The sequence below is a fragment of the Candidatus Zymogenus saltonus genome, assembly GCA_016929395.1.
In the GTDB taxonomy this organism is placed as follows: Bacteria; Desulfobacterota; Zymogenia; order Zymogenales; family Zymogenaceae; genus Zymogenus; species Zymogenus saltonus.
In genome coordinates, this window is sequence record JAFGIX010000054.1 from 57,672 (window position 1) to 115,342 (window position 57,671).

The following is a 57,671-nucleotide window of genomic DNA, read 5'->3' on the forward strand; positions in this document are numbered from 1 at the left end:
TCCGAAGTTTCTGGGCGGGTACGGCAGGTTCGAGGAGGAGCTGACCGGGCGCCTCTCGGAGATCGAGTCGGTCAAGATCGAGCTGGTTGTGAAAAAGGTCGACGAGGGGGAGGATCGGGTTTTTGTGGAGACCGAGTGGAGCGGCGCTGTAATCGGCGCCGACGGAAGGAAAGAGGATATCTCCGGCAAGAGCGGATTTACGTTTATTCGTTATGACAAGAACGTCCTGAAGCTCTTCTCGGTTTCCGGGGATAGTGTTTTTCTGGGGGGTTCGCCCAGATAGCGCCTCTGTCGATTTTGCCGAATCTTGGCCCCTTGAGGAATATTATAAAGAGCCGATTCACAAACGGGATTTGGACAATTTCCCTAGGTGCGGCCTTGAAAAGATTTAAAATCAAGCGGTATAGTCGACAGGAGACGCTCCGTCATTGAGTTCCACAAGAAAGCACCGCTTTTACAAACCTAAAAACCATATCTGCATATAAACAGACCTCGATCTTGACAATCCAAAATACACCCTAAATATTTTGTTGAAAAAGGCCTCTTTTGTGTTAAGATTATTGATGCAGCGGATTATGGGAATGCAAAAAACTACGGGCACCTTTGTGTTGGTGCTGGGAGACATTGCGGGGAATGTTTAGTAAAAATTTTAAAAATTTTTTTAGCGAAAATGGTAATCCGGATGTACACATTTTTGGGTTTCCGATAGTGTAAAAGATACTGTAATCGCAATTCCCGTTTATAGGGGAAAGGGTAATTAATTGATGGAGTTTATCATAGGAGATAGAGTATGTCAGGCCATTCCAAGTGGCACAGTATCAAGCACAAAAAGGGGGCTGTGGACGCCAAGCGGGGCAAGATGTTCACGAAGCTGATCAAGGAGATAACCGTGGCGGCAAGGATGGGAGACCCTGACCCGGAGACGAACCCGAGGCTGAGGACGGCCGTCGCCGCCGCCAAGGCCGCGAACATGCCCAAGGACAACATCGAGAGGGCTATAAAGAAGGGAGCCGGGGAGCTCGGCAGCGTCAACTACGAAGAGGTAATATACGAGGGATACGGACCGGCCGGCGTTGCGGTTATGGTTGAGAGCCTTACCGACAACAAGAACCGAACTGTCGCCGATATCCGCTATATATTTTCAAAGAACTCCGGGAATCTGGGGGAGAACGGCTGCGTGAGCTGGCTGTTTGAAAAACGGGGCGTAATCTCGGTTGAGGGGCATGGCACCGACGCCGATGAGCTCTTGAACATCGCCCTGGAGGCGGGGGCGCTCGACGTCAACGAGGAGGGGAACTCGTTCGAGGTGATTACGGAGTTTGCCGATTTCGAGGACGTTAGGGATGCCGTCAAGAAGGGCGGATTTAAGATAATCACGGCGGAGATAACCATGCTCCCCAAAAACACGGTGGCCCTTGAGGGTAAGGATGCGGAAAAGATGTTGAGGCTTATGGACGCCCTGGAGGACAACGACGACGTCCAGAAGGCGTTTGCCAATTTTGATATACCGGAAGAGATAATGGAGGAGCTGGATATTTGACTCAAGGGTATTAGGAGTCGATCCCGGGATAACGGTTACCGGCTACGGCGTGATAACGGGAGGGAAATCGCCCACGGTGGTGTCGGCGGGGGAAATCAAGCCGGCCTCGCGCCTTACCATGGCGGAGAAGCTGGAGGCGATCTTTCGGGAGACGGAAGAGGTCATCGAAAAGACCTCCCCGGATGCCGTGGCGGTGGAGGGGATCTTTCACGCCAAGAACGTGAAGAGCGTGATAAGGCTCGGCCACGCCAGGGGCGTAATCCTCCTTGCGGCGGCGAGAGCCAACCTTGTTGTTTACGAGTATTCCCCGAGGGAGGTGAAGGCGGCGGCGACCGGATACGGCGCCGCAGAAAAGGCCCAGGTTGAAAAGATGATCAAGCGGATACTCAATCTTCCCGACGACGTCGGAAGCCATGCGTGCGACGCCCTCGCCGTTGCCCTCTGCCATCTTCATACCTTTAAGGTCACATCAAGCAAGGAGCGGGCATGATAGCGCTGCTTCGGGGAAGGATAATTCAAAAATCGCTCGATTCCATCGTGCTTGACGTCGGCGGTGTGGGCTATCAGGTGTTCTTGCCCCTCACGACCTATTCCGAGCTTCCCGACGTGGAAGGCGAAACTTCCCTTCATATATACACCTACGTCAGGGAGGACGCGATCGTCCTCTTCGGCTTTACAAGCGGGAGGGAGAGAGGGATATTTATCGACCTCATCGGGATTTCGGGCGTGGGGCCAAAGGCCGCCGTGGCGATACTCTCCGGGATATCGCCCGCGGAGCTTGAGGACGCAATCCTCGCAGGCGACCCGGAGAGGCTGACTGCTGTCCCCGGCATCGGCAAAAAGACGGCGGAGAGGATAGTCCTGGAGTTAAAAAGCAAAGTTGAGAAGAGGATAAAGAAGGAAGGGATCGAGAGGCTCGATGTGGATTCGGCTCTTGTCTCCGACGTTACCGAAGCGCTGGTAAACCTCGGTTACAAGAGGCAGCAGGCGCAAGTTGCGGTTAGGACGGCCCTCAGGAAATTCGAGGGCGGGGACGACAGGGGGATCGGGGGGGATGCCGTGGAGGGGAAGGACCCCGGGGAGGTGTTGAAAGATTCTCTCAAGATTCTTTCGGGGAATTGAGGAAAGTAAATGGACGATCGCATCAGCAGTCCCACAAGGGCCCAGGACGAGGTCAAGTTCGAGGAGAGTCTAAGGCCCCGGCTCCTCTCGGAGTTCGTAGGGCAGGCGGGGATAAAGGAGAACCTGGACGTCTTCATTAGGGCGGCCCTCAAAAGGGGGGAGACGCTCGATCACGTCCTCCTATACGGCCCGCCGGGGTTGGGAAAGACGACCCTCGCCCACATAATACGCCACGAGCTGGGCGTTGGGATTCGGGCCACATCCGGGCCGGTCATCGAGCGCCCCGGCGACCTGGCGGCGATCCTCACCAGCATCGAGGAGAAAGAGATCCTCTTCATTGACGAGATTCACAGGCTGAGCCCCGTCGTGGAGGAGATCCTCTACCCTGCTATGGAGGACTACGAGATAGACGTGGTGATCGGCCAGGGGCCGAGCGCCAGGAGCATAAAGCTGGGGCTCAACCGCTTTACCCTTATAGGGGCGACCACCAGGGCGGGGCTCATCACCTCCCCGCTGAGGGATCGCTTCGGCGTTGTCTCCCGGCTCGATTTTTACACGAGCGAAGATCTCTTGCAGATCACCATCCGCTCTGCCAAGATACTCGGCGTTGAAGTAACCGACGACGGCGCCTGGGAGATAGCGTCGCGGTCGCGGGGAACCCCGAGGGTGTCCAACAGGCTCTTGAGGAGGGTCAGGGATTTTGCGGAGGTCAAGGCGGACGGAGTCATCACAAAAAAGGTGGCAAAAGAGGCCCTCTATATGCTTGACGTCGACGAGGCCGGCTTCGACGAGATGGACAGGAAGCTGATGCTGACGATCATCGACAAGTTCGACGGCGGCCCCGTCGGGATAGAAACTTTGTCCGCTGCCGTCAGCGAGGAGAAGGACACGATAGAGGACCTGTACGAATCGTACCTTATCCAAGAGGGGTACATCAACAGGACGCCCCGGGGCAGGGTGGCCACGAGACTTGCTTATGAGCATTTCAAGAGGAAACCCAAGGGTGCTCAAAAGGGCCTCTTTGAATGAATTTTCTTGCGAATAATCTTGAAATATGTTATAGGTATTTGATATGAGGGAGTCTATATATTAAATCTTCATCAGCAAGGTGGGCAAGCATTGGGGTATTGGGACATTGGGGTATTTAAAGAATTAGGAATTATATAGGCCATGATACCGGGATTTAATCATAATGTCCGCTACAAGGGTATTCTCTATCACGTCCAGACCGAGGACAGTGGAGTTGATAACCCGGTCATTACAACGCTCCTTTACAAGTCCGGGACCATCCTTTCGTCAAAACGCACCAGCTACTCGGACATCTTGAACTCCGATAAGATGGACGAGGTGGTCAAGGAGATAATGAAGGAGCAGCACAAGATGATGCTCTATGACCTGAAAAACGGTGTGTTTGACGGTGAAAAAGAAGTTCCCAAGGTTGAGATACCCGAAGACGTTCCCGAGAAGATCGAAGAGCTGGAGACGACCAGAGAGGAGCTGGATTTTGGGGACGGGGTGATCTCCGAGAAATCGTTGGACGAGGTCATTCTCGATTACCTTGCTGCGGAGGAATCGGGGTCAGAAGATTAAATCAAAAACAGTAAAAAAAATCATTTCCGGGAAAGAGATATGCTTAAAATGTGGGTGTTTATCTCCGGGCAATGATTTTTTTTAGAGGGTCGAGCCTAATACCAATTGAGACAGATGTCCTTTCCATGACCTTCTTATATATATGTGTGGTTTGGGCAATACATCTAAAAACCGCTTAAATGAGCGCAAATACACGAAATGATCCGCCTCTATCACGTATATAAAAATTACGGCACCGGAGTCGACGCCCTTTCCGATATAAATCTTCACGTGGACAGAGGGGAGTTCGTCTTTATCACCGGGCCCAGCGGGGCCGGTAAAACCACGCTTTTGAAGCTCCTCTTCATGGCGGAGAGGGCGACAAAAGGGCAGATATTGATAAACGATCTTAATATCGAGACGTTAAAGAGGAGGAAGATCCCGTATCTCAGGAGGGCCATAGGAGTTGTATTTCAGGATTTTAAGCTCCTGAACTCCATTACCGTTCTCGACAACGTCTCGTTCCCCCTGGAGGTGCTGGGACTGCCGAGGCGGGAGATAAGAAAAAGGGTTATGAGGGTGCTTAAATTTGTCGGATTGAACAAGAAATATAAACATTATCCCCTGGAGCTTTCGGGCGGTGAACAACAGCGGGTGGCGATTGCGAGGGCAGTGGTTAACGAGCCCCCCATACTCCTTGCCGACGAGCCTACCGGGAATCTCGATTCCGAGCTTACCCTCGACATAATCAGGCTTTTGGACTACATACACAAGAGGGGAGCCACGGTAATCATGGCGACTCACAACAAGGATATCGTCGAGCGGTTTCACAAGAGGCTTGTGTCTCTCGATCGGGGAAGGATTGCAAATTAGATGTTATTGACGAGGATTTCTTATTTTCTAAGAAAGACCTTCTCAAATATCAGGGCGTATCCTCTGGTTAATCTCCTTTCAATTACGACAATTTCGATAGCTTTATTTATCTTTTTTACATATCTGCTTTTATACATAAATTTAAACGAGCTTCTTATCAGCTTGGGGGAGGAGGTTCAGATTACGGCCTATCTCGCCGACTTCCTCTCGGACGAGGCGGCCGACGGGCTTGAAAAAGACATCCTCGAAATCAAGGAGGTCGAGGGGGCAACATATATTTCCAAAGAAGACGCCCTCAAATATCTCGGGGAGATTTTTTCCGGTCAGGGCGATGTCCTGGAGGGGCTCTCGAAAAATCCCCTCCCGGCGTCGTTCGAGGTGAAGCTCAAAAAAAGATTCAGGACGCCCGAGGACGTGGCCCTCGTGGCGAAGAAGATCGAAAGAATGAACGGCGTGGATGACGTCGTGTTCGCCAGGGAGTGGCTCTCCAGGTTCTACGAGGTCCAAAAGATCGTGAAGGTAGCGGGTATTATCATCGGGGTTGTGCTGTCCGTGGCGGTGATCGCCATAATAGCCATAACAATAAAGCTCACCCTCTACGCCAAGAGGGACGAGATTGACATAATGAAGCTCGTGGGGGGGACAAACTCCTTCATCAAGATTCCCATGATCTTCGAGGGGATGATGCAGGGATTTTTGGGGTCCGTAATAGCCGTTGGGGCGCTCTTTTTGACTTATCGCTATTTTATGGAACATTATTACAAGGATGTTGGTCTCTTCTTTGGGGGAATCGAGGTTAATTTCTTTGATCCTGAGATCATTATTTATTTCTTCATCTTCGGGATCTCACTCGGATTATTCGGGAGCATTATCTCCTTCGGCAGGATGCTGAAGACTTAGAACCATTTTATCAGATGGGGTATGGTTGTTTCTGAAAAAAAACGTCACCTGTTCCTGTTTGCAATCATTTTTTCGGCAGGGCTTCTTTTGTCTCCAGGCTTCGGGGCGGCGGACAGCATCGGGAAAAAGAAGGGAGAACTGACCGAGATTGAGAAGAAGATAAAAGAGAAGAAGGGGGAGATAAATAAGACCAAGAAGAAGGAGAAATCTATTATCGGGGAGATCTCCCGGATGGACAGGGAGCTGAAAAAGAACGAAAAGGAGATCTCGTATATCGGCTACAAGATAGACAACACGACGTCCTCTATAGAGGACCTCGAGGCAAAGAAGGCGCGGCTCGAGGAAAATATGGGGAAGATGCAGGCGGTAATCGGGGATAGGCTCGTCGCCTTCTACAAGCTCGGCGGCGCGGGGTATCTGCCGGCCCTCTTTTCCGCCGAGGACTATTCCGACGTGAAGAGGAGGGGGAAATATCTCTCCAAGGTAATAGAGGCGGACAGGCGGCTCTTTTTCGTGTATAAGTCAAACGCGGACGCCCATGCAGAGACGATCGACAGTCTGAAGAAGAAGAGGGGAGAACTGGCCCTGCTCAAAGAGGATGTGGTCATAAAGGAGGTAAAGCTAAAGAAGGGAAAGGAGGAGAAGAATAAATATCTAGATAACGTGCGGAAGGAGAAGTCTTCTTATGAATCTGCGCTGGAGGAGCTCGAGAGGTCGAAAAAGAGGCTGACCGCCCTGATAGAGAGGCTTAACCGGGAGAGGGAGGCTAGGGAGAGGAAAAAGGGGATCAGTCACGCCCATTCATCCCCCGGGGCGGGAGGATATTTCGCGAACCTCAAGGGGAGGCTCCCCTATCCCGTCAACGGGAGGGTGGTGACGAGCTACGGCAAGGGGAAAGACCCGAAGTACGAAAACCCGATATTCAACAAGGGAATCGAGATAGAGGCTCCCGAGGGAGTGAAGTTCATCTCCGTTGCCAAGGGGGAGGTGATCTACGCCGACTACTTCCCCGGCTACGGGAATCTCATCATAGTCGATCACGGCGACAGCTACTACACCGTATACGGCCACGCAAAGTCGCTCTACAAGGGGGTGGGGGCCAAGGTGGCGGCGGGTGAAGCGATAGGGTCTGTGGGGGACACGGGATCCCTCAAGGGAGCCTGCCTCTATTTCGAGATTCGCCATCATACACAGACGACAAACCCTTCTGGTTGGTTGGTAAAAAAGTAAAAAAGGATTTTTAAGAAATCACTGTTTAAAATGATAGAAAGGGGAATTGGATATGACAATAAAAAAAGGAAAGTTTAGGTTTGTTCTGCTTCTGACCCTGATTTTTATGGTCGGGGTGTCTCTGGGGAAGGGACTGGACAACGTCCTGGCCGAATCGGACAACATCTACAAGGAGCTCGAGATATTCACGAACGCCCTGAACCTGATCAGGGAAAACTACGTGGAGGAGGTTGACACAAAGAAACTGATTACCGGAGCAATCAGCGGAATGGTTACGGCCTTAGACGAGCACAGCTCATACATAACCTCTGACAAGTTCAATAATTTCCTGGATGACACGAAGGGGAGCTTCGGCGGCCTCGGTATCATAATCAGCATCGTCGATGAGACGTTGACTGTTATATCGCCCATAGAAGACACCCCCGCATGGCGGGCGGGACTGAAATCGGGCGACAAGATCATAACGATCGACGGGGTCTCCACGAAGGGAATCGACATCTTGGAGGCGCAGAAAAAGCTTAAGGGCAAAAAGGGGACGAAGGTCACCATCGCGATAATTAGGAAGGGATTTACAAAGCCCAAGAATATAACCATCACAAGGGAGATAATCAAGCTCAAGAGCGTCAAACATGAGGTGTACGACAACAACGTGGTGTATATACGCATAACCCACTTCATAGAGACCACCACGGAGGATTTCAAAAAGGCCCTTGACGATGCGGAGAGTAAGACAAATGGAAACCTCAAGGGTATAATTCTCGACCTCAGAGACGATCCGGGCGGTCTCCTCTCGAAATCGGTCGAAATCTGCGACATGTTCGTGGACGATGGGACGATCGTCTATACGGAGGGGAGGGTCGCCGGAAGCAGGATGATTTTCAAGGCCCACAGGCTTGGGACACTCCCGGAGATACCGATGGTGATATTGATCAACGGCGGCAGCGCCAGCGCATCGGAGATCGTGGCGGGAAGCCTGAAGGACCACGGGAGGGCGATCCTGATCGGCACCAAGAGCTTCGGAAAGGGCTCGGTCCAGACGATAATCCCCATGTCTGACGGCTCCGGGATAAAGCTTACGACGGCAAAATATTACACCCCCAGCGGAGTGTCGATACACGGCGAGGGAATCGAACCTAACATCGTTGTGGAAGTTCCGGAGACGGAGGAGGGGGAAGAATCGATTATAGACGCCGGGGAGGAAGAGAAGATCGAGGGAGAGAAAGATGAAAAGAAGCCGGACATCCAGCTGGACAAGGCAAAAGAGGTTATAAACAATTGGAACAAGTATGAAAATATTCTGAAGGTTGATTTGAAAAAATAGCTTCTGTGCTCTAAATGACAAAGAAAAAAGCCAAAAACAAAAATAAGGGGGAGCGGGCGGCCAAGACTCCAAAGACGGCCATCCGCTCCCCCAAAAAAAAGCCGAAAAACAGGGTAAAGGGCTTGATAGAGACAAAGGGGAGATACATCGCGCTCTCGGCCCTTTTGCTTTGCGTTATAGTCGCGCTTATCTTTGTGGCGGTCGGCCTGATAAGAAAGAGGGTGGAGCCGGTATTCCCCGGGCTATCCATTACCGGAACCCCGGTTCATCCGACGGACGGCGTTTTCAAGATCGAGCGCGATATCCTGGCGGTCAACGAGGAGATCACCGGCTCCCTCTTGGATCTCGGGTACTCGGAATCTTCTCTCAAAAGCTCCGATGAAAAGGCCAAGGTGGTCGGGGCGGTTCACTTCAGGGAGATTTCAGAGAGCTATTCCCTCAAAGGGGGCGATGATAAAGGGGAGATCCTCGAATTTTTATCGGGGAGGTTGGAGGGCTTCGGGGACGATGTCTCCGTCAGGGAGACGGATGTTGCCGGCGGTGGATTCTACTTCGACTTCTACGTCTACGACTACCAGGTAAGGAGGCTGACGTTTTTAACATCCTCCTCAAAGGCCCCCAAGATTACAATACCCCCGGTCGTGAAGCCGGCCCCTAAAATCGCCATCATAATGGACGACATGGGGATAAGCAGGGGCTTTATAAAAGAGCTCCTCGCGCTTAAGTACCCGGTGACCGTTTCCGTTCTGCCCCATCAGCCCTCTACCTATTACGTGGCGGACCTCGCCCATAAGAAGGGCGCCGAGGTGATGCTTCACCTCCCGATGGAGCCGATAGATTACCCGAACAAGAACCCGGGGCCGGGGGCGCTCTTTACCTATATGGATGGGGACACCTTCAAGAACAGCCTCGCATCAGACCTCGCCTCCGTCCCCCATGTCGCAGGCGTCAACAATCACATGGGCTCGCGCCTGACCCAGGACGAGGAGAAGATGAGACTTGTGCTTGACGAGATTGGAAAGAGGGGGCTCTTCTTCGTGGATTCGAGGACAACCCACCTTACGGTTGCCTATCGGCTGGCTGTGAGTATGGGGGTTCCGGCAATAGAGAGGTCGGTCTTTCTCGACAACGAGAACGACCTGAACGCCGTAAGGGGCAGACTCAACGAGCTGATAGCCGTGGCGAAGAGGGACGGCAGGGCCTTAGGGATATGTCACCCCAGGTCGGAGACGATAAGGGCGCTGAAGTCGATGGAGCCGGCCCTGACCTCGGGAGCGGTCAAGGTCGTCACGGTCAAGGAGCTTTTAAAGGCAAAAAAATATTAGATTGAGCGGGAGGGAATATGGAGAACTTCTTAGATCTTTTGGTGGACGGCGGTCCCCTTATGATCCCGATACTTTTGTGTTCCGTAATTGCGCTGGGAGTCTTCCTGGAGAGGGTCTTTTATCTGAGGAGGAAGAAGATCATTCCCTCTGAGCTTGTAATTAAGGTTGAGGAGCTTGTAAAAGAGGGGCGGATAAACGATGTGACGAGCATCTTGAGAAGAGATCGCTCGCCCATGGCGAGGATATTTCTGGCCGCCGTGAAGAACTTCGGCAAGAAGAGGGAGGTCATAAAGGAGTCGGTGGAGGAGGTGGGGGGACAGGAGGCTGAGTACCTGGAGAAGTACGTCGGGGTGCTCTCCGTTATCGCCCAGATAAGCCCCCTCTTGGGTCTTCTGGGCACCGTCCAGGGGATGATAAAAGTGTTCAACAAGATCATGTCGGTCGGGGTCGGGGATCCCTCGCAGCTCGCGGACGGCATCTCAGTGGCGCTGGTGACCACGGCGGCGGGGCTGACGGTGGCCATTCCCACGCTCATCGGATACCACTACCTGATAGGGAGGGCGAGCGACCTCACCTCGGAGATGCAGCTTTACACCATAAGCCTCGTCGACATCATCAAGGGGGAGGATTAAGGCGTATTGGGGTATGGGATTAAGATCGTTTTTTAGCCCCCAATCCCTTAACAGCCGTTTTTTGCCGATTTATTTGGAAGAAAGAGATGAATTTCAAGAAAAATAACAGAAAGAAGGATGCCGTGAGCGTAAACCTCACCTCCCTTATTGACGTGGTTCTCCTGCTCCTCATCTTCTTTATGATATCGACCACCTTTGTCCTGACGCCGGGGCTGAAGGTGGACCTCCCCGAGTCTACGGTCGAGGAGGTTCCCCAGGAGAAGGAGGATATTATCGTTTTTGTGACCGAGGACAACAGGATAAAGCTGGGGGAGGAGTTCTACACGTATGAGGGGCTTTACGAGGAGCTCTTGAAGCAGAAAAAAGAGAAACCGAAGGCGAACCTGATCATTCAGGCGGATGAAAAAGCAAACCACGGGACCGTCGTCGAGGTGATGGACGACGCCAAGAGGACAGGTTTTTCGAGGCTCTCCATAGCCACGGAGAGGAGGGGGGAGTAGGGCCGTTTTTTGGTTTCAAATTGTTGGCCGGCGGTATTTAAATGTTTGGCCCGGGTTTTTGTGACACTTTTTATTCCCAAGACAGAAAAGGGGCGGGTATTCTCGGGACTCTCAAAGCCGTGATGAACAAAGGATATAAAAAACAAACAACCAAATATATATAAGCGGGGTTCCGACCTTCCCCGTCCCCAATATAAAGAATAGATGCCGCAGTCATCTATGGCTTTCAAAGGACATTCAGCACTCTTGGCGTTCCCTTTAAACCCATTAGCGTAGGCAGCCCGTCGGTCCCTTAACGCCCCCCTTCCCCCCACCTTCCGCTCTCCCCATTCTCCCCTTGCCTTTTTCCCTGGTCGATGAGCGTTGGCAATCTTTCGGCCCATCCCCCTCTCCCTTTTACCCCCCTCCCCCCCCTCCCTCCTCTTCCATCCAAGCGATAAACCTTGGTGGCCGGTCGGAGCCGATGCGTCTTTCCTCTAACCCATTAAAAATGACGGCCGACCTTGACCTTTCCAGCCCCCTCTTAAAACGCACCCTAATCCTTGATCTTAAGCTCCGCCCCGCACCTCCTGCAGTAGCGGGTGATCTCCTTTTTATCGTTGATCTTAAAGACGTCGTCGATCACCTCGCAGTTAGGGCAGAGGTCCCAGTTTTTGAACAAGATCTGGTCATCGATGGTCTTGATAAATTTTATCTCGGGGAACTTGAGCCAGAAGAGGTTTTCGCCCTTTCTTAGGTCGCCGTCTTTGCAGGTCTCGGAAAAGAGGAATCCCCCGGCGCCAATGGAAAAAGCCCCGTGAGGCAAGGAAATTTCCATCTTCTCTTGGTCAAATGTGCCTTCCTTTTCAAGCTTTGGGGGCGTAACGCCCTCGCAGATCGTAATCTTGATTCCCATCCTTCTCTCGTACAGGGTGGTTAAAAATAGATTGGGAATATTATCAGAATAGACAGTGATAGTCAAGGTTTTGGGTGTTTTAATGTGGATTTTCTCGTCTCTTTTTTGATATATATAAAAAGATTTACCCTTCCATTTAAAACCTTTTCAGAAGGATGGATATAGTCTATAATCGAGAGGTTTTTCACTCAAGGTTGTTATGAAGTTTAGGCATATCATTAAGACATTGGTCATTTTCCTTTTTGCGGCCGCGGTATTCGCAGTGCCGATCTGCGGGCAGGAGGCGGAGCACCTCTCCGCGATCTGGGAAGAGTTTACCGATATCCCCCGATCAAGGGGCGATCGGTGCACGGACATAGTCGGAATATTCAAGCGGCTCGGGGCAAATGAGATCCACGTCGAGAGGATCGAGGGGGGAAACGGCTGTCCTGGGAACATCATCGTCCCGATCGATTCAAATAGGGAGGACGGCGGAGGAGCGGGTGGGTGTATCATTGTCTCCTCCCACCTCGACATGAAGGGGGAGGGCGTCGGCGCCCTGGATAATTACAGCGGCGTCTTGATGATGGCGGCCCTTTACAAGGAGATCAAAGGGTGTGAGCTCAAACACGATTTTCTATTCATCGCCTTCGACAGGGAGGAGGAGGGTCTGTTGGGGTCGAAGGCCTTTGTAAAGGGGAGCAGATATAAGCCGGGGAAGATTCACGCGGTGATAAACTTCGACTGCCTCGGCATTACGCTTCCCCACCCCTGGCCGGAGGGGTCTTCAGATTCTCTGGAAGAGCTTTTTGTGGATGTGGGTGAGAAATTCGGGCACGATCTCTCCCCGGTCTCCATAAGCTATGTCCGTACCGATTCCGTCCCCTTTCTTAAGGCGGGAATCCCCGCCATAACGCTTGACGGCATAATGCCTTACGATGTCTTTATCCTCGACTCGAAATTTGACGACCCCTCGGTTGTCGATCGGAACGTCTTTTTCCAAAGCTACAATATTCTTTTAGAGTATATCCTTGAGGTGGATTCACTCCTTGAGTCGCCGGATGCGAAAAGCGTGAAGTAGGGCGGAAGAATCGCATCGGCCCGCGATGGTGGGGCTGTCTATCTTATTTGGAGGCGGATTATAATACCACGCAGGATATAGCTGTAAATTATTGAATTTATTGAAATCGTTGAAATTGGGGGCATTTTTAAAGGCTGCATTAAAAAAAGCGTACCATTTAGGTAAAGAATATCTTAAAATGGGGTATAAATTTCTTATGTTATGATCGAGTCCTCTCGGGCGTATCCGAGGGATTTCATATCTGAGAGTTAGGGTTTTTTATGTTGTAAGGAGGGGAAAATGGAATTCTGGAGCAGCGAAAAGGAGCCGATAGAGGCCTTTTTGAAGTTGTTCGACAAGTGCATGAAGGACAAGGAGCTGGGCGAAAGCATCAAAAAGATAAATCAATTGATCTGGTTTGACTACACCCAGGACGGCCCGGAGTGCTCCTTCTGGGTGGACTGCCGCGGGGGTAATGTTTCGTCGGGACAGGGAAGGCCGAAGGAAGAACCGGATTTTACGATGATCCTTTCCGCGGACGACGCCCACCGGTCCTGGTCAAACAAGCTGAGCCCGGTTATGGCAATAACGAAAAAGAAGGTCATCGTCAAGGGCTCCGCAGCGGGCCTTTTGAAGCTTGCTCCCAAGCTCAAGAATGTGGCGGTTATTTACAACGAGGTCCTTGACGAGCTCGGCTGGGGTGACAAGAAGCTGTAGGGGTCTTCAACCTTCTTAAACGGGGGAGCTTCAATGGAAAAATTTAAATAGTAGTATAAGCGTTCATCGTGGAGCAGAGTCCGCCAGGGCCGAGGTTTTCTCGGCGAAAGCGGACGATCGGCCTTTTGAGTTAAAATGGGACATTTGCTTCTGTCGGGCATGGCGCTTAAATTTTAAAAACGGGGGCTGCCGTAAAAAGGCAAGCCCCCGATGATCTCTATCACTGCCCTGTAAATCCCTTAAAAAGATTGTTTAGAACCTTCTAGTCCTCCCGATATTCGGGCCGAAGAGAATCTGGAAAAAGGGACTCAGGCTCGAAATTTATATCTCCAAACAAGACAAATAGTGATTCCGCCACCTGCTTGTTTAATGGTTTTTACTTGACGTTCACCACTATCTTCTCTACGAGGTCGAGGCCCGTGGTCATCTTCGAGGTGTCTTCATACAGGTCTCCGCTCTCCCCGTCGGGGCTGGAGTGTCCGATGAGCTTCATCTCGTAGCTCTCGGTCTTTGAAGTCAGGTCAATCTCCACCGAATAGACGACGGCGGGCTGCCCCCCCGCATAAAGACCTCCCGTATAGCCCGGGTCTCCCTGCTTTGCGTCCTCGGTATAAAAATCGTTGAAATCACCGGAGTTGTTGAACTCGGCCACGATGATGAATTTAGTCAGGGTCTCGGGGACCTTTGTAACGAGTGAAAAGCTCGCCTTCGGGCTGGCCGATGTGATAGCGTCGGGGAGGGGATTGGCTTTAGTAGGAAGGTATAATCCGTCTTCATAGACAACGCCTCTCTTGTGTGCCCAGTAAGGGAGCGAGGACTTTCTCCTGACCTTCTCGATCGGCACGCCCTCTCCGGGAGTCTTTCTCCAATCCTGGGTTCCAACCCTTTTGGTCACATAAATTGTTTCGATATAATTGCCGTCGGTGTCTTCGATCCAAACGGCTATTTGCGGGGTTGTTTTAATTTTAAAAAACTTCATTACCTTGAGCATATGGGTGTAGTGCTTACCGCCTTCGACAACGAGGGTTATATCCATGCCGGTTTTGTTTTCGCCCGAGGTTATGACTATCTCTTTAGAATTGCATGTGGATACACAAAAAGCCGCTAAAATCAGTGCTGTTATAAATAGACCTTTTTTCACAAATTCCTCCTTTAATCCTTATTGGTTAATAATTATGGTGCCTTAAATGACATGAAAGCCAATTTTTGCTTAAAAAAACGGCCGGCCCCCCAAAATGTGTCCGGCCTACTTCAAAGGCCATCCCCTCTAAAAAATGTCGGGCCAAATAAAAACGGCCGGCCCCTCTGAAATTGGCCACCCCCCCCAACTGCCCTGCCCCCCTGAAATTTGTCCATCCCCTAAAAATGCCCAACTCCCCCAACATTGGCCATCCCCCAAAAGTATCGGCTCCTCCCCCCCAAATTTGATCTCCCTACCCCCCCTAAAATTGCCCACTACCTCGAAATTGCTCCGCTAAAAAGTGCCTGGTTCTCAAAATCTCCCTGCCCCCCAAATCAGACTATCCCCCTTTTTTGATAAAGAAGAACGATCTATCTACGCGAACCTGTTTCTGTTTACCCTGATAATCTCGGAGGACACCTTGTTTAGGGTCTCCATGATATTCGTGCCTGTAATGGCGATGGATGAGAAGTCCGGATTGTTCCTCGGGTTCAAGGCATCTCTCAGCTTTTCAATGGAGGCGACGTTTGGAAGGTCGCGCTTGTTGTACTGGATAACGGTGGGGAAGATCTTGGGGTCCTGGCGATAGTGCATGAGGATCTCGTCCAAGTCCGCCCTGGAGTAGATATTTTCCGCCATCTTGTCTTCCTGGGAGTCGGAGACGAAGACAACGCCGTCCGCCCCCCTCATCACAAGCCTCCTGGTCTCCTCGTATTTGACCTGGCCCGGGACGGTGTAAAGCTCGAATCGAATTTTAATTCGACCGCCGCGTATCTTCGCCGATGTGGTAACGTCAAAAAAATCGAAGAAGAGCGTCCTGTCCTCCTGAGTGTTGATGGACATGAATCGTCCCTTTACCTCGGGCGAAAGGCGGGTGTGAATGTATCGGAGGTTTGTGGTCTTTCCCCCCTGGCTCGGACCGAAGTAGACGATCTTCATGATCATCTCTTTTTTTTGAAAGTTGACTCGCATAGACGGAGTAAATCTTTAGAAAATTTAGGAAATTATACAATAAAATCAATCTTATGTAAATACTAAAACTTAAATAAATTTTGGCATTTGATAAAGTCTTTCTGAGACGATAAACCGCAAAATGAGTTGTACATATTCAAAGGCGGTTTTTGTTGACAATTGCAGGATCCCTAAACTATAATACCCGGAACGGCCAAATTGGACGGGGAACGATAGAGGAAATAAGAAAAGGATTTATATATGGTGTTTTTTAAAAATAGGACAATGATGAATAAAAGGTCTGTTTTAAGGTGGTTCAGCATCGCTGTTTCGTGTCTTTTGGTTTATGCCCTTCTTTTTCTCTCCGGGTGCGGCTCGCCGATAATTCCGAGGAAATCAAAGCCGATGGTGAATGTGTATAACGGCGCCAGGGCGTACTGCACAAAGGTGGGTGTGAAGGGACTCGCCAGAGAGGTGAACAAGAAGCTGGTGGAGAATGAATACATCGTTGGAGAGCCGAAGAACCTCGCCGATTACAGGGTGGAGACGGAGATAATATTCAATCCGGTGGATGAAGATTACGCAAAGGATGTTTTTGATATTGTGAAGGTGGGAAAACTCCTCCCTCAGGAGGAGGTCTCGGAGGGGAGCGTTCAGATAATCCTCGGAATGGACGCCGTGGTGCCGACGTTCGAGACCCTGAAGGTGGAGAATAAAATTCTGGTGTTGAATTCCACAAGGCGAAAGGGGCTTGCGAAGAGTATAGCGGTGACGATCGACCATAATCTTTCAAAAAAATACATGTTTTACACCCCGGACGACGCGGATCGCTACTTCCACGAGACGGTGATATATTATCCCCCGAATCTCTCGGATGTGGCCAAAGAGGTCAGGGAGGCCGTGGGTTATGGAGAGATGAAGGAGGTTGAGAACCTGAAGGATGTGGTCGTTGTCTTGGGGCTCGAATTCGATCCAAGGACCAAGGCGAGGCTGGGCCTTGACAAGGATGAGAATCTCCCCGAAGTCAGGATTATAATCAAGAAGACCGATTTCATGCTCAGGGGGTATGACCTCTCGGGCAGCCTACTCTTTGAATATCCGGTCTCCATCGGCAAAAACCCCGACCTTGAGGACAAGAAGGAGATGGGGGACAACCGCACACCGGAGGGGACGTTCAAGGTGGTCTCCATAGAGGACAGCTCCTCGTGGGTATTCGAGGGGGAATACGCCTACGGCCCCTGGTTTATCAGGCTTGCCACCCAGCCGTGGACGGGGATCGGCATACACGGGACCAACGAGCCGGAAAAGATAGGGATGCCGGTATCGAGGGGCTGTATAAGGCTTCACAACGAGCATCTCGAAAAACTGATGAAGGTTGTTAAGATCGGCTCGACCGTGGAGATTCGTCACTGATTTATTCCGGTCGGGGGGGGGCTGGGGAAAGGTGGAGCGGAGAAAAATCATTTTTGATGTCCATTTCTTGACATGGTCGGTTGGGTCGTTGTATTTTATGGCTTAAGGCAAAAATCTTGGAGGAGACATCTTTTAAAGACATGGTTGGGATTGAAGAGCTGAATGACCCGCAAGTTTTTGAAAGGCTTTGGGGGTAGGTCTGTGGCCCATGTAGTTGCGGTAATTCCAGCGAGGTACGACTCGGTGAGGTTCCCGGGGAAGGTCCTGGCACTGCTTGACGGGAGGCCGATAATCGAGCATGTAGCCCGGAGGACAGCTGCGGCAAAGACCGTAAACAGGATCATCGTCGCCACCGATGACCGGAGGATCGCCGATAGAATCACGGATTCGATCAAGGTCTTCGGTGCCGAGGTCGTCATGACATCCAGGGAGCACAGGACAGGGACGGACCGAATCGGCGAGGCGGTTGAAAATATCCGGTGTGACATCGTCGTAAACGTTCAGGGGGACGAGGCGGCCATAGAGCCGAGGGCGATAGATGATGCCGTCAGACCTCTTATCGATGAACCGGATCTTGAAATGTCTACGCTCTCCGCCGACATCAAGGAGGAGGGAGACCTCCTGTCTCCCAACGTCGTCAAGGTCGTTATTGATAAGAGGGGATACGCCCTTTATTTCTCCAGGAGCCCGATCCCATTTTGTCGTGATAACAGTGCCGGCGGAAAGATGAGATTCAATCCCTCATCAAGTCTTTGCAAAAAACATATAGGGCTTTATGTCTTCAGGAGGGATTTCTTGGATAAATACATAAGGCTTCCGATGACGCCCCTGGAGAGGGCGGAGAGCCTCGAGCAGCTGAGGGTATTGGAAAACGGGTACAGGATAAAGGTGATAAACACCGAGTACGATTTTGTGGGGGTTGATTCTCCGGAAGACCTCGAGAGGCTTGAAAACCTTGTAAGAGAAGGAAGGTTGATACTATGAGACGCTCTAAGTTCATTTTCGTAACCGGCGGTGTCCTGTCGTCTCTGGGAAAGGGGCTGGCCGCGGCCTCAATCGGGGCGCTCTTGGAGAGCAGGGGGCTTACCGTAACCTTTTTGAAGCTCGATCCTTATATCAACGTCGATCCCGGAACGATGAACCCGTTCCAGCACGGGGAGGTGTTCGTGACGGACGACGGGGCGGAGACCGACCTCGACCTGGGTCACTACGAGAGATACACCACCGCAAAGATGGGACAGGTGAACAACATCACCACGGGCCAGATATATGACTCGGTGATCACAAAGGAAAGACGGGGTGAGTATTTGGGAGGCACCGTGCAGGTCATTCCCCACATCACCGACGAGATAAAGCAAAACGTTATAAATCTCGCAAACGGGGTGGATACGGTTATCGTTGAGGTGGGGGGGACGGTCGGCGATATCGAGAGCCTCCCCTTTCTCGAGGCGATACGACAGCTGCGGTGGGACCTCGGCTCCGAGAACACCCTCTACATACACCTTACCCTCGTTCCATTTATCTCCACGGCGGGAGAGGTCAAGACAAAGCCGACCCAGCACAGCGTCATGAAGCTGAGGGAGATAGGAATCCAGCCCGACATCCTTCTCTGCCGGGGAGAGAAGGAGCTTTCCCTCGAGATCAAGAAGAAGATAGCGCTCTTCTGCAACGTCCAGGTAGAGTCGGTTATCTCCGCCGTGGATGTGAAAAATATATACGAGGTTCCCATCCTCTTCAACAAGCAGGGTTTGGACGACAGGATCGTGGAAAAGCTCAACATGTGGACGAAGGCGCCGGACCTTTCGGCCTGGGAGGAGATCGTGGAGAGGGCGAAAAACCCGAGGGGGGAGGTCACCATCGCCATCGTCGGAAAATACGTCGATCTCGTGGAGTCTTACAAGAGCCTGAACGAGGCGCTGGTCCATGGCGGGATCGCCAACAATCTCAAGGTCAACCTGGACTTCGTGGACGCCGAGGAGATAGAAAAGAAGGGGCCGGAGACGCTTTTGAAGGGCGCCGACGGCATCCTCGTTCCGGGTGGGTTCGGATCGAGGGGAATCGAGGGAAAGATCACAGCAGCCGGCTACGCCAGGGAGAACAACATCCCGTACTTCGGGATATGCCTCGGGATGCAGCTCGCGGTTGCGGAGTTCATGCGCAAGATGTGCGGGCATGGTGACGCCAACTCCAGCGAGTTCAATCCCGGCACGTCCTGTCCCATTGTCGATCTTATGCCGGAACAGAAGAACATCGACAAGCTTGGGGGCACAATGAGGCTGGGGGCGTACAAGTGTGTGCTGACAAACGACAGCCTCGCATTTTCGGCGTACAAGACCTCCACCATAAGCGAGAGGCACAGGCACCGCTACGAGTTCAACAACGAATACAAGGACGAGGTGAAGGAGAAGGGCATGGTTATCTCGGGGGTAAACCCGAAGAGGAACCTCGTGGAGATAATAGAGATCCCCGGCCTCAAGTGGTTCTTGGGGTGTCAGTTTCACCCCGAGTTCAAGTCGAGGCCGAACGACCCCCATCCCCTCTTCGTGTCGTTTATCGAGGCGGCGGGAAGATGACAAGGATCGTAAACATCGGGGATATCGAGATAGGGGGAGAGAGACCCTTCGTTCTTATTGCCGGCCCCTGCGTCATCGAGGGGGAGAAAGTGGCCATGGAGACCGGCGCCGCCATAAAGAAGATCGCGGAGGAGCTGAAAATACCCTACATCTACAAGTCTTCCTACGATAAGGCGAACAGGTCGAGCGTTTCATCCTACAGGGGCCCCGGCATGGAAGAGGGGCTGAAGATTTTAAAAAAGGTGAGGGAATATCTGGGGGTCCCGGTCCTCTCCGACGTTCACACCGTCGACGAGGTCAGGCGGGCGGCGGAGGTCCTTGACGTCCTGCAGATCCCCGCCTTTTTGTGTCGCCAGACCGACCTGCTTTTGGAGGCGGGGAGGACAAAAAAGCCGGTGAACGTGAAGAAGGGGCAGTTTCTCGCCCCGGAGGATATTATTAATGTAGTGGATAAGATCGAGAGCGAGGGAAACAAGGATATTATATTGACGGAGAGGGGGGCGACCTTCGGGTATCACAACCTCGTGGTCGACTTCCGGTCTCTCCAGATCATGCGGGAGGGCCTTGTTAGGGTGACGGGGGGAGTGGCCCATCCCTTGAAGGATGAGGAGCACCCGGCGGTGGTCTTTGACGCCACCCACAGCGTTCAGCTCCCGGGGGGGGCGGACGGAATTACCGGGGGCGACAGGAGGTTTATCCCTACCCTCGCCAGGGCGGCCGTGGCGTCAGGCGTGGATGGTATCTTCATGGAGGTTCATCCCGATCCGCCCAGCGCCCTCTGCGACGCAACGAACCAGTTTCATTTAAAACATCTAAAAAGACTTTTAGAGCAACTTTTTACACTGGATTCCATAATAAAAAATGAAAAAAATAACGATTTTTGTTGATATAGATCACAGAAAAATATTATAATACAATATATCGTTTCCTAAATAGAGCTATACACAACATAATGTTATTTTATCTAATTTTAAAAATTGTAAGAAATATTAAGATTGTTTAATTTCAGGCCATCTTTTACTTGACAAAGCATTTAGGTTATAATAATATTATCTAATGTGAGGGGGGGAGAGAAGAAAAGGTATTATTTTTTCAGGGTTTTTTGGGAGAATTATTTTCTAACATTTCCGTGAAAGGAGGTGAAAGACCTGATGAGGAAAATTTTTGCAGGTATTCTCATTGTTGCTTTTGTGGCATCTTTATCTGTGGGGTGCTGTTACTGTGGAGCCATGAGAGCCATTGCTGATGCGGATGCGGCGGTAGCCCAGTGCAACAGCAAGGGAACAATCACGAACGCACCGTACGAAACTTGCAGCGCCAGTGCCTATCTTGGTGGCGCCAAGGAAGTAGTAGGTGATTGTGACTGGTGTCAAGCTCTTGAATGGGCTAACAAGTCCAAGAGCATGGCGGATGCAGCATTGGCTGCTCCCCCGAGGGCAGTTTCACCCTGCTTGTCAATGATGTATTAAAAAAATGGAGGTAATTATAAATGAAGGGTAAAGTCCTTGTAGCCGTTATGGCTGCAGCGGCTCTGGCGCTTCTGGTGGGGTGTGGAGGAGTTACCTCCGGACCAAGCTACGATGCGCTTAACGCCGCTAAAGCTGATTTTGAGAAGGCCACGGCACTGGGCATGAAGGCCTGTACTCCCTGCGAGTACGCAATTGCCGAGGCCGAGCTTGAGTTTGCTGAGCATCACCTCAACGAGCTCAAGATCGATCGCTTCAGGATGCACCTGGCGAAGGCAAACGCGATGATCGCCGAGGGCGTAGACAAGCTGAAGCTCTGTAAGGTCATTTATTTTGACTTTGATAAGTATGCCATCAGACCTGAATTCTATCCAATCCTCTATCATATGGCTCAGACCATGCTGAAGTATGAGGATGTCAACGTGGAAGTTCAGGGACATACTTGTTCTATCGGAACCGAGAAATACAACTGCTGGCTCGGTCAGAAGAGAGCGGACAGTGTAAAAGGCGCTCTTACGCTCTACGAAGTGCCTGAAGAGAGGCTTACGACCGTCAGCTGGGGCGAGTATATGCCCGCTGAGAGCAACGCCACAGAGGCCGGTAGGATCAAAAACAGAAGAGTTGAGTTCGATATCATTTACAAATAAAAGCATCTGATCTGTTTTTGGGGGAAAGGGGGTAATACTCCTTCCCCCATTTTTTTTGAGCGAACCTGAAAGAAAAAGAGTGGTCTAATGTAAGGGGGCTTAAAAGGTGGGAAGAAGCAAGGATATTGTCGGCGAAATCCAAAAGCGCTCCGGGATTATTCTCCTGCCTGACGGGTCTTCGATAAGGTCGATAGGTCTTGAGGAATCTATAAAGGTATCGAAGATTTGCGATACGCCCAGAAGGGAGGTAGAGATCGAGGCCCTGAGTCGAGATATAGTCCCCACAAGGTATATCAGAAATTTAGGGACCCTCGGAATCGTGGGGCAGATGAAGCTCCTAAAGTCTCTTGTCGCCGTGGTAGGAATCGGCGGCCTCGGGGGCACGGTGGTCAGAAGCTTGGCCAGGCTGGGTGTGGGGGGCCTCATCCTCGTCGACTGCGATACATTTTCCGAGGACAACCTCAACCGCCAGGAGATGTCGACGGAAAAAGCGGTCGGGAGGGCGAAGGTGGAGGTGGCGACCGAAGAGGTCGGGAGGATAAACGGCGCCGTCGACGTTGAGGTCGTAAAGCTAAGGGCCGAAGAAGGAGAATTGATCGAAATCCTTAAAAGTGCCGATGTGGCCGTCGACGCCCTCGATAATATCCTCTCGAGGTTCGCCCTGCAGAGGGCGGCAAAGGCCCTAAAAATCCCCCTTGTTCATGGCTCGGTGGCCGGCTTCGTGGGGCAGGTCTCGACCATCCTCCCGGGTGACAAGGGCTATTCGGTCATCTACGGAGATGAGGATGAGCTCCCGGAGAGGGGCGTGGAAACCGGCCTCGGAAACCTCCCTGGAGTCGTCGGAGCCGTCGCCTCGATCCAATCCGTCGAGGTCTTGAAGATCATCACCGGCCTGGGCGAGCCATTGAGAGGAAAACAGCTCTTTTTCGATCTTGAAAGCTCTGTTTTTGAAATCTTTGCGCATTAAGGGGAACTTATGAAAAGATCTCTATTTACAGTTCTTTTATTATGTTTTTTTCTGGCAACCTGCGTTACGGTGAATCCGCTACTCGAGGATGCAGAGACGTCCTTTAACTACGGAAAGAAGCTCATGGGAGACGGCAAGCTCTCCTTTGCCGTTATCGAGTTTAAAAAGGCGATGGATAATTACGACAAGGCGGGACATACATTCACAGCCTTCAGCATCTACCCGTATATCGCCGGCGCTTACTATCTCGGCGGCAACGTCGATGCCGCACTATCGACGTACATGGAGGCCCTTGACTACGCAAAAAAACACCCGGAAGGGGTATCGAAGGAAGACCAGGCCAAGCAGGCGTTTGAAATGGCGGGACTTCTGAAAGAGCTGGGGAGAATCGATTATGCGAAAAGTGTCTACGGCTATGCCTATTCGATCTATATAGAGCTGGACGACCTCGAGGGGGCATCGAGGGTGGAAGAGGAGCTGAACTCCCTTGAGTAGGGGGACATCGTGTTTGTTTTGAACCTACTTCTCTCCGATGTTTCCGTTGGACGAGGAATTACGTGATTTCAATCGGAAGTCCCAATTGGATATTTAAATATAGCCTCAGCGAATTTTAATGACGGCCCCCCGCCGGCCCTACATTGAGACGATGACGAAATTTCGTCGGCCGACTTGATTAAGAAAATCGGCGGGCAAAAAGTAAAAAAGGGATAATACGCTGTCCGTCCTGTTCTCCCGCACCCCGATTGAAAACCTATCCATGAATCAAGAATCTTGATTCATGAAAAGAAAGGGATTCTAAATGGATTGAGTGGATCAACCTGTCGCCGGCTTTTCGCCGTTTTCCCGTTTTGTAGAATGTCAGGAAGGGACTGCCAAAAATGTTTTCAAACTCAGACACTAAATATTTCCTCTCCCCTGTTTTCGACTTTCAATATGTGAGCGGAAAACCCTAACCGCATAAATGCCCCCGTAGGCTTAAAAACCTCAACTCCTCCGCTCAAATATCGCTGTACGACAGCTTTATCACCCTCTTAGGCCTCCAGCTGTAGCGTATGCCGTGCTCCTTGAAGAACTCATCCGGTATCCTCTGCCACGTGTCGTTCATGTCGGAGACGATCTTATCCATCGGAAGTCCCAGGGTAAGCCCTGCCAAAAAGGTCTTGAATATCTTGAACCTCATCTCCAGAAAACTGCCCGCCCCCGTGGTGAGGACAAAGAGGGAGGGATTGCCGTTCCTCATCTTGAGAAGCTCCTTCTGGAAGTGCCCCTGGCTGGTGCAGGAGAGGCCGACTATGATCTGAAAGCCGGGATAGGGGACAACCATGTCGATGTCCTGGGTGTTCGGCCTGAGATAGTAGTGGGTGGCGGACTCGCTGACGATGTCTCCCTCGTAGCCGTGAAGCTGTTTCTTCGGAATCCTTATCGGGTCCGACTGCATCCTGAACGGCTCGTCGAGGCCGTCGCTGTGGAGCGCCCAGCCGTTCCCGTAGCGGGAGTGGGAGTAGACGAAGACGACCTCCCTCTCTCCCAGGGCCTTTATCAGATCCTCCCTGTTGTTTACCACAACCGCATCGATAATTATATCCCTGCCGTAGAGCTTCACCGGGGCGGTGTATTCCCCAACGAATATTTTCAGGAGGTCTCCCCCTCCCTTTTCATCGTAAAAGCCGTTTACGAGGTCCTCCGTCCCGATGGCGAGGGCGATCGTCAGCCTCCCGTCCTCGAAGAGCTTTTCGTAGTAGGGCGGCAGGGACTCGGGAGGAGCCCCCTTGAGCCTTTCCATGGAGCCTTCGAGCCCCTCGGCGATGATGTAATTTAGAAAGACTCCGTACCCCGGGGAATACGGGGGAATGTATTCGGTCTTCTTGGGGGGTGTTGCGCACCCGGAAACTATTAAGATAAGAGTCGTTAAAGCCAAAAAGATTTTAAGCCTCGCAATTTTCAATTTGCCGATAGATTCCAATTTTGTCACCTTTTTTACCTGCCTGTTTTCTGTTAATTACGGTTTCCCTTGAATCAGATCGCACCTTTCCCTATCTACAATGCCTTACTCCCCTCTCCCACTTCCCCTCCCTCCCCCTCCACACCACATTGCCCGGCCCCCCCTTTTGAAAAAAACGGTTTTCTTTTTGTGCGATCTCTGATACTATTCTATATGTTGTGTTTTTATAAGTCAAGAGGGAGCGGGAAAGGTAAAGAATGGCTTTTGAAAAAAGACTTTTGAAAAAAGGAGGCGGACTTCACCACGGAGTCCTGCTCTTTGGGACAATCTTTCTCTTAATCGTAGTTTTTGTTCCCGGGTGCGTGCCCCTGAGGGAGGTGGGCGTCCCCGGGGAGGTTGTCGAGGAGGAGAGGGAGTTCACCCTTCTGGCGGTGGGCGACATAAACCTCGGCAGGAAGGCGGGGAAGATCATCCTCGAGGGGAAGACCGACTACGCCTTTGAGAAGACCAAGGATATAATCTCCGGGGCGGACATCGCCTTCGCCAACCTCGAGAGCACCATATCCGACCAGGGAGGCGAGACAAAGAGCGGGGTGTGGCGCTTCACGGCGCCGCCGGACGCGGCAAACAGCCTCAAAAACGCCGGATTCGACATCGTCTCCATGGCCAACAACCACATCTGGGACTACGGAAAGGAAGCCCTCTTCGAGACGATAGAACACTTGGATAAAGTGGAGATATTGAGCGTGGGGGTCGGCGAAGACCTCGACCACGCCTACGCCCCAGTGATAATGGAGGTGAACGGTATAAAGGTTGCCTTTCTGGCGGTGGCCAATATCTTCAACTACGGCGAGTACCCGGACCACAAGGCCTTCAAGTATCTCGCGTGGCTGAACAAGGAGACGCTGAAGGAAAGGCTGGGGCCGAAGATAAGAGAGGCCAAGGAGCAGGCCGACGTGGTCGTGGTGAGCGCCCACTGGGACTGGGAGTACAAAGACAGGCCGTGCGAACTGACCGTTGACCTCGCCCACGGGATTGCCGACTGCGGGGCGGACATAATCCTGGGTCACCACCCACACGTCCCCCAGGGGTTCGAGGTCTACAACGGGACCTTTATCGTATACTCGCTGGGCAACTTCGCCTTCCACCAGAGCTCGGAGCACTCCAGGTGGAAGAAGCTGAGCATCATCCTTGTACTCACCGTCACAAAGGACGGCGTCAAGTCGTTCGAGATGATCCCTGTCAAGGTGGGCTATCAGCCCGAGTTGGCCGAGGGTGAGCTGGCAGAAGAGATCATCTCCCACGTCTGGGATATCTCCTACTCCGTGGATTTCTTCGACAGAAAGGACGATGCACAAAAGCTCCCCTACGGCGGCGGGCTGAGCGAAGGGTCGGAGGCGCCGGTCGATTGAGCTTATCCGTTTTTACGGGGGGAGGGGGACGATCCTTTAGGAATGGTTTCAAGATTTGTGGTATACTGATACAATATTGAATATGCGGGGATAAAAACTTGGTTTTGGGGAGAATATATTTGTCTCCCACGGTTGGGGCGAATTTATAAATCCATACAAATTCTCTGATATCGCCTCAAGATATTGTAACTAAATAAGGAAAATTTATTTTGAGCGAAGGAAATTTTTATCTCGGAAAAGAGTACGATCCGAAGACGGATAAGGTTACAGACAACCAGATCACCTACGACCCGAAAGACCTCAACACCCACGGCGTAATCCTCGGGATGACCGGATCGGGAAAGACGGGGCTTTCCATGATAATGCTCGAGGAGGCGGCGCTTCAGGGAATCCCCCAGATTATCATCGACCCGAAGGGGGAGATGGCAAACTTGCTGCTTACCTTTCCCGACTACAGGCCTGAGGACTACCTCCCCTGGATAGACCCGTCCCAGATCAAGGGGGGTGAAGGGGGGCTCGAGGAGGAGGCGAAATCGACAGCCGCCCTCTGGAAGAAGGGCCACGGGGAGTGGGGGATTACGCCCGACAGGATCAGGAAGCTGAAGGACACGTGCGATTTTACCGTCTTCACCCCCGGAAGCGCCGCCGCGGTCCCGGTAAACGTCCTCAGCTCCTTCAGAATCCCCAAGGGGGGCGGCGGAGACGAGGAGAGGATGAGGGATCTCATCTCCGGTTCGGTCTCGGCGCTCCTGTCCCTTGTGGGCATCGAGGCGGATCCGATCAAGAGCCGCGAGCACATCCTCCTCTCCAAGATATGGGAGGACTGCTGGGAGCGTGGCCAGGACCTCAATCTCGAAAAGATAATAACCTTTATCGCGGACCCTCCCATGAAGAAGGTCGGGGTCTTCGATCTCGAGACATTCTACCCGAGGTCGGAGCGGTTCGAGCTGGCCATGTCCCTGAACAACATCGTGGCCTCGCCGACGTTCGAGGCGTGGCGGAAGGGCCCGCCCCTCTCCATAGACCTCTTGTTGAGGCCGAACGGCAACAAGCCTGGGGTTTCCATCTTCTACATAGCCCACCTCAACGAGGACGAGCGGCAGTTTTTCGTAACGATCCTCCTCTCGAATCTGATCTCCTGGATGATGGGACAGGAGGGGACGAGCGAGTTGAGGACGATGGTCTACGTGGACGAGGCGCTGGGAATGCTCCCGCCCCATCCGAAAGACCCCCCGACCAAGAAGCCGATCATGACCCTCCTGAAACAGGCGAGGGCCTTCGGGGTGGGTCTGCTCTTGGCGACCCAGAACCCGGTAGACCTGGACTACAAGGCGTTGACGAACGCCGGCACATGGTTCATAGGGAGGCTCCAGACGAAGCAGGACAAGGGTCGCCTCATCGAGGGATTGTCTTATGCCTCCAAGGCCGCCCCGCCGGCAGACGTGCTCGACGACCTTATCTCGGGCCTCAAAAAGAGGGTGTTTTTGTGCCACAACGTCCACGAGAAGGCCCCCGTCCTCTTCCAAACCCGGTGGGCCATCTCCTACCTGAGGGGGCCGATCTCCAAGGGGAGGCTCAAGGACCTCCCGGCCGCCTACTTACCGGATGCCGCTTCCGTCCCGGAGAAGGCGGATGAAACCACAGCCGGAGAAACCCTTCTCCCCACGCCCCCGAAGATCGAGGGAGTGCCCAATTTTTTCATCGCCCCCAACAGCGACGCATACCCTACCTTCGCAAACCTTGTCCCGACGAAAGAGACCACGGACGAGAAGGGATTCAGCATGGTGCCCGCGATCATGGCGAGGGCCGAGGCGAAGTTCGACGTGGAGAAGAAAAATATCTCCCAAAAGAGGGAGATCGCAAAGGTCATCTTCCCCCTCGGGGAGAGGGAGGGGGGATGGGATGAAGCGATTGGAATCCCGACGGGCGAAGACGGGGAGGGTCAGATCAGAGACGATCTCCCGATTCCGAAGGAGAACGTCGTCGGCTTCAAGCCTATACCCCAATGGTGTGTCAAGAAGGGGATATTGAAGAAGATATCGGATGATTTCATAGATCACCTGTTCATCGGAGAGAAGGCAACCCTCTTTAAAAATTCCAATTTCGACGCGCTGTCCGAGTTCGGCGAAAAGAGGGAGGACTTTGTAGAGAGGCTTAAAGGTATCGCCGAGGATGCGGTTGATGCCGAGGTGGAAAAGATCGCCGATAAATATAGAACGAAGATTGACACGATCGAGAAGAGGATAAAGAAGGAGGAGCGGGAGCTCAACATGCGGGAAATGGAGTACAGCGAGAGGAAGAGGGAGGAGTTCCTGTCCGCGGGGGAGACTATCCTCGGCCTCGTTTTGGGGAAGAGGAGAAGCGGTCTAACAACGGCGACCTCCAAGAGGAGGATGACCAGAAAGGCGAAGGGGATGATGGAGAGCACCGAGGCCGAGATAACGGAGTTCAAGGAGGAGCTGAAGCAACTGACCTATGAGCTGGAGGCCGAGATAGATTCCATAAAGGAGGACGCCCTGAAAAAGACGGAGGAGATCGAGCAGGTCGATATTACGCTTGAGAAAAACGACATTTACCTCCTGGATTTCGGAATTTTGTGGATTCCCCTTTAATGGTACGAATATTCTTTGTTGTCCGTAATATAAGTAGTATAATTGCAGATAGAAAATTTCCCTGAACTGCTGCCACGAAAGGCCCTGAATTTTTTTTCGAGAGGTTTTTCAACAAATGGATGATCTTGACAAGATATTGGATACGGCCGGGGAGTTGATAGATCTAAACTTTCACACCCAAGCGCTGGCGCTATTGAAAGAGACTGTGAAGAGATTTCCGGACGATCCCGACATCTACTATCTGATGGGGTGTTCCGCCTTAAACTTGAAGGAGGGGGAAGAGGCTTTCTATTATTTCTCGATCGCAAACGAACTCTCTTACGGCGACGCCGACGTCCTATCGGGGCTTTCCGACGCCTCCCTCCTCCTGGATCGGAACGACCTGGCCAAGAAATTTATTTTGGAGGCGCTCAACTACGAGCCGGATAATATCTCCGTTCAGATATCCTTCGGGCATTTTTTGGAAAGGGAGGAGCGCTTTTCCGAGGCGGTGGAGCACTACAGAACGCTGAAGTCTCAGGACCCAGAAAACAGCTATATCAACGCGAGGCTTGGCTACACCCTGATGAACATGGGAATGTTCGAAGACGCCGCCGTTGAGATCTCCCGCTACCTTTCCGACAGCCCCACGGACGGCGATTGGGAGTTCCAGCTGGGAATATGCTACGGCTACATGGGCATGATCGACGAAGCCTTCAACACGTTTAAACACCTCACCGCGAATAATCCGGACGACCCCCTGACCCGGGCCTACTTGGCCCTCTCCATGGCGGAGAGGGGGTGGATCGTCGAGGCAAGGGAGGAGATAACGAAGGCGCTTCGCATGGATCCTCAAAACCAGCGGGTAAACGAGATATACGACGATATAATGGGAAGGGACGAGGGCGGGGATTTTTCGGGAAAGTCGGGCAACGCCGAAATGCTCCTTTTCATGTTGCTTCTAATGGGTGTAATAAAAGAGAGGGGGAGAAGGGGATAGCGTGTCTAAATTGCTTTGATCGGCCATTCCGATATTTAGGGGGTTTGGCCTCAATTTATAAAATCACCGATCAGGGAATGGGGAGTATATTCAGGCCGACTGACAGCAGCATGTTGGTGACGTAGGTAGGTTGTGGGGTTATTAGAGGATTGGGGACGGAGGCAAGTCGAGGATTAGGAGGCCGGATGAGTGGTAAGTTGGGGGATTCAGGCAAGTGGGGGATGGGGTTGATTAGGACAGCGGCAAGTCGATGGGGGGAGTAGGGAGTCGGTAACGTCTGCAGTTTAGGGGCTGGTAGTAATTTAGGGAAAGCAGAAAGTTGAGTGAGTCGGCCGGTAGGTGGTGTGGTGGATTCAGCCGTACCTTTGAGTTGGATCGAGGGGGTGAGGGGTAGTCTTATAAAGCGGAGTAGTTGTTTATTGCAGTTGTTGAACTAAACTCGGCTTCTGTTGTTGTAAAAAGCGGGCTTTCCCCCGCTTTTTTGTTATGCTGAATTGTCTTGAAATACCGGCCTTACCCCGGCCTTTGATCCGCCGCCGAATGAAACCGTTTTCTCTCCCAAATCCCCATAACTTGGATGATATTACATTCGGCTTTAGCAGCCGCTCTCTCGGTTTAAAACCATCTCCCCTCAAATCCCAACAACATCCCTGTCTCGACCGAAGGATTTCAATACCGTTGCTAAACTCCCTCCAGCGCCTGTTTGAGATCGTCGATCAGGTCATCCGCGTCCTCTATTCCCACGCTCAGCCGGTATATCCCATCACCCATTAGCTTTGTGTATTTCTCCTTCTGGGCGTTGTTGAACACCACCATGTCCTCGAAGAAAAAGAACGTGGGCAGAAAAAAGATCAGGGACTGGTCGTGTCCCAGAGAAACTGCGTGGGTGATGATCTTCAGCCTGCTCAGAAAATCGAAGTTCTCCATGAGCTCGCATTTCAGGTTGAAGTTCAACATCCCCGAGAAACCGGTCATCTGTTTCTTAGCGAGTTCGTGCTGGGGATGACTTTCAAGCCCGGGGTAGCGGACGATGTTCACCTTTTCGTGGGACTGAAGAAACTTCGCCACCTTCATGGCGTTATCGGAGTGCTTTTTCATCCTCAAGGGGAGCGTCACCGAGCCCCGCAGGACGAGCCACGCGTTAAAGGGGCTTATACATGCCCCCAGGTGGACTATCCCCGCCTCCCTAACCTCCTTAAGAAAGGATTTTTTCCCTATTACGGCGCCGGCCAGGGAGTCGCCGTGGCCGTTGATATATTTGGTTGCGCTGTGGATCACTACATCGGCCCCAAGCACCAACGGTTTTTGGTTGACCAGCCCCGACCATGTGCTGTCGACAACGAGGAGTGCGCCGACCGAATGGGCGATTTTGGCGATCTCTTCGATGTCGCTGATCGATACTATTGGGTTTCCGGGGGTCTCGATGTAGACCACCTTTGTGTCTTTCCTGACCGCCGCCCTGACCTCTTCGGTATCCATAGTGTCCACGAGGCTCACGTCCACGCCGAAGCGTTTGAGGTGAAAGCCCAGGAGCTTCTGCGTCCCGGTGTAACACACCTCCGAAGCCACGATGTGATCCCCGGCGTTCAGTAGAGTCCACAAGACGGCGGAGATCGCCCCCATCCCGCTGGCGGACACCACGCAGTCCTCTCCCCCCTCCAGCTCGGCCAGCTTCTCCTCGAGATGACGGGGGGTGACGCTGTGCTCGCGGGTGTAGTTGAATTTGTCGAGGTTGTCCCAATCCAACACCTTCATGATCTCCTCCACGTCCGTGGGCAATTCATACGAGTTTGCCATGTGTATTGGACGCCGGATCGCCTTTGAATCGGTGTCCGTGCCCTCCCCCGAGTGTACACATAGAGTGTCGAATCGCAGCTTTTTGTCTGAATTTTCAACCACGAGTATCTCCTGTTAAAAGGTACTTTTCCCTTATAGCAGAAAAAGCCGGATCGGGCAATATTGTTTTGTATCGTTTCAATTTTATCTGCAAAAAGTATTTTTATATTGGTTTGGAAAAGAATATTTGAAATAAAAGTTTCTATTTGATACTATTAATTTGCAAAATAAGAATATCACTACTTTTTTTAGTAAATTATCTACTGCAATTTTGAATCTAATCGGGGGAAGGTAGTTTATGGAAGCGCTCGAAAAACTGAAGGAAGAAAACTTCCAGCTCAAAAAAAAGATAGAAGACCTGACAAGGGAGCTTGATAAACACATAATATCCAAGAGGGAGAAGGAGACGATCCTTCAGGCGGTGGAGGATTCCCTCGGGGGAATTGCGATAATCGATAGGGACTGGAAGTTGAAGTATGTCAATTCCGCCGTGGTTAAAATGTGGAATTATGATTACGGTGGAGAAATGATAGGGAGGGATTTTGTTGAGTTTTTCACCGAAAGGAGTGAAGAGGACTTGAATACGGCCATTGAGGACATTTCGGAGAATGGTTATTGGCAGGGGGAGCTTATTGGGAGGAGGAAGGATGGATCGACGTTTTTCGTCTTGATGTCACAGTCCGCGGTAAAAGATGAGGGGAGAGATGTATCGGCCATCGTTGCATCATGTATCGAAACCACCGAATATAAAAAGGCTTTGAGGGACGTCGTAGAGTCTGAGATGCGCTACCGGATAACCATGGATCACCTGGGCGACATCATATTTGTTCTTAATACAAATTTAGATATAGTCCTTGTAAACAGTGTTATGGTTGATTGGTACAGAGATCTTGGATTGAAAAGAAAAAAGATGATAGGTAAAAACGTCTTTGATCTCCTTCCATTTCTGCCCGATAAGATAAGGGAAGAATGCAGGGCCGTCTTTGATACCGGCCAGACCATCGTTAGAGAGGATGAATTTTCTATTGAGGGAAATAGATATATAATGGATATGAGGATTATTCCCATCATAGATGGCGGGGAGGTAAATCGTATTGTCACTGTGATGAGGGATATAACGGTCAAAAAGGTAGTGGAGGAAGAGTTCCTCAGGTCTGAGGAGAAGTACAGACTGATCGCCGACAACGTCCCCGTGGGGATTTTTATTCATGTCAACGGGGAGATTATATATTGCGGAAGGGAGGGCGCCCACCTTCTCGGATACGATGAGCCGGAAGAGCTTGTGGGGAGAAACGTCATAGAGTTCATTCATGAAGACAGCAGGGAGCTGACGATAGAGCGGGCGAGCCGGAGGGCCAAGGGGGAGGATGTGCCGTCGGGCTACGAAATCAAGATGATCAAAAAGAACGGCGAGGTCATTCCTATATTAATCTACGGTAATACCCTGGAATATCTGGGAGAGAACGCCATTCAGGGCGTCATCATCGACATAAGCGAAAGAAAAAAGGTCGAGGAGGAGCGGGAGAAGCTCCTTGTTCAACTTAAGGATTCGGAGGAGAGATATAGGACCTTAATCGAGACGTCCAATGATGTAATATGCGTCGTCAAGTATGACAAAATCGCGTTTTTCAACAAGAGACTCCCGGACATGTTGGGATTTACCGAGGATGAGATAAAAAGGATGAACTTTGTAAATTTTATTCATCCCGACGATATTGAGATGGTTAGAGATATGCACCTGAGGAGAATGAGGGGCGAGGGTGTGCCGTCTACTTATGAATTTCGGGGAGTCAAGAGAAACGGTGATGTTATCCCCGTTGAGATCAACGTGGCAACGATCGAGTGGGAGGGGGGACCGGCGGCCCTCTGCTTTATAAGGAATATCAAGGAGCGCAAGGAGGCCGAAGAGGCGCTCCGTGAATCGGAGGGAAAGTGGAGAAACCTCTTTGAGAACTCCATAGATTCCGTTTTTACCGTTGATGTCAAGGGAAACTTTACCTCGGCGAATCCGGCGATGGAAGCCCTTACCGGCTACAAAATCGATGAGCTGATAGGGAGAAGCTTCAAGGAGTTGTTGATCCCGGAAGAAGTGGATAAGGTTCTGGAGACGTACAATATTCTTTATCGCGCGGGTATGCCCGTAAAGGATTTCGTTCTCACCGCCGTCAGGAAAGACGGGGAGAAACGGTTGGTTGAGGGGAATTCCAACGTGATAAAAAAGGGTGAAGATATAATCGGTTTTCAGGGGACTTTTGGTGATATCACGGAAAAAAGGAAGACCGAAGAGGCCTTGGTGGAGTCGGAGAAAAAATACAGGGATCTCGTGGAAAACATAGATGATATGATTTATATAGCGGATGGAGAAGGTAAATTTAAGTTTTATAACAAGGCACTCGTTGAATTTGCAGGCTATACCGAGGAGGACTTTGTGGGCAAGAATTTCAAGGATCTCATTACCCCTGAATCTTATGAATATGCCGCAGAGATATTTAAAAGACAGCTTCGAGGTGAAGACGTGGGAACCTTCGAGTTTCAGTTTATAGACAACAAAGGCAATTTGAAGGTCTCCGAAATGCGAGAGAGGTTGATATGGGAGGGTGACAGGATAATAGAGGTTCATGGAATAGGGAGGGATATTACCGAGAGGAGAATGGCCGAAGAGATGATCAGGGAGTCGGAAGAAAAGTTCAGAAATATGTTTGAATCCTCCAAGGATGTCATTTACCTTACCAATATCGAGGGAGAGTTTTTGGACATCAATCCTGCGGCCGAGGAGATTTTTGGATACGGTATCGAAGAGCTTAAGGATAGGAATGTAAAGGATCTTTACAAGAACAAGAAGGATAGGGACAACTTCCAGAGAGAAATTCAAGAAAAGGGATTTGTAAAGGACTACAGCATAGTGTTTAAGAAAAAGGACGGAACAGCGTTAGATTGTCTCTTGACATCGACCTTGAGAAGGGGCAAGGATGGGAGTATCGTCGGATATCAGGGAATTATCAGGGACATTACGGAGAGAAAACAGCTGGAGGAGCAGCTCCTCAGGGCGCAGAAGATGAAGGCGATCGGCACCCTTGCGGGCGGGATGGCGCATAACTTCAACAACATACTCGTGGGAATCATGGGTTATTCGGAATATCTGCTGGGAAAGAGAAAAGAGGGTGATCCAGACTATAAGGCCCTAAAGACCATTCATGAAAGCACGGTGAAGGCGTCGGAGTTGACGCGTCAGCTGCTGAATATCGCCCGGGGCGGAGACTACAAACGGGTCAAGGTAAATATGAACTCCGTGGTCAAGAGGGTAATCCCCCTTGTGACTGGAACGATTGACAAGACGATAGAGGTGGTAGTCAATCTTGAAAAGAAACTCTGTACGGCGGAAGGCGATGTTGGACAGCTTGAGCAATGCCTCCTGAATCTGTGTATAAACTCCAGGGACGCCATGCCCGGAGGAGGCAAGATCATAATCGAGACGAATAATCAGATCGTCGACGAACATTTCGTCAAAACCCACCTTGACGCCAAGGTCGGGAATTACGTTGTGCTGTCGGTAACGGACACCGGAACCGGAATAGCCCCGGACATCATAGATCACATCTTCGAGCCTTTCTTTACGACGAAAAAACATGCCGGGGGATCAGGGATGGGACTCGCAACGGTTTACGGCATCGTGAAAAACCTCCAGGGGATTATCACCGTGTACAGTGAGGTGGGAGAAGGAACTACCTTTCGGCTCTATTTCCCCGCCATCGAAGAAGAGGTTGAAGAGAACGACTTGACTTATGAAGATGCATCTTTGGGGGGGGATGAGACAATACTCCTTGTGGATGACGAGAAGGTCGTAAGAGATATGTGGGGAGAAATACTAAATGAGCTCGGGTATGAGGTCATTATCTCCGAGGGGGGCAAAGAGGTGATAGATATAATCGAGGAGAAAGGAAAGGAGATCGACCTGATTATCCTCGATGTAGTCATGCCGGACATGGGCGGCGGGGAGATATTGGAAAAGGTCAAGGAGATGGAGCCCGACATAAGGGTCCTTCTGTCTTCCGGTTACAGCGAAAACGGACAGGTCGGCGATATAATCAAGGCCGGCGCCGACGGTTTCATTCAGAAACCGGTCTCCATACTGAACCTGACTAAAAAGATCAGGGAGATTTTTAATCATGGAGATTGAAGAAGCCGTTGTTTTGCTGTTTTAGCCTTCCTGCCGTGCCCAAATGTTTTTACCGCTTCAAGATAGGTTCCGACTCACGAATCGAATTATCGGAGGGATCAACCCTCAGGGTCAACTTGAGATCATTTCCGACTGATAAAGACTTCTTTTGATGATACTCTGTTCAATTTATTCAGCTGTTTCGTGCCCGAGAGAAAGGCGGTTTTTTTAGAATCTGATTCATTTAAACAATGCGGACTTTAAAGTCCGTCCGCCATTCTTTTCCCTTGATGGTGCGGGAAGCCTTTTTAAAGGCCGAGGAAATCGGCCGTTTTGGGGCTTGGTGTGTCAAGGCCAGTATTTTAAGGCGCTCGGTCCATTCTGTGAAGCCGCCTCTATTAAAGATAGAAGGGTAATCAATTTTCCATAAGCTCCAATCGATGGCCTCTCAAAACAGGTTTTTAACAGCCTCTTTGCAATTGCTTTAGCCATTGGTGCGGACAAGAGATCGGAAGTGGACAAGAAACATCAAGGAGACATTTACTCGATACAAGAGAGACGCCCTTACGATAATGAGGCATGATTGCCCTCAACAGATTCGGGGAAGCTCCTCGCCGTAGGGCATCTCCACCACCCTCTCTCCTCCGAAGCAGGTCTTTAAAAAAACCGAAACCGCCCTGCGCTTAACAGCCCTTCCTATGATCTCGGCGTTTTCACCCCCACTTGTCGCCCTCAATATCTCGAGGGCCTTTTCGGCGTCGCTCGCGGAAACGAAAACCAGAAGCTTCCCCTCGTTGGCAACAGAAAGGGGATCGAGGCCCAGCATCTCGCAGGCGGCTCTGACCTCCGCCCTTACGGGGATATTATCCTCGTAAAGCTCCGTGGTCACCCCGTGATCCCCGGAGAGCTCCACCAGGGTCGCCGCCACGCCCCCCCGGGTCGGGTCCCTCATGGCGTGGATATCGACCCCCCCGTCCAAAAGCGCCTTGACGTAGGGCCAGACCGGCGCGCTGTCCGATTCGATCTCGATGTCGAAATCGATCCCCTTCCGCCTGCTCATCACCGCTATCCCGTGCTCCGCTATCGGGCCGTTGATCAGGACGGCGTCCCCCTCTTTTATGCCGAGGTTTCCCATATCATGACGGCGAATCCCTATTCCGGCGGTGTTCACGAAGAGCTGATCCGCATCCCCCCTCGCCACCACCTTTGTGTCGCCTGTTATTATGGAGACGCTGCACTCCGCTGCCGCCCTTCCGGCCGACTCGACAATTCGCCTCAGGGTGTCCATCTCAAGGCCTTCCTCGATGATCAGAGAAAAAGATACGGCGACAGGCTCCGCGCCCGACACCGCCAGGTCGTTTACCGTGCCGTGAATGCTCAGGCTCCCGATATTCCCCCCGTTAAAGAAGAGGGGTTTTACCACAAAGGAGTCGGTGGTGAAGTAGAGATCTTCCGCCCCGGGGACCCTTGCCGCGTCGGGGAGGGCGGAAACGCTGCCCCCTATCGATGGAACGATGATCTCCTCGACGAGCTCCCGCGTCAATACCCCGCCGCCGCCGTGGGCCAATACTATTCTCTTTTTCTCCATATTCTCGCCTTTCTAAAGGGAACTCCAGTTGAATATTTAAATACTGTAGTTTATTAAAAAACGCCGAAGGCCAATCCCGCCCGTTGCCGACCCCCTTTTTTTAAGGGGGCCTCCCGGCTTACCTGTTCCTCCACGCGGCGACGGCCGCCTGCCCTAGAGCGATGCCGCCGTCCCCGGCCGGAACCCGGCCGTTCAGCATGACGTCAAAGCCGTCCTCCATTAGAATTTTCACCAGGCGCTCCGTCAGAAAGCGGTTTATGAAGACGCCACCTGAGAGGGCTACTGCCGATATAGATGCAGCGTCCCTGAGTCTCTTTGTCATATCGAGGGTAAATTCGGCCACGGAGTTGTGAAAGCGGGCCGATACCACCGGGGCGCCGACTCCCCTCCTTATGTCGTCGACGATACCCCTGATGATGCCGTTCGTCTCGACGAAGGCAACACCGTTTTCAGACTCAACTATCTCGGCGGGGTAGTGTCCCTCCTCTCCCGGCTCCCTCTCGGCTGTCGCCTCCAGTTCCATCGGCGCCTGGGAGTGGTAGGTGTTTATCGTGCATATGCCAATAAGGGCCGAAACGGCGTCGAAGAGGCGCCCCACGCCGGTCGTTAGGGGGCTGTTTACCCCTTTTCCCATCATATCTGTCATCAGCAAAACCTCCCCATCGTCAAGGGAGGGGAGAAGCTCCCGATAGAGGGAGGGAGCCTCGTCTCCAAATGCCCTCAATAAATATACATAGGCCATCCTGTCGGGCCTCCTCGCCGCGGCGTCCCCGCCCGGCTGGGGGACTGGGGCGATGTGTCCAACCCTCTCGAATTCTTCGAGATCACAGATCAAAAACTCCCCTCCCCAAAGGGCGCCGTCCGTGCCTAGGCCGAGGCCGTCGAAAGAAACGCCTATGACCTTATCGGTGTATCCGGTCTCCGCAAGGACCGACGCGATGTGGGCGTGGTGGTGCTGGACCGGAACCGGAATAAGGCCCGATTCCTTGACAAAGCGGGTGGAGAGATAGTCGGGGTGGAGGTCGTGGGCGATATACTTAGGCCTAACCTCGAGGATGCCCTTCAAGTGGCCGGTTGCTTCCAAGAAGGCCTCGTATGCCGAGACGTTCTGGAGGTCTCCTATGTGGTGGCTCAAAAATACGTTTTCACCGCGGGTCAGCCCCACTGTGTTATTCAGCTCCGCCCCCACGGACAATATCTCGCCGCCGGACGTGTCGACGGGAATCTTCACCGGAAACGGTGCGTAGCCGCGCGACCTCCTGATGAACCTGTTTTTTCCGGCGATGAACCTTGAGACGGAGTCGTCCGTCCTGATGTGGATATCCCTGTCGTGCACCAGAAAGAAGTCGGCCAAAAATCCCAGCCTCTCCTTCGCGTCGGCGTTCCCGTAGGCGATAGGCTCGTCCTTCTGGTTTCCGCTGGTCATGACGAGGATGTCAAGCGGACTTTTTAACAGGAGGTGGTGGAGCGGCGTGTACGGGAGCATCAGACCGAAGGAGGCGCTGTTCGGGGCGATCTCCTCCGGGAGTTTGCTGTCCGCCCTCTTCTTCAGGAGGAGGACCGGCCTCTCGGTGCCGACAAGTATCTCTTCCGCAGAATCGGGGACCTCCGCTATCCTCCTTATCGCGGCCATGTCTCTTGCCATCAGGGCGAATGGCTTCTTGTCCCTCTCTTTTCTCCTGCGAAGCTTTACCACCGCCTCGTCGTTTTCGGCGTCGCAGGCGAGGTGAAATCCCCCCAGACCCTTGACGGCGAGAATCTTCCCCTCCGAGAGGAGCTGAACCGCATGATCTATCGGATTTTCACAAATTATCTTGTTGCCATTTCGGTTGAGGAGCTCCACTTTGGGTCCGCAGACGGGGCAGCAGGTCGGCTCGGCGTGAAACCTCCGGTTTTTCGGGTCTTCGTATTCACGCCTGCACTCCGGGCACATCTCGAAGGTCGCCATCGTCGTCCTGGCGCGGTCGTAAGGGATGTCCTTGATTATGGTGTACCTTGGGCCGCAGTTCGTGCAGTTGATGAAGGGGTATCTGTATCTCCTGTCCTCCGGGTCGTTCATCTCTTTGAGACAATCGGCGCAGGTGGCGATGTCGGGGGAGATCAAAACGCTCCTCACGCCCGTGTTTTTACTCTCGACTATGACGAACTCCCCGTTTTTAATGCCTGTCGGCGTCAGGGTGTCTGTCCTGACGCTCTCGATCTTAGTCAGGGGGGGCGGCTCCGTCTCGAACCTATTAAGGAACGCCGAGATTGCGGCGTCATCCCCCTCGACCTCCACGGTGACCCCCTTCGAGTCGTTCAGGACGAATCCCCCAAGCCCCAGGCCGGAGGCGAGGTTGTAGACGAAGGGCCTGAATCCGACCCCCTGCACGATCCCCGTTACGTTTACTCTAATCCGCTTTATCATAGTAAGGTCAAAGTAGTCTGTTAAAATAGTCCCACGCCGATCCAATGGGAATCATAAATAGAATCCCCCCTTCCAACGGAAGATCAAATATGTCAACGGTCTCCACCGTAAGAAACCGATGTTCTCCCAAATCTTATTTAATGGCTTAAAAAGTTGTTATAGATATTGATCAGTTCCGGGATCATTATAATATTGATATGATTAAAATGATATGAATAATAATCAGCGGTATTTGTAAAACGCGCTGCAGGCCCCCTCGGATGAGACCATGCAGGGCCCCACGGGATTTCTTGGGTTGCATACGCTTCCGAAGAGTGGGCACTCGTCGGGGCTCATCACCCCTTTTAAGATTTCACCGCAGGAGCATCTCTCGTCCTCTTTTGATTCGATTTCCGGGACGTTGAACCTCTCAAGGGCGTCGAAAGATCTATGTTCGGAGTTGAAGACGAGGCCGCTCTCCGGTATCTCCCCCAGTCCCCGCCATGTGGCGTTCGCCCTGTCGAAGACCCCGTCCATCACTGTCCTGGCGTTCGGGTTTCCCTCCTCCTTCACCGCCCTTTTGTATTGGATTTCGACATCGAATCTCTCCTCAACTATCTGGTCAATCGTCATCAGTATCCCCTCGAGTATATCCAGAGGCTCGAATCCGGTAATCACCGCCGCCCGCCCCTTCTCCGGGATGATGGAGTAGGCACCGGCTCCGAGGATTATGCTCACGTGGCCGGGGCACAGAAACCCGTCCACGTTGATTTTCGGGTCGTCCAAGAGTATCTTAATGGCGGGGGGGATGACCTTGTGAACCGAGAAGACGGAGAAGTTTGTAAGGCCCCTCTTTTTCGCCGACATCACCGCCGCGGCGACCGTGGGCGACGTGGTCTCAAAGCCGATCCCCAAAAGCACGACCTCCGCTTCCGCCTTCTCTTCGGCCAGGGAGACGGCGTTTAAGGGGGATGAAACGACCGCTATATTTGCGCCGTCGCTTCTCATCATCTCGAGGGAGGCCCCGTCCGTCCCAGGGACCCTCATCATATCCCCGAAGGTCGTAAATATCACGCCCTTCTCCTTTGCCAGAAAGAGCGCCCTGTCTATATCTTGTATCGATGTGACGCAGACCGGACAGCCTGGGCCGGAGACGAGCCTGACGTTCTCCGGCAGAAGGCTTTTGATCCCGAACCGGTTTATCGAGTGGGTGTGGGTTCCGCACACCTCCATGATCGATATATTGCTTTTAAGCCTCTCGGAGCGTCTTTTTATCGCCGAAACGAGACCCTTGGCGATCTTCGGGTCCCTGTACTCGTCAATAAATTTCATTGTCTATCAGCTCCTGCAGGAAAGAGAGCTTCTCCTTTGCCAGCTCCTCGTCTATCTTGTGGATGGCAAAGCCCACGTGGCAGACCACGTAATCTCCCACCTCAACCTCTTCGTCGACGAGGTCGAGGGAGGCCTCCCTCTTGACGCCCCCCACCTCGATAACGGCGTAGTTGTCCTTGTCGATCGAGATTATTTTTCCGGGAAATGCGATACACATATCTATTTTCTCCTAATCCACGTCCATCTCAAGAAGTTGCAGCTCCTCCGTCCCCCCCACTACCTGCACCTCGTCCGCCCCGCACCCGGGACACTTTGTAAACTCAAACCTGCCTACTTCATACTCTTTATTGCACTTAAAACAATATATTATAACGGGAAGTATCTTGAACTCAAGGGTCGCCCCGAACGCAACCGTCCCCTCCGACTGAACCTTGAACGCCAGTTCGAGCGCCTTCGGTTCTATGTGGGTCATGCGCCCAAAGGAGAGCCTCATCAAGCTGACCTTTTTAAATCCGTGGGTTGCGGAATGTTCCTCCACGATTTTTATCAGCGACTGTATCAGGGAAACCTCATGCATCGTCTGTCTTTACGCTTTCCGGGACTATGTTGAGATTGGACAGCTCCTTCAAGAGGAGCTCCTCGGCTTTCGGAAATTTTTCCCTCATGAGCGGCGTCATCTTTAGGTCCAAATCGCCGCCGTATTCCTTCGGCACTATGCAGAGGAACACGACCTCGGGGCAGCTGTCCATCATCTCGGCCTGAATCAGGATATCAACGAACTCCACCTCGTGGGCGGAGGTCGGCTCCGGCATGTTCAGCTCCATCTCTTCCCTGCTGAAGCGATAGAGGGAGCCGGGGTCGTCGTCGGCCTTCAAGACGTCTATTACGATGAGGTGTTTCGTGCTCGTTACGATGTCCAGAAGCCCGAAGCCGAGGGTGCCGCCGTCCACCAGCATAACGTCGTCGGGAAGTCGGTAGCGTTTGCCGAACCACCTGACGAAGTGAACGCCGAAGCCCTCGTCGGCGAGGAGTATGTTGCCGAGTCCCATCACGGTGATATTTACGGGTTCGGCCTGATATAAGTTGTTCATAGCTTATCAAAAAAGCCGATTGAAAAAGGGGGATATAAAATATCCCCCATTAGCACATTACATTAAAAGTTGTGTTCAGGCAAGAGGACTATTTCTTTTTCTCGAACATCAGCCCGTTGATCATAGAAGATATGGTCCCGTCTTTCTTTACGGCATCCGTCCAGAACGCCATGTAGACGTGGACCAAGAAATAAAGAATAAACAGCCACATCAGGATGTGGTGGATGAACTTCACCGTCGCAAGCCCCAACACATTTTGGAACGGTTTGACAAAGAAGTAGAAGAAGCTTATCAATCCCTTGTCGTAACCGGATCCGGTGAGGATAAGGCCCGTTATGACTATGAAAAGGATCATAACCATAAGTCCCAGATATGCGAGGGACTGGAGCGGCGCATAGGCGTATTTCTCTTCGGGCTTTTCATTGGAGATGAGGGCGTAAAACTTGATCTGCTTTACGAAATTTTCAAAGTCGAGAAAAGCCAAGAAATCTCTCCAGTCGGCATGGAACCTGGAAAAGAACGCCAGGTACAGTCTCCAGACGAAAAGTATGGAGAGGAGTATGCCGAAGAAGATGTGGAGAAAGCGAATCTCACCCATCAAGAACTTATCCATCGTTTCACCGGCGGAGATGCTGAAGGGCCTTCCGATATAGAAGCCGGTAGCTATCAGGACGGTAATCGAGATGACGATCATCCAGTGATTCACCCTTATGGCTGCTGACCACTTCTTTGTGGATTCAACGTTTTCCACGGCTACCTCCTTTTTTAAGCTACCTTAAATTTTTTGATCTCTTTGGTCTTCGTGTCTATGATGTGAACGGCGCACGCCATACAGGGATCGAACGAGTGAATTGTCCTCAATATTTCCAGCGGCTGATTTACGTTTGCCATTTTTGTTCCGATGAGGGACTCCTCGTAAGGTCCCCGGTTCTCGGACTTGTCCCTCGGCGAAACGTTCCAGGTAGAGGGAACGATCGCCTGGTAGTTTGAGATAACCTTGTTCTCGATATTGATCCAGTGGCCCAGCGCCCCCCTCGGGACGGCGGTGAGACCCCGGCCCTTGCCATTCTTGGGCACCTTGCACCTTGTCCAGGTCCTGGTGTCTCCGCTCTTGATGTTGTCCACAAGCTCGTTCAACCAGTTCTCGGCGTAGTCGGCGACAAGCTTGGTCTCCAGGGCCCTTGCGGCCGTTCTGCCCAGTGTCGAGAAAAGGACCGTGGCTGGAAGCCCGGTGGTCTTCAGGGTGAAGTTCACAAGCTCCGTAATCTTCTCGTCACCCTGGGCGAATCCTACGACGAAGCGGGCGAGGGGGCCGACCTCGTGGGGCAGGCCGTCATACCTCGGGGCCTTGGACCATGTGTACTTCTCGTCGCCCTTGATGTGGCCGTCCTCGCCGAAGCCGGTGTACTCGGGCTCCGTCTTGCCGTTGTAGGGGTGCAGCGCCTCGTCTCCCTTGTACCAGGAGTGGGTGACCTCTTCGGTTATCTTCTCCTCGTTAAGCTCCATCGGATTTGCGATGTCGAGGTTCTGAATGACCCCCTTCGGGAGGAGGGTCTTTGTCCAGCCGTCGTCCAGCGGGAATCCCCCGTATGCGAGGTAGTTTCCGACTCCCCTTCCGACGCCCTTGAGTCCCTCGTCGGCGTAGGCCGCGCCCGCGATCAATACGTCGGGGATATAGGCGGTGTCCACAAACTTCTTCATCTCATTCAGCCTGAATTTGTATTCACCCAGTCTCTGGGGATCAAGCATGTCCATCACGGAGGTTACGCCGCCGACCACCAGGGTCTGGGGGTGCGGGTTCTTGCCGCCGAAGACCGCCATCATCTGCGCCCCCAGCTTTGATACCGCCAGGGCGTCGAGATAGTGGGAGGTGATAACCAGGTTCGCCTCGGGAGACAGCTTGTAAGAGGGATTGCCCCAGTATGCATTCGCGAAGGGTCCCAGACGCCCCGATTCCACAAACTTGGTGATCCTCGCCTGGACCGACTTGTAGTGAGTCTCGGAGCAGTTGTAGGGATTATCGCAGACGCTCTTTGCCAGCTCAACTGCCTTTCTCGGATTGGCCGATAGGGCGCTTACGATGTCCACCCAGTCGAGGCCGTGAAGGTGATAGAAGTGCATTATGTGGTCTGTAATGTACTGGGACGCCTTGATGAGGTTCCTTATGAGCCTTGCGTTTTTCGGGGGCCTTACCCCGAAGGCGTCTTCACATGCCAGGATGGATGCTTCGTAATGGGAGTAGGTACACACACCGCAAAACCGCTGGGTTATGAGCCCCGCATCCCTCGGGTCCCTCCCCTTTAGGATGGTCTCGAAGCCCCTCCAGAGCGTAATCGTGCTCCAAGCGTCCTTTATGGTGTTTCCTTCCACCTCAGCCTCTATCCTTAAATGTCCTTCTATCCTTGTAATTGGATCTACAATGATTCTTGACATATTCTCTCTCCTATAATTCTACTGTTAACCTGAAGCCTACTTTTTAGCCTTGCCCTTTTTGGGCTCTTCTTCGCCGCTCTTCCTCCAGACCGTTGCGCCGGCGTGGGCGGCGAGCCCTATGGCCGCAACTCCCGTGGCGATCGCGCCGACCCTGTCGACGGTGGACTCAATTCCAAAGCCCGGGATGTGTTTGTCGGCGATAGGCTTCTCCAGCGGTGCCATGGCGTCCCAGAAATCGGGCTCTGTGCAGCCCATGCATCCGTGTCCGGCCATGATCGGCCAAGACATCCTGTCGTTGAAGCGAAGCTTGGGGCAGTTGGAGTAGGTGTAAGGTCCCTTGCATCCCATCTTGTAGAGGCACCAGCCTTTGATGGCTCCCTCGTCTCCCCATTCCTCCACGAACTCGCCCGCATCGTAGTGGGCCCTCCTCTCGCAGTTGTCGTGGATCTTCATCCCGTACGCCCAAATGGGTCTCCCCAGCCCGTCGGTGGGAGGAAGGGCTCCAAAGAGGAGGTAGTAAAGAACGGTCCCGGTAAAGTTGACGCCGTTCGGCGGACAGCCGGGGATATTTACAGTACTTATCCCCAATGCGTCGCCGACACCCTTGGCGTTGGTCGGGTTGGGAGAGGCCGCCTGGACGTTCCCGAAAGACGAGCAGCTCCCGATGCAGATCGTAGCCGCCGCCCTTTTGGTTACCTCCTTGGTTACCTCGTAACCGGTTTTTCCCTGGGGTCCCAGCGTCAAGAACTTGCCGTCCATGCCCATAGGAATGGCGCCCTCTACAACGCAGATGTACCTGCCGTCGAAGGTATCCATCGCATTGTGGAGATTCTCCTCCGCCTGGTAACCGGCTGCCGCCATGACCGTCTCGTGGTATTCGAGGGAAATTGTTTCGAGGAGGATGTCATCCACGTTCGGGTAGGAGTTTCTCAGAAACGCCTCGCTGCACCCGGTACACTCCGCCAAATGGAGCCATATGACGGGGAGACGGCTGAAGTTTTCCGCCGCCCGGGCCACCATCGGGCTAAATGCCTTGGGGAGCATCAATGCGGTGGTCATCACGGAAGACCATTTGATGAAGTCCCTTCTCGATACCCCGTAATCCTTCAGGGTTTGACGAAGGTCAAATTTGGGCTCCGGCAATTCCCTTTCCATCCGATCCATCGTTGCCTCGCAGTATTCCATCAATCCTTCATACTGCTTTTCGATCAGATGGGTATACTTGGAGTCTTTTGAATTACCCATAACTTATCCTTTCATTTATTATATAAAAAATTGACCCTTCTTCTACTTTATCGAAGAACCTGCTTTTAGTGCTTAAGGAAATATTAGATACTTTCAAATACCCTTTTACTTTTAAACAGAACATTTTCCATTCTGGTAAAAAACGGCAGATTTGTATGAGGGAGAGAGTAATTGGAACTCGAATAGCTAATCTTATTTAGGGCGAAGGAGCGGCGTGAGTTTACAAATCCATAAAAAATGAAAGCAGAATAAACGTTGATAAGCTTTGTCAAATAAAAAAGGCAAAACGCGGAAATTCTTCTAAAGGCAGTAAGTTCAATGCAATTAAATGAACTTTTGGAAAGATGAAGTTGATATGGTGTTGTATAAAAATGAAATCGCACAGAGACAGTGCGACCATAGATAAAGGCATCCATAATAAATTCTCCTTTCCAAACACGGGAGGCTTAGCCGTTTCCCGCCAAACCCTATCGTCCTTCCACCGTAGGCGGTATTCTTTAAGGTTTTCCTTAAAGCTATAGAGAAATTCTCTATAGTCCCCCGCCCTTAGGTAAAAAGGATCGGAAAATTCTTTGTTAGAGCATATTAGAGAAGGAGAGTCGTGTTGTCAAGCATTTTTTGGCTTGGTGCCACTTTTTTTATGGGAAAGTAACGCTAAACTCTTTGGCGTGAAAAGTTTATTTAACAACGCATCGAGCACCGGCTGGGATCGAGAAGTAAATCCAGAACAAGTTACCCTTGGGGTGTTGTCTTCAAGCATCGCCCCTCTTCCTTCCGCCGGCCGTTATCCTGCGCAAATCGCCGACCTTTTCAATCTTTCGACACTCTGTCTCCTCGAAGAATGGATGACAATATCAAATTGGCATTTACACACCACCCTGGTCCTGTCTAAAAACCAACAGATAATCCATCCCGTTACAACCCTAAATTTAGCTAAAAAGGATAACAGAGTCACCTATTTGCCTTTGGTCAAAAGGAAAGGGGTACTATTTGTAGGGATAACATTACAACGGAAGGAAAATGGTATGTTGAGGTGGATCTCGCAGTAATAATAGATGAACCGATAAACGAGACAGGCACATGAGAAGCCTTATTCAGTGCTAAACATGTGCCTGTCTGATTATGTCGCTATTCGTCAAGCCAGGCTACTGCCGCTGCCTCATTGTCGAACTGTCTCAGTATTGTTGTCAGACCGGAAGTATCTGCTGATTCATCCATTCTGAATTTCACCAGCTTGGAATCGAGAATTTCCGCGGACTTGCTGGCTCCTCTCTTAACCAGAGAGTCCTGCACCTTTGCGGTAACCGCAATGGCCTCTTTGGTTGGAGTTTTGAAATTCCTTAAATCGGCAAGAATGGTGTATCCCCGTTTAAGCTTATCAACAGCTTTCATGGAATCAGCATAAACATCCGGCACATCATCCATATTTTTCCAGAAACCAATGAGCGTGAAGTAGATTCTGTTTTTCGCCTGGTCAACGCCGACCTCGTAGAATTCGGTTTTTCCAATTATTTCTTTCATTTTGACTCCTTTAGAAAACAATTTATTTTATTCTACTACGCGTTGTCGTACATTGTCAATGTACAGACTTAATTATTTGAAATTATTATGTAAAATAATGTCAGAGATTTTTGTACAAAAGTATGAACTGAAAGATTTTATTTATCCATTGTTCATCGAATAGAGAATTAAGACGGCCGGTTCAATCCCTCTTGCAGGATCTCTTTAATCGGGGATTTCCCAAATTCTTCAATTGCACCAATGCCGTTTACGATCACTCACCTTGGAGCGATCCTTACACATTTCCCATTTTAAAGACTTCTTTTTCAAATCCCCGTTTATCGAATCCTCCGTTTGTGTCTCTTGCTGAAATTCTCCTGAACTGAATCCCTGGCGCTGTAAGGCAGAGATGAAAGAAATGCATATATGCTATTTGTAATAGGAATATTTTTAAGGTTTTCTAAAGATAGGGAATTGGAGCCGAAAAACTAAATCAGCTCTATGAGGCCACCGGTGCGCCTGATCCTCCCGTCGGCGGCCAATTTCTGGACGTGGCTCTCGGTTATGCCGGCTCCGGGGAAGAACCTCATAATCTCCATCTTGAACATCAGGTCGACGAGCGTAACAAAGGTTTTTGGGCCGTCCTTGAGTATCCCGATCATCTTTTCCTCCCTGGCGAGAAGTCTATCCCTTACCTTCATGATCTTTTCATAAGGATTTGTGATTATCTCTCCGTGGGAGGGGAGAATGACCTTGGGGGACTTCGCCTCCATCTTGTCGAGGCTTTCGAGATAGCCTGTGACCCCGCCAGACGCCGGGGTGTACCAGGCCACGATATCCCCGACCAGATCCCCCCCGCACATGATTCCCGTCTTCTCGTCGAAAAGGGAGATGTGCCCCGGCGAGTGGCCCGGCGTCAAGATCACCTCGAGGCAGTATCCCCCCAACTTGATAACATCCCCCTCCGTCAGTTTTCCCGTGGATTCGGCGCCTAACATGGGACACCCGAAGTCGATGAAAAAACGCATGAGGTCTTTCATCGCCGTCGCCTTTCCCCCCTTTTCCGAGTAATTTTTTTTCGCAAGCTCGATGTCGAAGGTGCCTATGAGGCCCAGGGGATTTGAGGCGTTTTCGTAGTCCTCTTCGTGGATCAATATTTCCGGCCTTGCTCCGTCGAGAAACTGGCCGGTTCCGCCCATGTGGTCAGGGTGGGAGTGGGACAAAACGAGGATTTTGAGATTCTCAACGGAAAGGCCCATATTGGAAATAGCGTCCCTGACGAGCCTAACCGCCTCCTCTTTTCCGCAGCCGACGTCTATCATCGAAAAGCCGCCGTCATACTCCTTGATTACAAATACGTTTGCGGAGCTCGGCCACATGGGGTCTTTCGGCCGAAGCATGAAGAAATCATCGGTTATCTTTTCTATGACGAGGCCGCCGTCCTCTGACATTTTCGCTCTATAAAAAAATATCTAATGACAGATTACTGCAAATAAATCGGGAGGGGCCAAAGTGCGCCGATTTCGTAGACTGAGTTTGAATGTAACAATTCCACCCTCTGACCGGCACGCTTTTTTTGGGAAGACCGCTCTCTCCCCCCCTCCTCCTTACCTCCCTCCTCCCCTCTCTGACAAACCCTCTTGGACCATAAAGAAGTTACTTTATTTTAGCCTCTTCCCTTCCCTTTATGGTGAACTTATCAAAGAACTCGTAGACTACCGGGATGAGGTAAATTGTAAAGACGGCCGAGAAGAGAACGCCCCCCATTGTCACGAAGGCCATGGCCGTCCTGTGGCCGGCTTCTGCGCCCCCCAGGGCCTGGGGGATGATCGCAAAGGCTATGGCGAGGTTCGCCATGATGATCGGCCTTAACCTTACGGGAGAGGCTTCAACTATCGCTTCTCTACAGCTCATTCCGCCGTCCCTCAAGATGGAGGTATAGTCCAGGATAAGTATGGCGTTGTTGACAACGATCCCCACAAGCATTATCATCGCCATGAGGGAGAGCATGTTTATGGTCTGCCCGCCGACGAAGAGCCCAACGGCGGTTCCTATGAGACCCAGGGGAAGCGTCAGCATTATAGTTATGGGGTGAACAAAAGATTCGAGGATCGCCGCCAGTACGATATACGTGAGGATTACGGCGAGGAGGAGCGCCTGATAGAGGGAGGCAAAGGACTCCGCCTTTGTCTCGCTCTGTCCTCCGAGCTTGAACGCATACCCCTCAGGGGTATCGATCTTTTTGGCCTCATCTTCGATCTTCTTCTCAAATTCGCCCACGGTTCCCGATCCCACGTTCGCCATGACCTCTACCAGGTCCTGGCGATTGTGCCTTTTGATCTCCGACTCCCCCCTGCCCAAAAACACTTCCCCCAGCTGCTCTATGGGGACCATCCCCTTGGGCGTTTTTATCCTTATTTCGCCGAAGACATCCTCTTCGCTCCTGTCCTCCTCGGAGAGTCGCACCTTTATGTCGTATTCCTCTCCCCCCTCCTTGTAGAGGGACGGGACGATCCCCTCGTAGGACGCCCTGAGAATTGTGTATATGTCCGAAGAGTTCACACCGTAGCTGGCTATTTTGAACCTGTCCGGAATGAACCTGATTTCTGGGGATGGGAGCTTCTCCGATGTCTCCACGTCCACGAGCCCCTCCATATCCTTGACGATCTCCTCCATCTCCCCCGCAAGGGCTGAAATAGTCTTTATATCCGGGCCCGTGACGTTTAAGACGAGATCTGCTTCAGCCTCTCCCCCTCCGGACTCCTCCATTATGCCGATATCCGCCCCCGGTATGTTCGCCAGATCATATCTGATCTTGTTGACGAAATCCTTTGTCAGAATGTCCCTCTCGGATATGTCGACAAGCCTCAATATTAATTGACCCTCGTTGACTCCCTTATTCTCTCCGCCGACCGTGCTGAATAAGGTTTCAATCTCCTCATATTTTCCGACTATGCCGGAGATCTCCCCGATAACCTCTTCAGTCTCTTCAATCCTGACTCCGGGTGGAAGCTCTACGTTTATGCTTAAATAGCCCCTGTCGCTGTATGGGAAAAATTCCCCCCCGACAAGAGCTATGAGAAAGAAAGAGAAGAACAAAATTCCCACGGTGGCCATGACGGCCTTCTTTTTGTTTTTGAGACACCAGTTGAGGGATGACCTGTATTTGAGAACCAGGTTGTCGTAGCCCTTATCCCACCTCTCGAAGAATAAGAGAAGTCTCTTATTGACGGCGGAGACGTATTTCAGTTGAGAAAACTTGAGGGAGATTGCCCCCTTTTTCTTTTGGCCCAAGAGCTTCGAGGCGAGCATCGGCGTCATCGTGAAGGAGACGAGAAGGGAAAAGATCGTTGCGAACACAACGGTAAGCCCGAACTGCTTGAAGAACTGCCCCACAATCCCGCTCATGAAGGCGATGGGGGTAAAGACCATGATGTTTGTCAGGGTGGAGGCCCCCACCGCGATGGCAACCTCCGATGTCCCCTTGATGGCGGCTTCCTTCGGCGGCTCCCCCGCCTTGATGTGCCTGTTTATGCTTTCGAGAATGATGATGTCGTTTGTGGCGAGGATACCGATCGATATACCCAGCGCCATAAGCGTGATTACGTTTATCGTAAAGCCCGCAAAATATATGAGAATGAAGGTCGCAATGATGCTGGTGGGGAGGTCCAGCGTGGCAATCAATGTGCTCCAGATGTTGTGCAGAAAAATATAGAGGAAAAAGGCGGTTATGATAATCCCGAGGATGAGGTTTATTATAACATCGTTTACGGAATCCACGATAAACGCCGACAGGTCTCTCGCAATCCCTATCTCGTATCCCTCCGGCATGGTCTGCCTCAGCTCATATATGGCCTGGAAAACCTCCGCCGCGATCAATACTGTGTTGGCGTCGGATCGCTTCGAGATGGCGATTCCCACCGAGGGTTTCCCCTGAAATTTTGCCGATTCCCTCCTCTCCGCAAATCCATCCACTATCTCGGCGATATCGGACAGACGCACCGAGGCTCCCGTGGGGGTGGCTATGGTTGTGTTCTTGATATCTTCAATCGATGTAAACTCGCCGGAGACCCTAAGCACAAACTCTTCGTCCTTCGATGTAAGACGTCCCAGGGGGACGTCCTTGTTCTCGGCCCCGATAAGATTTGCAAATTCCGTGATGGTGAGGTTGTGGCGGATAAGGGCCTCCCGGGAGACGTTGACCTGAATCTCCCTGACGAGTCCGCCCACGACCTCCACCGAGGCCAGGCCGTCGATCTTGTTTAACCTGTCCCTGACCGTTGTGTCGACGTATTCGTAGACTTCGTTCAGGGGGCTGTCCGCGGAGATGGAAAGGTTCATGATCGGCAGTGCGTTGATGTCGAATTTTACTATCTCGGGCTGCTCTATGTCCTCGGGCAAGTCTGAAAGTATTGCGTCGACCTTGTCCTTTACCTCTATCGACGCGAGGTCCACATCCACGCCCAGCTCAAATTCAATCAAGATAATGGATACGCCTTCTCTGGATGTGGAGTCGAGATTCTTTACGTTGCTTACGCTGCTTATCTCGTCCTCGATCTTTTCCGTGACCTGGCTCTTCACTTCGGAGGGGCCCGCCCCCGGATATATCGTTGTGATGGTCAGATAAGGAAAATCGATATTAGGGAAAAGGTCAACGGTGAGGCGCGAATATGAGAAAATTCCCAGAACGACAAAGACCAGAATGAGCATAACCGTGGTAACTGATCTTCTAACCGCAAAAGCTGTCCATTTCATCTATTTATCCTTGTTGTGAATGAGCACGAGATTTTCTTCATCCGAAAGCCTGTTCTGGCCCCGAATTACAACCCTGTCCCCGACCTTCAATCCCTCCTTCACCTCGGTGTTCTCGTCGTTTTCCCATCCCGACACTACCTTCTTCTTTACGGCCTTGCTCTCGCTGTTTACGACGAATACAAAGGTCTCGTCGCCCGTTTCCACCAGGGCCTTTTTCGGTATGATAAGGACATCTTCCGCGGAATATATGAGGATCTCAAGATTGGTGATTGTTCCGGGCTTGAGGAGACCTTCGTTGTTATCCAGAAGGATTTTGGCCTCGAACAGCCCGGTGTTCTTGTTCGCCGAAAGGGAGATCGTCTCCACCTCCCCCGTCACCGTAACGGTTTTTTCGGGGGTCTTAAGGACGACCCTTGCGGGCTGCCCCTTCTTGATAAAGAGGGCCCTGCTTGAGCTGATGTTGAGCTCCACCCTCACCTTATCGATAATGGCGACCGTTGCGATTATCTCTCCCGACACAATCGGATCACCCTCGCTTACGGTTATCTCCGTTACGATCCCGTCAATAGGAGAAGAAATCTTGACACTGTCCTTTGAGGCATCATAATCGGCCCTGGCGACTTCGTAGGTTGTCAGGGCGATTTCGTATTCGCTCTTGGAGACGGCTCCGACCTCGTAAAGCTCCTTTACCCTTTGGTAGTTTCTCAAAGCCTGGAGATATGTCGCCTTGTCCTGACGGTAGTGTCCCGTTGACATTCCCGGGTCATCGGGATTGAGGGAGACGATTACATCCCCCTTTTTTACCTTGTCCCCTTCACCGAAATGTATCTTTGTGACACGGGTGGTTAAATTGGTTGTTAGCTCGGACTGAAGCATCCCCCTTATCGTGCCGGAGAAGGATCTGTACACCTCTAAACTCCCAATTTTTGCCTCCGCCACGTCCACGGGAATGCCGCTTTCCCCCTGTATCTTGTCTATAGACTTGACCTCCTCTTTCACGAGATAGCCGTAGATCCTGACGGCGAAGAATAATACTATAAAAAGGGCTATTAACCCAATCCCGATTCTTGTCATGGAGAGTCGTGAAAACCTCTCCTTAATCCTGTCTATTAGTTTTGAAACGTTCATTTTTTTTCAACTTTCCTTCCTGTTAGCTTCCCTATCCATAAATAAAATAGAGACATTATTATGGATGATATTCGTTGTCCTTGATTAAACAATATATGATACCAGATTTTCCCCCGCTGTGAAATCAAAAAAGTATTTTCGAGCCTTAAAAAAATTGGCGGTGGATAAAAAGATGGTTCCTATCATAAACTCGATAAAATCGCAGGGGCTGAGACACCGTGAAGTAAAAGAAAATACTGTCCTTCGCATACTTGCCTTGATTTTCTAAAAAAAACGCATTATGAATGGCACTTCATTCATTTTTTTCTTGACAAGCCTTATTTATTTGGTAAAATAAACTTGAAAATAAATAAAACTTCCCCACCCCCATCTTAAAGGATTGCACGCGGAAGAGATAATGTCTCACTATTTCCCGTTGAGTTGACTTCTTGAGACATAGAAACGAATAAAGGATGGGGGTTTTTTTATGCCTTTTGTTGTATTGTTTTACAATACTTGCCATATACGCCATATTCGTTCGTATTCATTCGATGTATCGGGAGCGTTTTCTCCCCGCACCTTAAAAGAATCTTCCCCCTCACGTTAATTCTTACAGAAGATCCACCGCCGTAAAGCCGCGGATTTTTTGGACGCTTTAATTAAATACGACCGTTAGACTTTTCTGCTAAAATGGTGGAAGAATTGTCTCCCCGAGAAGGTAGACTTGCGGCCGGTCTGATATCGCGTTACCGACCGGGCGACTGACGATAGGCATATTTTTATAATATATACGTGTCGGCTGACCGTTTCCACTTCCGTGCCCAAGTATTTTTAAAACCGTGCCGTTTTAAACCTTTTTATCCCCTATCCCTCAACTTGATTTGAGCGATTACCTCTTTGGCCTTGCTGGCGAGCGCCCTGTCACCCCTCTCGGCAAGCGTCGTTAGGCTCGGCAAGGATTTTTTTGTGCCGATCTTCCAGAGGGCCTTTAAGACGGCGTTCTGAACGATTTGGTCTTCCCCCTTTTTGCCGGCGGATCTTACCTTATTTGACAGCTTGTCCAGCCATTTTTTATCGGGAGTAATGAGATCCAAAAGGATGTCCTCGACCCTCTTTTCAGTGGAGATATGCACGTTGCCTATGAGGCTTAAGGTGTTGATCGCCTCGGCCTTGAATTCTAATATCTGGTTTTTGTCGACAACATTTTTCACTGTGCTCTCGTCTATATTTAAAATATTGAGCAGTTCGATGAGCACCCTCTGCGATTTAAGGGAGAATTTTCCGATGCACTCGACGGCGCGTCGACGTACCCGGATGTTTGGATCTCTCAATGCCCTTAAAAGAGTCGGCTCCGCCGCCGGCCCCTGAAGCGTGCTTATGGTGTTTACGGCCTCTTCCCGAACCCTCGGCTTTGAATGCCTGAGGAAACCCGAGATCAGATCTATTTGACCGCCCCCCCCGATCTTGGACATAACGGCCAGCGCATTGCGATAAAGGTACCAAGGGTTCGAGGGATTCTTGAGGATGCCGACTATTTCATTTATTGCGAAGTCGCCCATCTTTATCAATGTGTTGACCGCGGAGGACCTTACGGTCTTGTCCTTGCTGTCCATAAGGGTTTGAACCAAGAGATGAACGCCGTATGTTCCCAAAAGCTCGATCGTATTTTCGATCTGAGCCCTTGACCCGCTCTTCTCGTCTCTAAACTTCTCCTCCAGCGAATCGATCGAGTCTTCCCAGATAAATTTGATCGGTTCCTGAAGAGGCAAAAAGGTGCTCTTTCTTAAGCGGGGATAAAGCTCGAATTTTGCCTCTACGGACTTGGTGATCAAGGAGATCAGGTCGTATTCCTCCTGCTCCAGAAGGTCGGGCAATATTCGCCTGAAAAGCCTGACCAACAGGAGGACGTCGTCTTCCGTTACGGCCTCGTAGAACTTTTCCATGTAGAAAGAGGGATTTTCCCTGAATTCCTTGACGAGGGTCAGGGTATTGACGTGGTCTTTTACGGCCTCGGGCAGCTCTTCAAATTTCAGAATACTGTAAAAATAGAGCTGCTCGAAAAATCTCTCGCTCCCCTCGATCCCCTCGAGAACGACCCTCTGAGACACCCACTTGAGAATTCTCTTGACGCCCTCCATGCGGGCCAGAAGCGCCGGATGGCCCGGTTTCTCCTTTAATTCCTCGCTGATCTTGGTGAGCTCCTCAAAAACGTACTTGGAGGTCGGCAGGAGAATCTGCATCGGGAAGGACTTCACTATTATCTGCTCCAGGTCTTCGGCCTCGATCACCGCAACGTGCTTTGCGATCACGTGGCAGTTGACGACGATATCCTTCAGCATGTGAGGCTCCCTTAAGGGTCTCACGATGTCCTGAACGATACGGATTTTCATGGCCTGGATCTCTTCCTCGCTTTTTCCCCTGAACATGGGCAGGACTTTCAAGTCTTTCGCGAGCCTCTGGATGGCCATCTCCACCCGCCAGGGAAGCTTCAGTTCGAGGATGATCATGTCGTCCATGAAGACCGTGGATACCTCGGTGACTTCCTTTTCGACCAGGGCGTTGGTGAGGAGGCTTCCCACCTCTCCCGATTCACCTTTGTCCACGGCGGGGTCGCTCATGATATCGATGAAATTGTTGAACTCGTTGAGGGTGAGGGTCTTCTTCATGGAAAAGCTGACGAGGCTCTTTCGGTTGAAGTACTCCTTAAACTTTGGTATAAAGATAGACGCCTGCTCCGATCCGATCAATCCCCTCAGGCTGACCTGATCTTCAAGGATACCCGAGATCAATACGTCGGAGCGCTCCTTCGATTCCTGATTCAGGAGGGTCAGGTCTGGTCTTTCTCCGACCGCCGCCTGAAACTCGTTGTATATGCCCTCTTTCGCATCCCTGCTTCCGGGGTGATCCGGTGCATAGTAGCCGGAGCGGAGCATTGCCTTGACCAGATCCAGAATAAATGCAACTACGGGCTCCATTCGCCCCCGCTCTTGAGAGCTGAACTCTTTCTTTACCCTGTCGGCCATAGGTGCCGGAAGAGGGACGGTCGATTCGGGTTCCTTTTTCTCTATCTTTTTTACCGTGTCACGGTCGCGGATCAGCCTCTTCAGCCTTTCAATTCTATCCCCCGTCAGGGTCGAAGGGAGTCCGGCCTCTTGGGCCCTCTTTATCAGCTCCCTCTCGTAGGCCGTGGAGATCCTGCTGCGGCCCCTGATCTCCGTCTCGGATTGTTGTGTTGGGGCAAGGGGGGTGTCTGCGCTTTGTAATCTGTCCAGGAATTGCGTTTCCCCCTGGGGAAGGTGTATTGCTTCATGTTTCACGGTGTCGGCCCCGGCCTTGTCACTTGAGGAAAATCCCAGCATTTCGGAATACGTCTTGCTTCGCTTCAGGTTTCCCTCGAGTCTTCTTATGGTTTCCCACTGTCCGCTGTTGAAGTGCAGGGTCATTCCCATCTTTCGTCCCGTTGTCTCGGCCCTCTTTTTATCGACGGAAGACGCCACCCTGCACTGTACCACGAATGGCTCCGGGACGTCGGGGATGATAAGCGTCAACAAGACGGGAGTATTTACGGGCGGGGGCGTTGAAGTTGGGGCAAAAAGCCTTGAGTTAACGATCTCGCTCTGATATTGGTTGAAAAACGCCTTAGGAGAAGAGTAGCGAAGTTTCAGCTTTTTTACTGCCAAGGCCATGAAAAATCCTCGCTTGCGGCAAGTGGCTTGTTTCTGACGAAATCGTTCTTTATTTTGTCGACGGTGTCCTTAAACACAATTCCTGAATGTTTCGGTCATCACTTCAGGCAATGGGATATTTGAATTTTATTCTATCGTGGAATTGGGCTGTCAAAAAGCGCGCTTAATCACATTATTTTATTTAGATTTTACATCATTGTCAATCAATAAGGAATCAACGCTGCATTATCGATGTGTAAAATAGCGACGTGGAAATTGGATGCGAGGCGCCCGGGATTCTATGCTCTCTTTTCTGCTTTTAAAATTTTTAATCGAAAGCATTAAGTTTGGTAATAAAAGCTTGAATTCACTTTGCATTTTTGATATTTTTGTTAAGAATTTTTAAACTCTTTATGTGGAGGTTGCTATGGTGTTCAAAGATATGTTGCCGAATCAAGTGTTTCATCTTGCTATGATTACTGGTGAAGAAGTACTGGGGAAAAAGGGTTTAAACGCCTTGTTAAACTATACCAAGCTGCAAAAATTCATCGACAACTACCCGCCTTACAATATGGATTTAGAATATACTTCGGAGGAATTTAATCGACTAATGGCGGGTTTTATTGCCATTCTTGGAGAGAAGGGCGCAAGGCCGATAATGTTCCGCGCTGGTGTCAGGGTTTTTGAGATAACTCATGAACAATTCCCGGACCTTTTTAATATTGACGGGATAGAACCGGAAAAAAGGTCCCCTGAAAAAATGTTTGACGAG

46 protein-coding genes and 1 riboswitch (2 of these 47 cut by a window edge) are annotated in these 57,671 nt (G+C 51.4%); of the genes, 27 read left to right on the top strand and 19 right to left on the bottom strand.

The features are described 5' to 3' along the window. The 13 genes from JW984_10655 to JW984_10715 form a co-directional block, all read left to right on the top strand. A protein-coding gene (locus JW984_10655; protein MBN1573642.1) for a hypothetical protein crosses the window boundary here: on the top strand, window positions 1-283 show its 3' portion. The gene continues 185 nt to the left of window position 1, outside the view; 283 of the gene's 468 nt are visible here — the last part of the coding sequence; its start codon lies beyond the left edge, outside the window; its stop codon occupies window positions 281-283. A gap of 507 nt (window positions 284-790) precedes the next feature. Further along, window positions 791-1,540 carry a YebC/PmpR family DNA-binding transcriptional regulator gene (locus JW984_10660; GenBank protein MBN1573643.1) on the top strand — a complete coding sequence of 250 codons (750 nt, stop codon included), beginning with the start codon at window positions 791-793 and terminating at the stop codon, window positions 1,538-1,540. Beyond that, window positions 1,533-2,030 (top strand): crossover junction endodeoxyribonuclease RuvC, encoded by a 498-nt coding sequence (gene ruvC, locus JW984_10665; GenBank protein MBN1573644.1) that lies wholly within the window; start codon window positions 1,533-1,535, stop codon window positions 2,028-2,030. The genes JW984_10660 and ruvC overlap by 8 nt, the downstream gene beginning before the upstream one ends. Next, on the top strand, window positions 2,027-2,662 hold the full coding sequence (gene ruvA / locus JW984_10670) for a Holliday junction branch migration protein RuvA (protein MBN1573645.1): 636 nt from the start codon (window positions 2,027-2,029) through the stop codon (window positions 2,660-2,662). The genes ruvC and ruvA overlap by 4 nt, the downstream gene beginning before the upstream one ends. Window positions 2,663-2,671: 9 nt before the next feature. Continuing rightward, window positions 2,672-3,691: a Holliday junction branch migration DNA helicase RuvB gene (gene ruvB / locus JW984_10675; protein ID MBN1573646.1), complete on the top strand. Its 1,020-nt coding sequence runs from the start codon at window positions 2,672-2,674 to the stop codon at window positions 3,689-3,691. 141 nt (window positions 3,692-3,832) lie between these two features. Continuing rightward, window positions 3,833-4,252, top strand: a complete 420-nt coding sequence (locus tag JW984_10680) for a hypothetical protein (protein ID MBN1573647.1) — start codon at window positions 3,833-3,835, stop codon at window positions 4,250-4,252. 198 nt (window positions 4,253-4,450) lie between these two features. Then, window positions 4,451-5,104, top strand: a complete 654-nt coding sequence (gene ftsE / locus JW984_10685) for a cell division ATP-binding protein FtsE (protein MBN1573648.1) — start codon at window positions 4,451-4,453, stop codon at window positions 5,102-5,104. 162 nt (window positions 5,105-5,266) lie between these two features. Further along, window positions 5,267-6,004, top strand: a complete 738-nt coding sequence (locus JW984_10690; protein MBN1573649.1) for an ABC transporter permease — start codon at window positions 5,267-5,269, stop codon at window positions 6,002-6,004. A gap of 21 nt (window positions 6,005-6,025) precedes the next feature. Then, window positions 6,026-7,234: a peptidoglycan DD-metalloendopeptidase family protein gene (locus JW984_10695; protein MBN1573650.1), complete on the top strand. Its 1,209-nt coding sequence runs from the start codon at window positions 6,026-6,028 to the stop codon at window positions 7,232-7,234. Between the two features lie 46 nt (window positions 7,235-7,280). Next, on the top strand, window positions 7,281-8,555 hold the full coding sequence (locus JW984_10700; GenBank protein ID MBN1573651.1) for a S41 family peptidase: 1,275 nt from the start codon (window positions 7,281-7,283) through the stop codon (window positions 8,553-8,555). A 14-nt stretch (window positions 8,556-8,569) separates the two neighbouring features. Continuing rightward, complete coding sequence (locus JW984_10705) at window positions 8,570-9,880, top strand: divergent polysaccharide deacetylase family protein (GenBank protein MBN1573652.1); 1,311 nt, start codon at window positions 8,570-8,572, stop codon at window positions 9,878-9,880. 17 nt (window positions 9,881-9,897) lie between these two features. Further along, window positions 9,898-10,512 carry a MotA/TolQ/ExbB proton channel family protein gene (locus JW984_10710; protein ID MBN1573653.1) on the top strand — a complete coding sequence of 205 codons (615 nt, stop codon included), beginning with the start codon at window positions 9,898-9,900 and terminating at the stop codon, window positions 10,510-10,512. Between the two features lie 86 nt (window positions 10,513-10,598). Continuing rightward, window positions 10,599-11,012 (top strand): biopolymer transporter ExbD, encoded by a 414-nt coding sequence (locus JW984_10715; protein MBN1573654.1) that lies wholly within the window; start codon window positions 10,599-10,601, stop codon window positions 11,010-11,012. A 535-nt stretch (window positions 11,013-11,547) separates the two neighbouring features. Here the strand turns inward: JW984_10715 and JW984_10720 are convergent. After that, the gene (locus tag JW984_10720; protein MBN1573655.1) at window positions 11,548-11,907 is read right to left on the bottom strand and encodes a hypothetical protein; all 360 of its coding nucleotides are present in this window, start codon (window positions 11,905-11,907) and stop codon (window positions 11,548-11,550) included. Window positions 11,908-12,106: 199 nt separating this feature from the next. On the opposite strand from JW984_10720, the gene JW984_10725 reads away from it, so the two are divergent. Continuing rightward, the gene (locus JW984_10725) at window positions 12,107-12,967 is read left to right on the top strand and encodes a M28 family peptidase (GenBank protein MBN1573656.1); all 861 of its coding nucleotides are present in this window, start codon (window positions 12,107-12,109) and stop codon (window positions 12,965-12,967) included. A gap of 279 nt (window positions 12,968-13,246) precedes the next feature. Continuing rightward, window positions 13,247-13,663, top strand: coding sequence for an SCP2 sterol-binding domain-containing protein (locus tag JW984_10730; protein MBN1573657.1), 417 nt, complete (start codon window positions 13,247-13,249; stop codon window positions 13,661-13,663). A gap of 376 nt (window positions 13,664-14,039) precedes the next feature. On the opposite strand, the gene JW984_10735 is transcribed toward JW984_10730, so the two are convergent. Together JW984_10735 and JW984_10740 are read right to left on the bottom strand one after the other, a co-directional pair. Further along, window positions 14,040-14,804 carry a hypothetical protein gene (locus JW984_10735; GenBank protein ID MBN1573658.1) on the bottom strand — a complete coding sequence of 255 codons (765 nt, stop codon included), beginning with the start codon at window positions 14,802-14,804 and terminating at the stop codon, window positions 14,040-14,042. Window positions 14,805-15,218: 414 nt separating this feature from the next. Continuing rightward, window positions 15,219-15,815 carry a gliding-motility protein MglA gene (locus JW984_10740; GenBank protein MBN1573659.1) on the bottom strand — a complete coding sequence of 199 codons (597 nt, stop codon included), beginning with the start codon at window positions 15,813-15,815 and terminating at the stop codon, window positions 15,219-15,221. Between the two features lie 264 nt (window positions 15,816-16,079). Between JW984_10740 and JW984_10745 the strand changes: the two genes are divergently transcribed. The 7 genes from JW984_10745 (at window position 16,080) to JW984_10775 (ending at window position 23,355) form a co-directional block, all read left to right on the top strand. Beyond that, entirely contained in the window at window positions 16,080-17,207 is a 1,128-nt protein-coding gene (locus JW984_10745) for a L,D-transpeptidase family protein (GenBank protein ID MBN1573660.1), read from the top strand. Between the two features lie 162 nt (window positions 17,208-17,369). After that, a complete protein-coding gene (gene kdsB, locus JW984_10750) occupies window positions 17,370-18,191 on the top strand; it encodes a 3-deoxy-manno-octulosonate cytidylyltransferase (protein ID MBN1573661.1) in 822 nt (273 codons plus the stop codon). Continuing rightward, window positions 18,188-19,780, top strand: coding sequence for a CTP synthase (locus tag JW984_10755; GenBank protein ID MBN1573662.1), 1,593 nt, complete (start codon window positions 18,188-18,190; stop codon window positions 19,778-19,780). The genes kdsB and JW984_10755 overlap by 4 nt, the downstream gene beginning before the upstream one ends. Further along, the gene (gene kdsA / locus JW984_10760; protein MBN1573663.1) at window positions 19,777-20,667 is read left to right on the top strand and encodes a 3-deoxy-8-phosphooctulonate synthase; all 891 of its coding nucleotides are present in this window, start codon (window positions 19,777-19,779) and stop codon (window positions 20,665-20,667) included. Before JW984_10755 ends, kdsA begins: the two co-directional genes overlap by 4 nt. Window positions 20,668-21,269: 602 nt before the next feature. Further along, window positions 21,270-21,893 (top strand): OmpA family protein, encoded by a 624-nt coding sequence (locus tag JW984_10765; GenBank protein MBN1573664.1) that lies wholly within the window; start codon window positions 21,270-21,272, stop codon window positions 21,891-21,893. A 106-nt stretch (window positions 21,894-21,999) separates the two neighbouring features. Beyond that, window positions 22,000-22,860, top strand: coding sequence for a HesA/MoeB/ThiF family protein (locus tag JW984_10770; GenBank protein ID MBN1573665.1), 861 nt, complete (start codon window positions 22,000-22,002; stop codon window positions 22,858-22,860). A gap of 9 nt (window positions 22,861-22,869) precedes the next feature. Continuing rightward, the gene (locus JW984_10775; protein MBN1573666.1) at window positions 22,870-23,355 is read left to right on the top strand and encodes a hypothetical protein; all 486 of its coding nucleotides are present in this window, start codon (window positions 22,870-22,872) and stop codon (window positions 23,353-23,355) included. Between the two features lie 502 nt (window positions 23,356-23,857). Here the strand turns inward: JW984_10775 and JW984_10780 are convergent. After that, on the bottom strand, window positions 23,858-24,778 hold the full coding sequence (locus JW984_10780) for a hypothetical protein (GenBank protein MBN1573667.1): 921 nt from the start codon (window positions 24,776-24,778) through the stop codon (window positions 23,858-23,860). A 281-nt stretch (window positions 24,779-25,059) separates the two neighbouring features. Between JW984_10780 and JW984_10785 the strand changes: the two genes are divergently transcribed. From JW984_10785 to JW984_10795, 3 genes are all read left to right on the top strand, one after another. Next, window positions 25,060-26,214: a CapA family protein gene (locus tag JW984_10785; GenBank protein ID MBN1573668.1), complete on the top strand. Its 1,155-nt coding sequence runs from the start codon at window positions 25,060-25,062 to the stop codon at window positions 26,212-26,214. A gap of 209 nt (window positions 26,215-26,423) precedes the next feature. Continuing rightward, entirely contained in the window at window positions 26,424-28,826 is a 2,403-nt protein-coding gene (locus tag JW984_10790; protein ID MBN1573669.1) for a DUF853 family protein, read from the top strand. A 115-nt stretch (window positions 28,827-28,941) separates the two neighbouring features. Beyond that, entirely contained in the window at window positions 28,942-29,805 is an 864-nt protein-coding gene (locus tag JW984_10795) for a tetratricopeptide repeat protein (protein ID MBN1573670.1), read from the top strand. 681 nt (window positions 29,806-30,486) lie between these two features. Here JW984_10795 and JW984_10800 read toward each other — a convergent pair. Then, window positions 30,487-31,704 (bottom strand): PLP-dependent transferase, encoded by a 1,218-nt coding sequence (locus JW984_10800; GenBank protein ID MBN1573671.1) that lies wholly within the window; start codon window positions 31,702-31,704, stop codon window positions 30,487-30,489. 235 nt (window positions 31,705-31,939) lie between these two features. Here JW984_10800 and JW984_10805 point away from each other — a divergent pair, with 235 nt between their 5' ends. Next, window positions 31,940-35,818 (top strand): PAS domain S-box protein, encoded by a 3,879-nt coding sequence (locus JW984_10805; GenBank protein MBN1573672.1) that lies wholly within the window; start codon window positions 31,940-31,942, stop codon window positions 35,816-35,818. 568 nt (window positions 35,819-36,386) lie between these two features. On the opposite strand, the gene hypE is transcribed toward JW984_10805, so the two are convergent. The 14 genes from hypE to JW984_10875 form a co-directional block, all read right to left on the bottom strand. Continuing rightward, on the bottom strand, window positions 36,387-37,385 hold the full coding sequence (gene hypE / locus JW984_10810) for a hydrogenase expression/formation protein HypE (protein MBN1573673.1): 999 nt from the start codon (window positions 37,383-37,385) through the stop codon (window positions 36,387-36,389). A 118-nt stretch (window positions 37,386-37,503) separates the two neighbouring features. Further along, a complete protein-coding gene (gene hypF, locus JW984_10815) occupies window positions 37,504-39,792 on the bottom strand; it encodes a carbamoyltransferase HypF (GenBank protein MBN1573674.1) in 2,289 nt (762 codons plus the stop codon). Window positions 39,793-40,014: 222 nt separating this feature from the next. Then, the gene (gene hypD / locus JW984_10820; protein MBN1573675.1) at window positions 40,015-41,103 is read right to left on the bottom strand and encodes a hydrogenase formation protein HypD; all 1,089 of its coding nucleotides are present in this window, start codon (window positions 41,101-41,103) and stop codon (window positions 40,015-40,017) included. Further along, on the bottom strand, window positions 41,090-41,320 hold the full coding sequence (locus JW984_10825; protein ID MBN1573676.1) for a HypC/HybG/HupF family hydrogenase formation chaperone: 231 nt from the start codon (window positions 41,318-41,320) through the stop codon (window positions 41,090-41,092). Before JW984_10825 ends, hypD begins: the two co-directional genes overlap by 14 nt. 12 nt (window positions 41,321-41,332) lie before the next feature. Further along, window positions 41,333-41,680: a hydrogenase maturation nickel metallochaperone HypA gene (gene hypA / locus JW984_10830; protein MBN1573677.1), complete on the bottom strand. Its 348-nt coding sequence runs from the start codon at window positions 41,678-41,680 to the stop codon at window positions 41,333-41,335. Continuing rightward, the gene (locus JW984_10835) at window positions 41,673-42,194 is read right to left on the bottom strand and encodes a HyaD/HybD family hydrogenase maturation endopeptidase (protein MBN1573678.1); all 522 of its coding nucleotides are present in this window, start codon (window positions 42,192-42,194) and stop codon (window positions 41,673-41,675) included. The genes hypA and JW984_10835 overlap by 8 nt, the downstream gene beginning before the upstream one ends. 88 nt (window positions 42,195-42,282) lie before the next feature. Next, window positions 42,283-42,945 (bottom strand): Ni/Fe-hydrogenase, b-type cytochrome subunit, encoded by a 663-nt coding sequence (gene cybH / locus JW984_10840; GenBank protein ID MBN1573679.1) that lies wholly within the window; start codon window positions 42,943-42,945, stop codon window positions 42,283-42,285. A 14-nt stretch (window positions 42,946-42,959) separates the two neighbouring features. After that, window positions 42,960-44,627, bottom strand: coding sequence for a nickel-dependent hydrogenase large subunit (locus JW984_10845; protein MBN1573680.1), 1,668 nt, complete (start codon window positions 44,625-44,627; stop codon window positions 42,960-42,962). Between the two features lie 36 nt (window positions 44,628-44,663). After that, window positions 44,664-45,812 carry a hydrogenase small subunit gene (locus tag JW984_10850; GenBank protein ID MBN1573681.1) on the bottom strand — a complete coding sequence of 383 codons (1,149 nt, stop codon included), beginning with the start codon at window positions 45,810-45,812 and terminating at the stop codon, window positions 44,664-44,666. Between the two features lie 468 nt (window positions 45,813-46,280). Further along, a riboswitch (molybdenum cofactor riboswitch) is annotated at window positions 46,281-46,450 on the bottom strand. Window positions 46,451-47,000: 550 nt separating this feature from the next. Next, window positions 47,001-47,393 (bottom strand): hypothetical protein, encoded by a 393-nt coding sequence (locus tag JW984_10855; protein ID MBN1573682.1) that lies wholly within the window; start codon window positions 47,391-47,393, stop codon window positions 47,001-47,003. Window positions 47,394-47,860: 467 nt separating this feature from the next. Beyond that, the gene (locus tag JW984_10860; GenBank protein MBN1573683.1) at window positions 47,861-48,823 is read right to left on the bottom strand and encodes an MBL fold metallo-hydrolase; all 963 of its coding nucleotides are present in this window, start codon (window positions 48,821-48,823) and stop codon (window positions 47,861-47,863) included. Between the two features lie 205 nt (window positions 48,824-49,028). Then, entirely contained in the window at window positions 49,029-52,127 is a 3,099-nt protein-coding gene (locus JW984_10865; protein MBN1573684.1) for an efflux RND transporter permease subunit, read from the bottom strand. Then, window positions 52,128-53,255: an efflux RND transporter periplasmic adaptor subunit gene (locus JW984_10870; protein MBN1573685.1), complete on the bottom strand. Its 1,128-nt coding sequence runs from the start codon at window positions 53,253-53,255 to the stop codon at window positions 52,128-52,130. 836 nt (window positions 53,256-54,091) lie between these two features. After that, entirely contained in the window at window positions 54,092-56,920 is a 2,829-nt protein-coding gene (locus tag JW984_10875) for a HEAT repeat domain-containing protein (GenBank protein ID MBN1573686.1), read from the bottom strand. Window positions 56,921-57,326: 406 nt separating this feature from the next. Between JW984_10875 and JW984_10880 the strand changes: the two genes are divergently transcribed. Continuing rightward, on the top strand, window positions 57,327-57,671 hold the 5' portion of the coding sequence (locus JW984_10880) for a hypothetical protein (GenBank protein MBN1573687.1). Its footprint extends 276 nt past the window's final position; 345 of the gene's 621 nt are visible here — the first part of the coding sequence; the start codon lies at window positions 57,327-57,329; the stop codon falls past the right edge of the window.

What these genes read in the sequence shown, in the direction of transcription:
- JW984_10855 (MBN1573682.1), bottom strand. Translation starts at nt 47,393, where the DNA reads ATGAAAGAAATAATTGGAAAAACCGAATTCTACGAGGTCGGCGTTGAC.
- JW984_10775 (MBN1573666.1), top strand. Translation starts at nt 22,870, where the DNA reads ATGAAAAGATCTCTATTTACAGTTCTTTTATTATGTTTTTTTCTGGCA.
- kdsA (MBN1573663.1), top strand. Translation starts at nt 19,777, where the DNA reads ATGACAAGGATCGTAAACATCGGGGATATCGAGATAGGGGGAGAGAGA.
- JW984_10745 (MBN1573660.1), top strand. Translation starts at nt 16,080, where the DNA reads ATGATGAATAAAAGGTCTGTTTTAAGGTGGTTCAGCATCGCTGTTTCG.
- JW984_10705 (MBN1573652.1), top strand. Translation starts at nt 8,570, where the DNA reads ATGACAAAGAAAAAAGCCAAAAACAAAAATAAGGGGGAGCGGGCGGCC.
- JW984_10710 (MBN1573653.1), top strand. Translation starts at nt 9,898, where the DNA reads ATGGAGAACTTCTTAGATCTTTTGGTGGACGGCGGTCCCCTTATGATC.
- JW984_10715 (MBN1573654.1), top strand. Translation starts at nt 10,599, where the DNA reads ATGAATTTCAAGAAAAATAACAGAAAGAAGGATGCCGTGAGCGTAAAC.
- JW984_10795 (MBN1573670.1), top strand. Translation starts at nt 28,942, where the DNA reads ATGGATGATCTTGACAAGATATTGGATACGGCCGGGGAGTTGATAGAT.
- JW984_10730 (MBN1573657.1), top strand. Translation starts at nt 13,247, where the DNA reads ATGGAATTCTGGAGCAGCGAAAAGGAGCCGATAGAGGCCTTTTTGAAG.
- JW984_10825 (MBN1573676.1), bottom strand. Translation starts at nt 41,320, where the DNA reads ATGTGTATCGCATTTCCCGGAAAAATAATCTCGATCGACAAGGACAAC.
- JW984_10720 (MBN1573655.1), bottom strand. Translation starts at nt 11,907, where the DNA reads ATGGGAATCAAGATTACGATCTGCGAGGGCGTTACGCCCCCAAAGCTT.
- hypD (MBN1573675.1), bottom strand. Translation starts at nt 41,103, where the DNA reads ATGAAATTTATTGACGAGTACAGGGACCCGAAGATCGCCAAGGGTCTC.
- JW984_10870 (MBN1573685.1), bottom strand. Translation starts at nt 53,255, where the DNA reads ATGAACGTTTCAAAACTAATAGACAGGATTAAGGAGAGGTTTTCACGA.
- JW984_10785 (MBN1573668.1), top strand. Translation starts at nt 25,060, where the DNA reads ATGGCTTTTGAAAAAAGACTTTTGAAAAAAGGAGGCGGACTTCACCAC.
- JW984_10835 (MBN1573678.1), bottom strand. Translation starts at nt 42,194, where the DNA reads ATGAACAACTTATATCAGGCCGAACCCGTAAATATCACCGTGATGGGA.
- ruvB (MBN1573646.1), top strand. Translation starts at nt 2,672, where the DNA reads ATGGACGATCGCATCAGCAGTCCCACAAGGGCCCAGGACGAGGTCAAG.
- hypF (MBN1573674.1), bottom strand. Translation starts at nt 39,792, where the DNA reads ATGATAAAGCGGATTAGAGTAAACGTAACGGGGATCGTGCAGGGGGTC.
- JW984_10845 (MBN1573680.1), bottom strand. Translation starts at nt 44,627, where the DNA reads ATGTCAAGAATCATTGTAGATCCAATTACAAGGATAGAAGGACATTTA.
- JW984_10725 (MBN1573656.1), top strand. Translation starts at nt 12,107, where the DNA reads ATGAAGTTTAGGCATATCATTAAGACATTGGTCATTTTCCTTTTTGCG.
- JW984_10875 (MBN1573686.1), bottom strand. Translation starts at nt 56,920, where the DNA reads ATGGCCTTGGCAGTAAAAAAGCTGAAACTTCGCTACTCTTCTCCTAAG.
- hypE (MBN1573673.1), bottom strand. Translation starts at nt 37,385, where the DNA reads ATGGAGAAAAAGAGAATAGTATTGGCCCACGGCGGCGGCGGGGTATTG.
- JW984_10765 (MBN1573664.1), top strand. Translation starts at nt 21,270, where the DNA reads ATGAAGGGTAAAGTCCTTGTAGCCGTTATGGCTGCAGCGGCTCTGGCG.
- JW984_10860 (MBN1573683.1), bottom strand. Translation starts at nt 48,823, where the DNA reads ATGTCAGAGGACGGCGGCCTCGTCATAGAAAAGATAACCGATGATTTC.
- JW984_10755 (MBN1573662.1), top strand. Translation starts at nt 18,188, where the DNA reads ATGAGACGCTCTAAGTTCATTTTCGTAACCGGCGGTGTCCTGTCGTCT.
- JW984_10740 (MBN1573659.1), bottom strand. Translation starts at nt 15,815, where the DNA reads ATGCGAGTCAACTTTCAAAAAAAAGAGATGATCATGAAGATCGTCTAC.
- JW984_10680 (MBN1573647.1), top strand. Translation starts at nt 3,833, where the DNA reads ATGATACCGGGATTTAATCATAATGTCCGCTACAAGGGTATTCTCTAT.
- JW984_10660 (MBN1573643.1), top strand. Translation starts at nt 791, where the DNA reads ATGTCAGGCCATTCCAAGTGGCACAGTATCAAGCACAAAAAGGGGGCT.
- ftsE (MBN1573648.1), top strand. Translation starts at nt 4,451, where the DNA reads ATGATCCGCCTCTATCACGTATATAAAAATTACGGCACCGGAGTCGAC.
- hypA (MBN1573677.1), bottom strand. Translation starts at nt 41,680, where the DNA reads ATGCATGAGGTTTCCCTGATACAGTCGCTGATAAAAATCGTGGAGGAA.
- JW984_10850 (MBN1573681.1), bottom strand. Translation starts at nt 45,812, where the DNA reads ATGGAATACTGCGAGGCAACGATGGATCGGATGGAAAGGGAATTGCCG.
- JW984_10865 (MBN1573684.1), bottom strand. Translation starts at nt 52,127, where the DNA reads ATGAAATGGACAGCTTTTGCGGTTAGAAGATCAGTTACCACGGTTATG.
- ruvA (MBN1573645.1), top strand. Translation starts at nt 2,027, where the DNA reads ATGATAGCGCTGCTTCGGGGAAGGATAATTCAAAAATCGCTCGATTCC.
- kdsB (MBN1573661.1), top strand. Translation starts at nt 17,370, where the DNA reads ATGACCCGCAAGTTTTTGAAAGGCTTTGGGGGTAGGTCTGTGGCCCAT.
- JW984_10695 (MBN1573650.1), top strand. Translation starts at nt 6,026, where the DNA reads ATGGTTGTTTCTGAAAAAAAACGTCACCTGTTCCTGTTTGCAATCATT.
- JW984_10805 (MBN1573672.1), top strand. Translation starts at nt 31,940, where the DNA reads ATGGAAGCGCTCGAAAAACTGAAGGAAGAAAACTTCCAGCTCAAAAAA.